Source organism: Micromonospora sp. NPDC048868, assembly GCF_043198195.1.
Classification (GTDB): Bacteria; Actinomycetota; Actinomycetes; order Mycobacteriales; family Micromonosporaceae; genus Micromonospora; species Micromonospora reichwaldensis.
Map to the genome: position 1 here is coordinate 171035 of NZ_JBICUN010000009.1, position 55571 is coordinate 226605.

56 protein-coding genes, 1 tRNA gene and 2 pseudogenes (1 of these 59 cut by a window edge) are annotated in these 55571 nt (G+C 72.6%); 35 read left to right on the forward strand and 24 right to left on the reverse strand.

Annotated elements, in window-relative coordinates; all coding sequences use genetic code 11:
• Window positions 1-290, reverse strand: partial view of a DEAD/DEAH box helicase gene (locus ACGFNF_RS16915; RefSeq protein WP_393168807.1) — the start only. The gene continues 2380 nt to the left of window position 1, outside the view; the window shows 290 of its 2670 coding nt (coding positions 1-290); the start codon lies at window positions 288-290; its stop codon lies beyond the left edge, outside the window.
• A gap of 132 nt (window positions 291-422) precedes the next feature.
• Here ACGFNF_RS16915 and ACGFNF_RS16920 point away from each other — a divergent pair, with 132 nt between their 5' ends.
• From ACGFNF_RS16920 to topA, 6 genes are all read left to right on the forward strand, one after another.
• Window positions 423-779: an STAS domain-containing protein gene (locus ACGFNF_RS16920; RefSeq protein ID WP_151453426.1), complete on the forward strand. Its 357-nt coding sequence runs from the start codon at window positions 423-425 to the stop codon at window positions 777-779.
• Window positions 779-1213, forward strand: coding sequence for an ATP-binding protein (locus tag ACGFNF_RS16925; protein ID WP_151453427.1), 435 nt, complete (start codon window positions 779-781; stop codon window positions 1211-1213). The genes ACGFNF_RS16920 and ACGFNF_RS16925 overlap by 1 nt, the downstream gene beginning before the upstream one ends.
• Window positions 1214-1558: 345 nt before the next feature.
• On the forward strand, window positions 1559-3913 hold the full coding sequence (locus ACGFNF_RS16930; RefSeq protein WP_393168811.1) for a sodium-translocating pyrophosphatase: 2355 nt from the start codon (window positions 1559-1561) through the stop codon (window positions 3911-3913).
• Window positions 3914-4027: 114 nt separating this feature from the next.
• On the forward strand, window positions 4028-4570 hold the full coding sequence (locus ACGFNF_RS16935) for a hypothetical protein (protein ID WP_393168813.1): 543 nt from the start codon (window positions 4028-4030) through the stop codon (window positions 4568-4570).
• The gene (locus ACGFNF_RS16940; RefSeq protein ID WP_393168815.1) at window positions 4561-5271 is read left to right on the forward strand and encodes a hypothetical protein; all 711 of its coding nucleotides are present in this window, start codon (window positions 4561-4563) and stop codon (window positions 5269-5271) included. Before ACGFNF_RS16935 ends, ACGFNF_RS16940 begins: the two co-directional genes overlap by 10 nt.
• A 344-nt stretch (window positions 5272-5615) precedes the next feature.
• Complete coding sequence (topA, locus tag ACGFNF_RS16945; protein WP_357576746.1) at window positions 5616-8444, forward strand: type I DNA topoisomerase; 2829 nt, start codon at window positions 5616-5618, stop codon at window positions 8442-8444.
• Between the two features lie 105 nt (window positions 8445-8549).
• Here topA and ACGFNF_RS16950 read toward each other — a convergent pair whose 3' ends face one another.
• Both ACGFNF_RS16950 and ACGFNF_RS16955 read right to left on the reverse strand, forming a co-directional pair.
• Entirely contained in the window at window positions 8550-9476 is a 927-nt protein-coding gene (locus ACGFNF_RS16950) for a DUF559 domain-containing protein (RefSeq protein ID WP_393168817.1), read from the reverse strand.
• Between the two features lie 213 nt (window positions 9477-9689).
• Window positions 9690-11006: a D-arabinono-1,4-lactone oxidase gene (locus tag ACGFNF_RS16955; RefSeq protein ID WP_357576748.1), complete on the reverse strand. Its 1317-nt coding sequence runs from the start codon at window positions 11004-11006 to the stop codon at window positions 9690-9692.
• Window positions 11007-11228: 222 nt separating this feature from the next.
• Between ACGFNF_RS16955 and ACGFNF_RS16960 the strand changes: the two genes are divergently transcribed.
• Complete coding sequence (locus tag ACGFNF_RS16960) at window positions 11229-11801, forward strand: TetR family transcriptional regulator (RefSeq protein ID WP_311410471.1); 573 nt, start codon at window positions 11229-11231, stop codon at window positions 11799-11801.
• A gap of 61 nt (window positions 11802-11862) precedes the next feature.
• On the opposite strand, the gene ACGFNF_RS16965 is transcribed toward ACGFNF_RS16960, so the two are convergent.
• Window positions 11863-13071 carry an amino acid deaminase/aldolase gene (locus ACGFNF_RS16965; protein ID WP_357576749.1) on the reverse strand — a complete coding sequence of 403 codons (1209 nt, stop codon included), beginning with the start codon at window positions 13069-13071 and terminating at the stop codon, window positions 11863-11865.
• A 331-nt stretch (window positions 13072-13402) separates the two neighbouring features.
• Here ACGFNF_RS16965 and tmk point away from each other — a divergent pair, with 331 nt between their 5' ends.
• From tmk to ACGFNF_RS16995, 6 genes are all read left to right on the forward strand, one after another.
• The gene (tmk, locus tag ACGFNF_RS16970; RefSeq protein WP_393168974.1) at window positions 13403-15466 is read left to right on the forward strand and encodes a dTMP kinase; all 2064 of its coding nucleotides are present in this window, start codon (window positions 13403-13405) and stop codon (window positions 15464-15466) included.
• Window positions 15466-16734, forward strand: a complete 1269-nt coding sequence (locus ACGFNF_RS16975; protein ID WP_357576750.1) for a DNA polymerase III subunit delta' — start codon at window positions 15466-15468, stop codon at window positions 16732-16734. The genes tmk and ACGFNF_RS16975 overlap by 1 nt, the downstream gene beginning before the upstream one ends.
• Window positions 16735-16915: 181 nt before the next feature.
• A complete protein-coding gene (locus ACGFNF_RS16980) occupies window positions 16916-17245 on the forward strand; it encodes a YbaB/EbfC family nucleoid-associated protein (RefSeq protein ID WP_121397041.1) in 330 nt (109 codons plus the stop codon).
• Between the two features lies 1 nt (window position 17246).
• On the forward strand, window positions 17247-17552 hold the full coding sequence (locus ACGFNF_RS16985; protein ID WP_132232038.1) for a hypothetical protein: 306 nt from the start codon (window positions 17247-17249) through the stop codon (window positions 17550-17552).
• The gene (locus ACGFNF_RS16990) at window positions 17552-18238 is read left to right on the forward strand and encodes a hypothetical protein (RefSeq protein ID WP_393168822.1); all 687 of its coding nucleotides are present in this window, start codon (window positions 17552-17554) and stop codon (window positions 18236-18238) included. Before ACGFNF_RS16985 ends, ACGFNF_RS16990 begins: the two co-directional genes overlap by 1 nt.
• 81 nt (window positions 18239-18319) lie before the next feature.
• A complete protein-coding gene (locus tag ACGFNF_RS16995; protein ID WP_358092399.1) occupies window positions 18320-19159 on the forward strand; it encodes a regulatory iron-sulfur-containing complex subunit RicT in 840 nt (279 codons plus the stop codon).
• A 42-nt stretch (window positions 19160-19201) separates the two neighbouring features.
• On the opposite strand, the gene ACGFNF_RS17000 is transcribed toward ACGFNF_RS16995, so the two are convergent.
• A complete protein-coding gene (locus ACGFNF_RS17000) occupies window positions 19202-20935 on the reverse strand; it encodes a metallophosphoesterase family protein (protein WP_393168976.1) in 1734 nt (577 codons plus the stop codon).
• A gap of 148 nt (window positions 20936-21083) precedes the next feature.
• On the opposite strand from ACGFNF_RS17000, the gene ACGFNF_RS17005 reads away from it, so the two are divergent.
• Window positions 21084-21160 (forward strand) — tRNA-Thr (locus ACGFNF_RS17005).
• A 94-nt stretch (window positions 21161-21254) separates the two neighbouring features.
• Here ACGFNF_RS17005 and ACGFNF_RS17010 read toward each other — a convergent pair.
• Complete coding sequence (locus ACGFNF_RS17010) at window positions 21255-21560, reverse strand: tyrosine-type recombinase/integrase (protein WP_393168824.1); 306 nt, start codon at window positions 21558-21560, stop codon at window positions 21255-21257.
• Window positions 21561-21641: 81 nt separating this feature from the next.
• Here ACGFNF_RS17010 and ACGFNF_RS17015 point away from each other — a divergent pair, with 81 nt between their 5' ends.
• Window positions 21642-22037 (forward strand): hypothetical protein, encoded by a 396-nt coding sequence (locus ACGFNF_RS17015; RefSeq protein ID WP_393168827.1) that lies wholly within the window; start codon window positions 21642-21644, stop codon window positions 22035-22037.
• A gap of 138 nt (window positions 22038-22175) precedes the next feature.
• Here ACGFNF_RS17015 and ACGFNF_RS17020 read toward each other — a convergent pair whose 3' ends face one another.
• On the reverse strand, window positions 22176-22370 hold the full coding sequence (locus ACGFNF_RS17020) for a hypothetical protein (protein WP_393168830.1): 195 nt from the start codon (window positions 22368-22370) through the stop codon (window positions 22176-22178).
• 256 nt (window positions 22371-22626) lie between these two features.
• Between ACGFNF_RS17020 and ACGFNF_RS17025 the strand changes: the two genes are divergently transcribed.
• The 3 genes from ACGFNF_RS17025 to ACGFNF_RS17035 all read left to right on the forward strand — a co-directional run bounded on the left by ACGFNF_RS17025 (window position 22627) and on the right by ACGFNF_RS17035 (window position 24287).
• The gene (locus tag ACGFNF_RS17025; protein WP_393168832.1) at window positions 22627-23067 is read left to right on the forward strand and encodes a hypothetical protein; all 441 of its coding nucleotides are present in this window, start codon (window positions 22627-22629) and stop codon (window positions 23065-23067) included.
• Between the two features lie 269 nt (window positions 23068-23336).
• A complete protein-coding gene (locus tag ACGFNF_RS17030; protein ID WP_357576755.1) occupies window positions 23337-23552 on the forward strand; it encodes a hypothetical protein in 216 nt (71 codons plus the stop codon).
• 258 nt (window positions 23553-23810) lie between these two features.
• On the forward strand, window positions 23811-24287 hold the full coding sequence (locus tag ACGFNF_RS17035) for a hypothetical protein (RefSeq protein ID WP_393168835.1): 477 nt from the start codon (window positions 23811-23813) through the stop codon (window positions 24285-24287).
• Between the two features lie 194 nt (window positions 24288-24481).
• Here the strand turns inward: ACGFNF_RS17035 and ACGFNF_RS17040 are convergent, their stop codons facing one another.
• Window positions 24482-25315: an aminopeptidase gene (locus ACGFNF_RS17040; protein ID WP_393168837.1), complete on the reverse strand. Its 834-nt coding sequence runs from the start codon at window positions 25313-25315 to the stop codon at window positions 24482-24484.
• A 107-nt stretch (window positions 25316-25422) separates the two neighbouring features.
• Between ACGFNF_RS17040 and ACGFNF_RS17045 the strand changes: the two genes are divergently transcribed.
• The 3 genes from ACGFNF_RS17045 to ACGFNF_RS17055 all read left to right on the forward strand — a co-directional run bounded on the left by ACGFNF_RS17045 (window position 25423) and on the right by ACGFNF_RS17055 (window position 26942).
• Window positions 25423-25800 (forward strand): hypothetical protein, encoded by a 378-nt coding sequence (locus ACGFNF_RS17045; protein WP_393168839.1) that lies wholly within the window; start codon window positions 25423-25425, stop codon window positions 25798-25800.
• Between the two features lie 106 nt (window positions 25801-25906).
• Window positions 25907-26443: a DUF4240 domain-containing protein gene (locus ACGFNF_RS17050; RefSeq protein ID WP_393168841.1), complete on the forward strand. Its 537-nt coding sequence runs from the start codon at window positions 25907-25909 to the stop codon at window positions 26441-26443.
• A gap of 94 nt (window positions 26444-26537) precedes the next feature.
• A complete protein-coding gene (locus tag ACGFNF_RS17055) occupies window positions 26538-26942 on the forward strand; it encodes a VOC family protein (protein ID WP_393168843.1) in 405 nt (134 codons plus the stop codon).
• Window positions 26943-27297: 355 nt separating this feature from the next.
• Here ACGFNF_RS17055 and ACGFNF_RS17060 read toward each other — a convergent pair.
• The 4 genes and pseudogenes from ACGFNF_RS17060 to ACGFNF_RS17075 form a co-directional block, all read right to left on the reverse strand.
• Window positions 27298-27747, reverse strand: a pseudogene (locus ACGFNF_RS17060) (SRPBCC family protein); the annotation flags it as partial.
• Window positions 27748-27895: 148 nt separating this feature from the next.
• Window positions 27896-29188 (reverse strand): MFS transporter, encoded by a 1293-nt coding sequence (locus ACGFNF_RS17065; protein ID WP_393168845.1) that lies wholly within the window; start codon window positions 29186-29188, stop codon window positions 27896-27898.
• Entirely contained in the window at window positions 29185-29853 is a 669-nt protein-coding gene (locus tag ACGFNF_RS17070) for a helix-turn-helix domain-containing protein (protein ID WP_393168847.1), read from the reverse strand. The genes ACGFNF_RS17065 and ACGFNF_RS17070 overlap by 4 nt, the downstream gene beginning before the upstream one ends.
• A gap of 311 nt (window positions 29854-30164) precedes the next feature.
• Entirely contained in the window at window positions 30165-30782 is a 618-nt protein-coding gene (locus tag ACGFNF_RS17075; protein ID WP_132232018.1) for a pyridoxamine 5'-phosphate oxidase family protein, read from the reverse strand.
• A 191-nt stretch (window positions 30783-30973) separates the two neighbouring features.
• On the opposite strand from ACGFNF_RS17075, the gene ACGFNF_RS17080 reads away from it, so the two are divergent.
• The 3 genes from ACGFNF_RS17080 to ACGFNF_RS17090 are packed head-to-tail and all read left to right on the forward strand — an operon-like array spanning window position 30974 to window position 33196.
• Window positions 30974-31480, forward strand: coding sequence for a DUF2231 domain-containing protein (locus ACGFNF_RS17080; RefSeq protein WP_151456572.1), 507 nt, complete (start codon window positions 30974-30976; stop codon window positions 31478-31480).
• 37 nt (window positions 31481-31517) lie between these two features.
• Window positions 31518-32066, forward strand: coding sequence for an Hsp20/alpha crystallin family protein (locus ACGFNF_RS17085; RefSeq protein WP_357576763.1), 549 nt, complete (start codon window positions 31518-31520; stop codon window positions 32064-32066).
• A gap of 8 nt (window positions 32067-32074) precedes the next feature.
• Window positions 32075-33196, forward strand: a complete 1122-nt coding sequence (locus tag ACGFNF_RS17090) for a glycosyltransferase family 9 protein (RefSeq protein WP_393168850.1) — start codon at window positions 32075-32077, stop codon at window positions 33194-33196.
• Between the two features lie 146 nt (window positions 33197-33342).
• On the opposite strand, the gene ACGFNF_RS17095 is transcribed toward ACGFNF_RS17090, so the two are convergent.
• Window positions 33343-33510, reverse strand: a complete 168-nt coding sequence (locus ACGFNF_RS17095) for a hypothetical protein (RefSeq protein WP_393168852.1) — start codon at window positions 33508-33510, stop codon at window positions 33343-33345.
• A 264-nt stretch (window positions 33511-33774) separates the two neighbouring features.
• Between ACGFNF_RS17095 and ACGFNF_RS17100 the strand changes: the two genes are divergently transcribed.
• Complete coding sequence (locus tag ACGFNF_RS17100; protein WP_393168854.1) at window positions 33775-34674, forward strand: RNA polymerase sigma factor; 900 nt, start codon at window positions 33775-33777, stop codon at window positions 34672-34674.
• The gene (locus ACGFNF_RS17105) at window positions 34667-35986 is read left to right on the forward strand and encodes a hypothetical protein (RefSeq protein WP_393168856.1); all 1320 of its coding nucleotides are present in this window, start codon (window positions 34667-34669) and stop codon (window positions 35984-35986) included. The genes ACGFNF_RS17100 and ACGFNF_RS17105 overlap by 8 nt, the downstream gene beginning before the upstream one ends.
• A 67-nt stretch (window positions 35987-36053) precedes the next feature.
• Here ACGFNF_RS17105 and ACGFNF_RS17110 read toward each other — a convergent pair whose 3' ends face one another.
• Both ACGFNF_RS17110 and rfaE2 read right to left on the reverse strand, forming a co-directional pair.
• The gene (locus tag ACGFNF_RS17110; protein ID WP_393168858.1) at window positions 36054-36932 is read right to left on the reverse strand and encodes a glycosyltransferase family 2 protein; all 879 of its coding nucleotides are present in this window, start codon (window positions 36930-36932) and stop codon (window positions 36054-36056) included.
• Window positions 36929-38725, reverse strand: a complete 1797-nt coding sequence (gene rfaE2, locus ACGFNF_RS17115; RefSeq protein ID WP_393168860.1) for a D-glycero-beta-D-manno-heptose 1-phosphate adenylyltransferase — start codon at window positions 38723-38725, stop codon at window positions 36929-36931. The genes ACGFNF_RS17110 and rfaE2 overlap by 4 nt, the downstream gene beginning before the upstream one ends.
• A gap of 116 nt (window positions 38726-38841) precedes the next feature.
• Between rfaE2 and ACGFNF_RS17120 the strand changes: the two genes are divergently transcribed.
• Entirely contained in the window at window positions 38842-39402 is a 561-nt protein-coding gene (locus ACGFNF_RS17120) for a type 1 glutamine amidotransferase domain-containing protein (protein WP_393168863.1), read from the forward strand.
• Window positions 39403-39510: 108 nt separating this feature from the next.
• Window positions 39511-41178, forward strand: a complete 1668-nt coding sequence (locus ACGFNF_RS17125; RefSeq protein WP_393168865.1) for an MDR family MFS transporter — start codon at window positions 39511-39513, stop codon at window positions 41176-41178.
• A gap of 91 nt (window positions 41179-41269) precedes the next feature.
• On the opposite strand, the gene ACGFNF_RS17130 is transcribed toward ACGFNF_RS17125, so the two are convergent.
• Window positions 41270-41761, reverse strand: a complete 492-nt coding sequence (locus ACGFNF_RS17130; RefSeq protein WP_357576770.1) for an NUDIX domain-containing protein — start codon at window positions 41759-41761, stop codon at window positions 41270-41272.
• Window positions 41762-41844: 83 nt separating this feature from the next.
• Between ACGFNF_RS17130 and ACGFNF_RS17135 the strand changes: the two genes are divergently transcribed.
• The gene (locus ACGFNF_RS17135; protein WP_393168867.1) at window positions 41845-43494 is read left to right on the forward strand and encodes a fatty acid--CoA ligase; all 1650 of its coding nucleotides are present in this window, start codon (window positions 41845-41847) and stop codon (window positions 43492-43494) included.
• A gap of 201 nt (window positions 43495-43695) precedes the next feature.
• On the opposite strand, the gene ACGFNF_RS17140 is transcribed toward ACGFNF_RS17135, so the two are convergent.
• The 8 genes and pseudogenes from ACGFNF_RS17140 to ACGFNF_RS17175 all read right to left on the reverse strand — a co-directional run bounded on the left by ACGFNF_RS17140 (window position 43696) and on the right by ACGFNF_RS17175 (window position 49950).
• Window positions 43696-44712, reverse strand: a complete 1017-nt coding sequence (locus ACGFNF_RS17140; protein ID WP_393168869.1) for an NADPH:quinone reductase — start codon at window positions 44710-44712, stop codon at window positions 43696-43698.
• A 151-nt stretch (window positions 44713-44863) separates the two neighbouring features.
• Entirely contained in the window at window positions 44864-45517 is a 654-nt protein-coding gene (locus ACGFNF_RS17145) for an HAD family hydrolase (protein ID WP_393168872.1), read from the reverse strand.
• 46 nt (window positions 45518-45563) lie between these two features.
• Complete coding sequence (locus ACGFNF_RS17150; protein WP_357576774.1) at window positions 45564-46454, reverse strand: hypothetical protein; 891 nt, start codon at window positions 46452-46454, stop codon at window positions 45564-45566.
• A gap of 172 nt (window positions 46455-46626) precedes the next feature.
• A pseudogene (locus ACGFNF_RS17155) lies at window positions 46627-47314 on the reverse strand (FKBP-type peptidyl-prolyl cis-trans isomerase).
• An 88-nt stretch (window positions 47315-47402) separates the two neighbouring features.
• Complete coding sequence (locus ACGFNF_RS17160) at window positions 47403-48047, reverse strand: DUF4241 domain-containing protein (RefSeq protein WP_393168875.1); 645 nt, start codon at window positions 48045-48047, stop codon at window positions 47403-47405.
• Window positions 48048-48129: 82 nt separating this feature from the next.
• The gene (gene trxA, locus ACGFNF_RS17165) at window positions 48130-48477 is read right to left on the reverse strand and encodes a thioredoxin (RefSeq protein ID WP_393168877.1); all 348 of its coding nucleotides are present in this window, start codon (window positions 48475-48477) and stop codon (window positions 48130-48132) included.
• On the reverse strand, window positions 48447-48839 hold the full coding sequence (locus tag ACGFNF_RS17170) for a MerR family transcriptional regulator (RefSeq protein ID WP_357576778.1): 393 nt from the start codon (window positions 48837-48839) through the stop codon (window positions 48447-48449). Before ACGFNF_RS17170 ends, trxA begins: the two co-directional genes overlap by 31 nt.
• Before the next feature lie 94 nt (window positions 48840-48933).
• Complete coding sequence (locus ACGFNF_RS17175; protein ID WP_357576779.1) at window positions 48934-49950, reverse strand: Ku protein; 1017 nt, start codon at window positions 49948-49950, stop codon at window positions 48934-48936.
• A gap of 86 nt (window positions 49951-50036) precedes the next feature.
• Between ACGFNF_RS17175 and ligD (ACGFNF_RS17180) the strand changes: the two genes are divergently transcribed.
• From ligD (ACGFNF_RS17180) to ACGFNF_RS17205, 6 genes are all read left to right on the forward strand, one after another.
• Window positions 50037-50978, forward strand: coding sequence for a non-homologous end-joining DNA ligase (ligD, locus tag ACGFNF_RS17180; protein WP_311410693.1), 942 nt, complete (start codon window positions 50037-50039; stop codon window positions 50976-50978).
• Window positions 50968-51882: a non-homologous end-joining DNA ligase gene (gene ligD / locus ACGFNF_RS17185; protein WP_393168881.1), complete on the forward strand. Its 915-nt coding sequence runs from the start codon at window positions 50968-50970 to the stop codon at window positions 51880-51882. Before ligD (ACGFNF_RS17180) ends, ligD (ACGFNF_RS17185) begins: the two co-directional genes overlap by 11 nt.
• A gap of 51 nt (window positions 51883-51933) precedes the next feature.
• A complete protein-coding gene (locus ACGFNF_RS17190) occupies window positions 51934-52644 on the forward strand; it encodes a DUF3800 domain-containing protein (protein ID WP_393168882.1) in 711 nt (236 codons plus the stop codon).
• Between the two features lie 259 nt (window positions 52645-52903).
• Entirely contained in the window at window positions 52904-53668 is a 765-nt protein-coding gene (locus tag ACGFNF_RS17195; protein ID WP_393168884.1) for a TIGR03089 family protein, read from the forward strand.
• Window positions 53669-54265, forward strand: coding sequence for a dihydrofolate reductase family protein (locus tag ACGFNF_RS17200; RefSeq protein ID WP_393168886.1), 597 nt, complete (start codon window positions 53669-53671; stop codon window positions 54263-54265). It abuts the gene before it with no gap.
• Between the two features lie 250 nt (window positions 54266-54515).
• Window positions 54516-55475, forward strand: coding sequence for a zinc metalloprotease (locus ACGFNF_RS17205; RefSeq protein WP_393168888.1), 960 nt, complete (start codon window positions 54516-54518; stop codon window positions 55473-55475).
• Window positions 55476-55571: the final 96 nt, after the last annotated feature.

The following is a 55571-nucleotide window of genomic DNA, read 5'->3' on the forward strand; positions in this document are numbered from 1 at the left end:
GCCAGGGTGGCCGCCTCCGCCTGGTGCCGCCAGGGCGCGACCACGCCGCGCCGGGCGAACGCCGCGCGCAGTTCCTCCGGTGCCCAGTTCGGCCACGGGGCGGGCTCGCCGGCCCGTGCCGGCACCCGCTCGACGTGGGTGACCGGGTCGGCGCCGGCGCGGGCGCGCAGCCGGCCCAGCAGGTCGGCGGGCGCCGGGTACGCCGGGCCGGAGTGGTCGGGCGACGGCTTCAGGTCGTGGCGCGGCGCTGGCTGCGCCGAGCTGGAGCCGTCGGTGGTCACGTCCTGCACTCTCGCACTGGTGTTCGGAGATGGAAAGCGGGGGGCCGGGGTAAGGGGAGGCTCCGCCGGTGAGCAGAGCCGGTCTCCGGCGGGGATGGTTAGATGCCCAGGAGAGTTTACGGCTCTTGCGAGGGAGGACCGATGGAGCTGTCGCTGGCGACCCGCACCGTGGGCGAGCACACGGTGCTCGAGGTCGGCGGTGAGGTGGACGTCTACACCGCGCCCCGGCTACGGGAGCGGCTCCTCGAGCTGATCGACGGTGGAGCCCGCCACGTGGTGGTCGACCTGGGTCGGGTGGACTTCCTCGACTCCACCGGGCTGGGCGTGCTGGTCGGCGCGCTCAAGCGGCTGCGCGCGGCCGGTGGCTCGTTCGCCCTGGTCTGCGACAAGGAGCCGCTGCTCAAGATCTTCCGGATCACGGCCCTCGACCAGGTCTTCCCGCTGCACCCCACGGTCGACGCGGCGGTCGGCACCGACCCGGCCGGCACCGGCGTCTGATGGCCACGGTCAAGCTCTCCTTCTCGCCGGCCCCGGTGCACGTGCGCACCGCGCGCCTGGTCGGCGTGGCGGTCGCCCGGCGGGCCGGGGTCCGCGAGGAGCTGCTGGACGAGGTACGGCTGGCCATCGGCGAGGCGTGCACCCGCGCGGTCGCCCTGCACCGCCAGTACGGCGTGTCCGAGCCCGTGCTCGTCGAGATGTCCGACACGGGCGCGTACGCGGTGCGCGTCGTCGACCGCGCGCCGATCGAGGCCGGTCTCGGCCTGGCGGCGCTCAACGCCGACCAGCTCGCCAACGAGTCGCTCGACGAGGACGACCTCACCACCGGCGTGGGCTTCGCGCTGCTTGCCGGTTTCGTCGAGGACCTCCAGGTGCGCCCGGTCGACGAGGGCGTCGGCACCGAGGTGCGGATGGTCTGGCCCGTCGGCCGGTGAGCTGATCTTCCACCGCCCTCGCCGAGGGCGTCGTACGCCGTGAGAGGCCGTGTCCCACCGGGGCGCGGCCTCCTTGGCATGGATGGGCTCCTATATCAGATTTTTCCTCATAACACAGCGACGAAGATCATCGCGGCGCGGTGCCCCCTCGGTGTGACCTCCAACACTGTGGAGGGCTAGAGTACGCGAGTTGTCAGCAAGTGATCCATCCCGCGGCCAGCGGGAACGGTTGTTCATCGCTGGTCCGACCGGGGTGGAGTGGCGCGCGCTTGCGACTCCGCATCCAGGCGCCGGGTCGGTGCGTCTCCACCGGCCGGCGCGAGCGTTCGGTACAGGAGGACACAGATGTCCGACACCTTGGCCGCCGACGGCGGCGGGATCTCCCTCACCGGAAACAACGTCACGTACGTCGTCATCGCCGCGGTCATCGCGCTGGTGGCGCTCGCCTTCGCCGGCGCGCTGACGAAGGCCGTACTGGCCGCCGGCAAGGGCACCAACAAAATGCAGGAGATCTCCGGCGCGGTCCAGGAGGGCGCCTCGGCCTACCTGCTCCGGCAGTTCCGGACCCTGGCGATCTTCGTGGTCATCGCCGTGGTGCTGCTCTTCCTGCTGCCGGTGCACGGCACCGACGGCAGCGAAGTGGCGGTGAAGATCGGCCGGTCCGTCTTCTTCGTCGTGGGCGCGCTGTTCAGCGCGTTCATCGGCGGCGCCGGCATGTGGCTGGCCACCCGGGCCAACCTGCGGGTCGCCGCCGCCGCCCGGGAGCGCGAAGGCGGCCGGGAGGCCGCGATGAAGATCGCCTTCCGCACCGGTGGCGTGGTCGGCTTCCTCACCGTCGGCCTCGGCCTCTTCGGCGCCGCGCTGGTCGTGCTGTTCTACCGCAGCGACGCGCCGACAGTGCTGGAGGGCTTCGGCTTCGGCGCCGCGCTGCTCGCCATGTTCATGCGGGTCGGCGGCGGCATCTTCACCAAGGCCGCCGACGTCGGCGCCGACCTGGTCGGCAAGGTCGAGCAGGGCATCCCCGAGGACGACCCGCGCAACGCCGCCACCATCGCCGACAACGTGGGCGACAACGTGGGTGACTGCGCCGGCATGGCCGCCGACCTCTTCGAGTCGTACGCGGTCACCCTGGTCGCCGCGCTGATCCTCGGCCGCGCCGCCTTCGGCGAGCAGGGCCTGGTCTTCCCGCTGATCGTCTCCACCATCGGCGTGCTCATCGCGATCGTCGGCGTCTTCGTCACCCGGCTGCGCGCCTCCGACCGCAACGCCCTGACCGCTATCAACCGGGCCTTCTACATCTCGGCGGTGCTCTCCGCGGTGCTGGTGGCGATCGCCACGTACGCGTACCTGCCGGCCACCTTCGCCGAGCTGGACGGCGGGCTGACCGACGTCAGCGAGAACCCGCGGGTGGTCGCCATCGGCGCGGTCGTCATCGGCATCGTGCTGGCGGCGGCGATCCAGGCGCTTACCGGCTACTTCACCGAGACCAACCGGCGCCCGGTGCAGGACATCGGCAAGAGCTCCCAGACCGGCGCGGCCACCGTCATCCTGGCTGGCATCAGCATCGGCCTGGAGTCGGCGGTCTACTCGGCGCTGCTCATCGGCGCCGGCGTGTTCGGCGCGTTCCTGCTCGGCGGCAGCTCCATCACGCTGTCCCTGTTCGCGGTGGCGATGGCCGGCATCGGCCTGCTCACCACGGTCGGCGTGATCGTCGCCATGGACACCTTCGGCCCGATCTCCGACAACGCCCAGGGCATCGCCGAGATGTCCGGTGACATCGACGAGCACGGCGCCCGGACGCTCACCGAGCTCGACGCGGTCGGCAACACCACCAAGGCGATCACCAAGGGCATCGCGATCGCCACGGCGGTGCTCGCCGCGACGGCGCTGTTCGGCTCGTACACCGACACGCTGCGCACCGCGTACTCGGACGCCGGCGTGGGCGACGTCGGCACCGAGATCCTCAACTCGCTGAACGTGGCGAACCCGCGCAACCTGGTCGGCCTGATCATCGGCGCGGCGGTGGTGTTCCTCTTCTCCGGCCTGGCCATCAACGCGGTTTCCCGCTCGGCGGGCGCGGTCGTGATGGAGGTACGCCGGCAGTTCCGCGAGCTGCCCGGCATCATGGACGGCACCCAGCGCCCCGAGTACGGCAAGGTCGTCGACATCTGCACCCGGGACGCGCAGCGCGAGCTGATGACCCCCGGTCTGCTCGCCATCCTCGCGCCGATCGCGGTGGGCTTCGGCCTCGGGCCGGGCGCGCTGGCGGCGTACCTGGCCGGTGCGATCGGCGCCGGCACGCTGATGGCGGTCTTCCTGTCCAACTCCGGCGGCGCCTGGGACAACGCCAAGAAGCTCGTCGAGGACGGCGCGTACGGCGGCAAGGGCTCCGAGTCGCACTCCGCCACGGTCATCGGCGACACCGTCGGCGACCCGTTCAAGGACACCGCCGGCCCGGCGATCAACCCGCTGATCAAGGTGATGAACCTGGTCTCGCTGCTGATCGCGCCGGCCGTGGTGGCCTGGAGCGTGGGCGACGAGCGGAACACCGCCCTGCGGGTGGGGATCGCCCTGGTGGCGACGCTGATCATCGCCGCGGCGGTGGTGTTCAGCAAGCGCAAGGGCGTGGCCATGTCCGACGCCGACTCCGGCACGGGCGCGGGCAGCCCGGACCAGCGGCCCGAGACGGTCAACGCCTGATCCGTCCGGTATCGGAGGTCCCCGGTCGGCCCACGCGGCCGGCCGGGGACCGCCCGTGCCACCCGGCAAACCTGTCCGGTGCCCGGACTCGACAGAGGCCGTACGCTGCAACGCATGCGCACGTGCCGGGCGGCAGCCGCCGGAAAGCTCACGGTGGTCCTGGCCACGCTCGTTCTCGTGCTCGCCGGATGCGGCGGCGGCCCCGACTCCCGGTCGTGGGCGGCGTCGGTCTGCTCCGCGCTCACCCCGTGGCGGGCCGAGATCAGCAAGCTGACCAGCAGCACCGACCAGCAGATGACCGCCCAGACCACCCCGGCGCAGGCGAAGGAGAACCTGGTGCGGCTCTTCGGCGGCGCGGAGCAGGCCAGCGAGACCGCCCGACGCAAGGTCGAGGAGGCCGGCGTACCGGACGCTGAGCGCGGCGAGGAGGTCTCGGCGGGCTTCCAGGCCTCGCTGGCGAAGGTGCGCGACGCGTACGGCAGGGCCCGCGACACCATCGACGGGCTGGGCACCGGCCAGCCCACCGTCTTCTACGACGGCGTCCGGGCCGCCGTGGACACCCTGAACAAGGAGTACGACGCCAGCGCGCTCGACACCAGCCAGCTCAACTCCGAGGAGTTGAAACGCGCCTTCGACGAGGTGCCGGAGTGTCGCTGAGCGGGACCGGTGACCCGTCCGGCGGCGAAGCGCTGCCGGTGCTCTTCCCGGCGCCGGCGGACCGGGTCGCGCCGGTCGCCCGCCGACCCGTACCGCCCCCGCCGGCCGACGCCGACGAGTCCGCCCGGCAGCTGACCTTCTTCGGCGCGGAGGCGGCGGACCCGTCCATCGCCGATTTCGCCGGGCTGCTGGCCGGCCCGGGCGAGGCGGTCCGGATGGGCGGCACGGCCCGGCTCTCGATCGTGGTCGACGCGGCCTGGCGGGTGCACGTCCTCGTCGCCGAGCTGGCGCTGCGCGGGGTGGCGGCCACCTGGGAGGCGACCACCGACGGGCGGCACGCGGTGCGCACCTCGTACGCCCGCACGCTGAAGCCGCTCGCGGCGGCCTGGCTGCGCGGTACGGGCAAGCGACCGCCCGCCGGCTTCCACCTCAACGGGCGGCGGCTGCGGCTCTGGCTCGCCGCGGCGGGGGCCGCCGAGCCGTCCGGCTTCCTGCTCCGGCTCGGCGCCGCCGACGAGGAGTGCTGGGGGCCGGTCGGCGGGGCGCTCGACGCGGTCGGCCTGGCCGGGGCGCTGCTCGGGCCCGGCGAGGGCGGGCCGGCGTACCGGATCACCGGCCGGCGGCGGCTCGCCCGCCTGGCCGAGCTGGTGGGCGACCCGCCGCCCGCCGCCCCCGCGACCGACTGGCCGGCCCGCTCCTGACCGCCCCTCGGCGCCCGCCTCGTCGAGCCGGTCGGGCCTGTCCGATGAGGGACAACAAGTGCGCAATTTCGCGGAAAACAGCCGGGTGGCGCCTCGACCGAGGGCCCGCCATCGTCACAGTGTCCCGCCCGGCGGCACACGCACGGTGTACGGTGGCGCCGTCCGGCACGCCCCGCCGCCGGCGGAGAAAGAGGCCGCCCCGCCGGGACGGTTTGCCGCCCGCGAAACCCGAAACGCGGACGGCGCGTTACGTTGGACATCCGGACCGCCGGGGGTCGGCGGGCCGAAAGTGGCCCCGAACCGGGCGCCGGTGGCTGCGAGCAGGAGTGAGGTCGGGGAGAGACGTGCCGAGCAACGCTGGAACCACCCGTCTGGTCATCGTCGAGTCACCGGCGAAGGCCAAGACGATCTCGGGCTATCTCGGCCCGGGGTACGTCGTGGAGGCCAGCTTCGGCCACGTCCGGGACCTCCCGCGCAACGCCGCCGACGTGCCGGCCAAGTACAAGGGCGAGTCGTGGGCCCGGCTCGGGGTGGACGTCGACAACGGCTTCCACGCCCTCTACGTGGTCTCCGCCGACCGCAAGCAGCAGATCAGCAAGCTGGTGAAGCTGGCCAAGGAGGTCGACGAGATCTTCCTGGCGACGGATGAGGACCGCGAGGGCGAGGCGATCGCCTGGCACCTGGTGGAGACGCTCAAGCCCAAGGTGCCGGTCAAGCGGATGGTCTTCCACGAGATCACCAAGCCGGCCATCCAGGCCGCGGTGGCCAACCCCCGCGAGATCGACCGGGACCTGGTCGACGCCCAGGAGGCCCGACGCATCCTCGACCGCCTCTACGGCTACGAGGTCTCGCCCGTGCTGTGGAAGAAGGTCATGCCGAAGCTCTCGGCGGGCCGGGTGCAGTCCGTGGCGACGCGGATCGTGGTGGAGCGCGAGCGGCAGCGGATGGCCTTCCGCACTGCGGAGTACTGGGACATTTTGGCCACGCTCGCCGTGGCCGACGCCGGCGAGGGGCCCCGCAACTTCAACGCCACCCTGGTCGCGCTGAACGGCGACCGGATCGCCACCGGCAAGGACTTCGAGCCGACCACCGGCCGGGTCAAGGCCGGAGCCGGTGTCGTCCACCTCGACGCCGGCGGCGCCCGGGGCCTCGCGGCCCGCCTGGAGGGCCGGCCGTTCACCGTCACCCGGGTCGAGGAGAAGCCCTACCGCCGCCGCCCGTACGCGCCGTTCATCACCTCCACCCTCCAGCAGGAGGCGGCCCGCAAGCTGCGGTTCTCGTCGCAGCAGACGATGCGCACCGCGCAGCGCCTCTACGAGAACGGCTACATCACCTACATGCGTACCGACTCGGTGAACCTGTCGGAGACCGCCATCACGGCGGCCCGCCGGCAGATCGTCGAGCTGTACGGCGAGCGCAGCGTGCCGCCGGAGCCGCGCCGCTACACCGGCAAGGTGAAGAACGCGCAGGAGGCGCACGAGGCGATCCGCCCGGCGGGGGACAACTTCCGCACCCCGGGCGACGTGGCCAAGGAGCTCTCCGCCGAGGAGTTCAAGCTCTACGAGCTGATCTGGCGGCGCACCATCGCCTCGCAGATGACCGACGCCGTCGGCTCCAGCGTCTCGGTGCGCATCCGCGCCGTCTCCTCCGCCCAGGAGGAGGCCGACTTCGGCGCCACCGGCAAGACCATCACCGACCCGGGCTTCCTGCGGGCGTACGTCGAGTCCAGCGACGACGAGAACGCCGAGGCCGAGGACGCCGAGCGTCGCCTGCCCAACCTGGTCAAGGGCCAGCCGCTCACCGCCGACGAGCTGGCCGCGCAGGGCCACCACACCCAGCCGCCGTCGCGCTACACCGAGGCGTCGCTGGTCAAGGCCCTGGAGGAGCTGGGCATCGGCCGCCCGTCGACGTACGCGTCGATCATGCAGACGATCCAGGACCGCGGTTACGTGACCAAGCGCGGCCAGGCGATGATCCCGACCTTCCTGGCCTTCGCCGTGATCGGCCTGCTGGAGCGGCACTACCCGCGCCTGATCGACTACGACTTCACCGCCAGCATGGAGAACGAGCTGGACGAGATCGCCGGCGGCGACCACGCCGCCGTCGACTTCCTCACGGCGTTCTACTTCGGCGGCGCCAACGGCGCCGGCGACCGGGACATCGCCCGCTCGGGCGGGCTGAAGAAGCTGGTCACCGAGAACCTCAACGAGATCGACGCGCGCAGCGTCAACTCCATCCCGCTGTTCACCGACGACGAGGGCCGCGAGGTCGTCGTGCGGGTGGGCCGCTACGGGCCGTACCTCCAGCGGGCGGTGCCGGGCGAGCAGCAGGCGCCCGCCGCCGAGGGTGAGGAGGGTGGCGGCCAGGGCGACCGGGCCCCGATCCCCGAGGGGCTGGCGCCTGACGAGCTGACCCCGGAGAAGGTGCACGAGCTGTTCCTCGGCGGCGGGGGCGAGCGCAAGCTCGGCGACGACCCGGCCACCGGTGAGCCGATCCTGCTCAAGTCGGGCCGCTTCGGCCCGTACGTGGCCAGTGGCGAGCGCAAGTCGTCGCTGCTGCGCTCGCAGTCGCCCGACTCGCTGACCTTCGACGAGGCGCTGAAGCTGCTCAGCCTGCCCCGGCTGATCGGGGTGGCCCCGGACGGCGCCGAGGTCCTGGCGAACAACGGCCGCTACGGCCCGTACGTCAAGCAGGGCGACGAGTTCCGCTCGCTGGACTCCGAAGAGAAGATGTTCACCGTCACGCTGGACGAGGCGCTGGCCCTGCTGGCCGCCCCGAAGGCCCGTCAGCGCCGGGCCGCCGCGCCGCCGCTGCGGGAGATGGGCGTCGACCCGCTGACGGAGAAGCCGCTGGTGATCAAGGACGGCCGGTTCGGCCCGTACGTCACCGACGGCGAGACGAACGCGTCGCTGCGGCGCGGCCAGACCCCGGAGGCGCTGAGCATGGAGGAGGCCTCCGAGATGCTCGCCGAGAAGCGGGCGAAGGGGCCGGCGCCGAAGAAGAAGGCCGCGGCGAAGAAGGCGCCCGCCAAGAAGGCCACGGCGGCGAAGAAGACGGCCGCGGCGACCAAGTCGACGGCGGCGAAGAAGACCACGACGGCCAAGGCCACCACCGCCAGGAAGACCCCGGCAAAGAAGGCGGCCCCTAGAAAGGCCACCACCAGCCCCGACTGACCACCCGGCTCGCTCGCCGGCTGGCGTCGCGAGAGATCTTGGTACGAGCGCGCCCCTCGGAGGACGTGTTCGTACCAAGATCCGGCGCAGGTGGGCGGATCCGGGTCAGGACCAGCCCGTCCAACCGGCGGCGCGCAGGGCTGCTCGGACCTGGGCGAGGACCGTCCGCGGGTCGTTGCGTACCGCCCAGGCGGGGAAGCGGAGCACCCGGTCGCCCTCGACCCAGAGGTCGTTCTGCCGGCGCATGTCCGTCCACGCGGTGGCGGGGTCGAGGTGCTGCCCGCCGTCGATCTCCACGTGCACCCGCCACTGTCCGAACCACACGTCGAGATAGCGGCGACGCCCGTCGGCATCGCGTCGGACGACCTGCCGGGAGGGCTCGGGCAGCCCCGCTCGTCGGACCAGGTCGAGGAAGTCCAGCTCGGCCAGGGAATGCGCGCCTCCGGCGGCGTCCGCGGCGGTCTGTCGGATCAGGTTTCGGCGCCGGATCCGGGGCATGGCGTCCAGAACCAGGTGCAGGTCGTCGCCGCCGACGAGGCGTTGCTGGAAACCGGCGGCGATGATCGCCCGAGCCTGCTCGTCGGTCGCCGCCCACTGCGCCGCGTCGACCAGCGACCGGGCAGGCATGGTGCGGGGAGGCTGCCCGACGTGCAGCACGTCCTCCTCGCCGAGCAGGGTGGTCCGGTGCAGGCGTACGCCGGGCGGCAGGGCGCGGCTCTGGTGCGCGGCCGGCAGGAGCACGTCCACGATCCGGCTGTCGTGACCGCGTAGACCCCAGGCATGGGCCGCCGTGAGCCCGCCGAGCATCGCGGCCGGCCCGGCGGCGAGCACGGCGATCCATCGATGCTGGGCGGGACCGACCGGACCGTTGTGCGCGACGAAGACGGCACGGTGCACCTGGCGCCAACGACGGGTGGCGACCCGGTGCCGGATCGCCTTCGACGACAGATGGCGCCGGGCCTGGTCGAGGCTGATCACGTCTTCCTGATGGAACAGCAACCAGGTCAGCCCGTCGGCGTCGTCACCGGGCAACGCCCGCCGCAGCCCTGCCAGAGAATTTGGAGACTTCGCCACACCCGCACTCTGCCCACCCGGTGCCGCCCGTGTCCGCCCCTGTGGACGGCGGACAGATCTTGGTACGACCGCGCCCCTCGGAGGGCGTGTTCGTACCAAGATCGCACCGGCGGCCGCTCTCGCGAGCGGCGAGCGAGCGGGGCGGGGGGCAGGGGCAGGGGCAGGGCAGGGTCAGCCGAGGGTTCGGGTCAGGTGGGGGTTGGTGAAGAGGTGGTGCGGGTCCAGGCGGGCGCGTAGCGCCTGGAAGTCCGCCCAGCGGGGGTAGGCCGTCGCGAGCGACTCCGCGTCGCGCCAGTGCAGCTTGCCCCAGTGGGGCCGGCCGCCGAGGCTCGCGGCGACCTGCTCGAAGGCCTGGAAGTACGGCTCGTACGGCATGCCGACGTACTGGTGGACGGCCACGTACGCCGACTCGCGCCCGTAGCCGTGGGAGAGCCAGATGTCGTCGGCGGCGGTGAACCGCACCTCGACCGGGAAGAGCACCTTGAACGGCAGCCCGTCGACGATCCGCCGCAGCGCGTCGAGCGCCTCGGGCAGGGCGTCGCGCGGCAGGGCGTACTCCATTTCCATGAAGCGGACCCGGCGTGGGGTGCAGAAGACCTGGTCGGAGCGGCCGGTGTAGCGGCGCTCGGTGAGCGCGCGGGCGGAGACGGCGCTGATGCCGGGGGCGAGCGCCGGCACGGCGCGGCCGAGCCGGCAGGCCCCGGCGAAGACGGTGTTGGACAGGAACTCGTCGTCCAGCCAGCCGCGCCACTTGGGCAGTGGCCGGTCGTCGTCGGCCACCCGGTCGTTGGCCTTGACCTGCACGCGGGCGGTGTACGGGAACCAGTAGAACTCGACGTGGTCGTGCCTGTCGATCAGCGCGGGCAGCTCGTCGAGTACGGCCGCCAGCGGCGCCGGCCGCTCGTGGGCGCGCAGCACGAAGGCGTCCACGCAGCGCAGGGTCACCTCGACGAGCACCCCGAGCGCGCCCAGCGACACCCGGGCGGCGGCGAAGACGTCGGGGTGCTCGTCGGCGGAGCAGCGCAGCACCTCGCCGGTGCCGGTGACGAGGGTGAGCGCCTCGACGAACGTCGACAGGCAGCCGTACGCGGCGCCGGTGCCGTGGGTGCCGGTGGAGATCGCGCCGGCGATCGTCTGCGCGTCGATGTCGCCCAGGTTGGGTAGTGCCAGGCCGTGTGCGGTGAGCAGTTCGTTGAGTGCGCGCAGGGTGATCCCGGCCGGTACGGTGACCAGTCGGCGGTCGGCGTCGACGCGTACCCCGGTGTCCAGGTGGGTCAGTTCCATGCGTCGTCCGTCGGTGATCGCGACGCCGGTGAAGGAGTGGCCGCTGCCCACCGCCCGGATCCGGTCCCCGGCCGTCGCGGCGGCGCGGACGGCCTCGGTGACGTCGGCGAGGGAGGCGGGGCGCAGGATGGTGGTGGCGGTGGCGCGTTGGTTGCCGGCCCAGTTGGACCAGCCTGCCAGGGTGGGCGGTGCGGTACCGGCCATGCGCACTCCTCCACATGAATGTGAACTGACTTCATATCAGCAACGTTGTCGCAGGTAAATACCGCAATCGAGGTTTGCTCGTTGTACCGGTAGTCACGAACCCGTGACGTGCAGATATGTTCATCCGTCGAAGGGGGGTGGCGAGTGTCCACACCAGCCGCCACAGCCGGGCCGCTGCGCCGCGTACCGGTGCAGGGTCGAAGTGTCGCACGGGTCCAGCGGATGCTGGACGCCTGTGCAGAACTCGTCGACGAGGTGGGGTACGAGGGTCTGACCACGACCCTGCTCGCCGAGCGTGCCGAGGTGGCGATCGGGTCGGTCTACCAGTTCTTCCCGGACAAGCGGGCGATCGTGCAGGCGCTGACCCTGCGCACGATGGAGTCCTACCTCCAGCGGCTCGACGAGCGGTTCGCCTCCGACGACCTGACCCACTGGTGGGACGGGGTCGACGCGGGCATCGACGAGTACATCACGATGCACCGCACCGTTCCGGGCTTCCGTACCCTGCACTTCGGCGACGTGGTCGACCTCCACCTGCTCGACGAGCAGCGGGACAACAACGGCGTGATCGCGGACCAGCTGGCCCGCGTACTCGCCGAGCGCTTCGGGCTCGACGTCCCCGACCTCCGGTTCCACCTGGAGATCGCCGTGGAGGCGGCCGACGCGCTGATCAAGTTGGCGTTCCGCCGGCTGCCCGAGGGCGACGACCGCGTCCTGGTCGAGGCGAAGGCGCTGATCCGGGAGTACCTGCACCGCCAGGTCGACGCCCCGGCCGACGCCAACCAGTCCGGCTGACCGGGGCCGCGCCGGCACCCGGACCGGGCGAGGCCGGCCCGGGGTGCGCCGGGCGCGGGGATCAGAGGAAGGCGTGGCCCTCGCCCCGGTAGGTGGGCACGGTGGCCACGACCGCATCCCCCTCGACCAGGTGCAACTCGTTGACGTGCTCGCACAGCTCGCCGGCCTTCGCGTGCCGGAACCAGACCCGGTCGCCGACCCGCAGCGCGCCGGCCGCCGCGCCGGCCAGCGGGGTCTGCACCTCGCCGGCCCCCTCGGTGCCGATCAGCTTGAGGCCCGCCGGCAGCCACGGCCGGGGCAGCCGGCTGTCCTCGGCCGGGCCGGAGGCGATCCAGCCACCGCCGAGCACGGTGGCCAGGCCGGGCCCCGGGCGGCGGACCACCGCGCAGGCGAAGGCCGCCGCCGGGGTGGGGCGCCAGGCGCGGTACGCGTCGAACAGCGTCGGCCCGTACAGGCCCGATCCCGCGGTGACCTCGGTGACCGCGGGGTCGGCGCTGGTCGCGGCCACGCTGCCGGTGCCGCCGCCGTTGACGAACTCCAGGTCGGCGTGTTCGCGTACGGCGGCCACCGCCGCGCCCCGGCGGGCCAGCAACTCGCGGTACGACCCGCGCTGGGCCAGCCGGATCGCGGAGCCGAGGACCGCCCGCCCGGGTGGCGCGTCGCCGAGGCCGGCGATCTGCGCCTCGTACGCCATCAGTCCGACCAGCCGGAAGCCGGCGCGGGCGGCGACGGTGGCGGCGAGCGTGCCGGCGGCCCGGGCGCTGTGCACCGGCGAACGGCGGACCCCGACGTGCACCCGGCCGCCCAGCGGTCGCCAGGAGGCGTCCAGGTCGAGGCAGACCCGCAGCGCGGGGCGGCGCCCGGGCGGGCACACGGCGTCGACGAGGTCGAGCTGGTCGGTGCCGTCGATCATCAGCGTGACGGCCTCGGCGAGCGCCGGGTCGGCGGCGAGCGCGGCGAGCGCCCCCCGGTCGGCCGTGGGGTACGCCACCAGCGCGTCGTCGGTCACGCCGGCGCGGACCAGCCAGAGCGCCTCGGGCAGGGTGAAGGCCATCACGCCCCGCCAGCCGGGACGCCCCAGCGCCCGGCCGATCAGGTCCCGGGCACGGACCGACTTGCTGGCGATCCGGACCGGCTTGCCGGCGGCCCGTTCCGCCAGCGCGGCGGCGTTGCCGTCGAAGGCCGCGAGGTCCACGACGGCGTACGGCGGGTCGAGGTGCGCGGTCGCCCGGTCGAGGCGGTCACGAAGTTTGTCGCTTTCGATGGCCACGTGTGCACGCTAACTGTCTGGGAGGCAATGCGAAATACCCTCGCGTCTGTCCGGGCTGCGGGCGGTGGTCGCGGCGGCCTAGGCTCGGCGAACAGGAGAATGTCGCGGCGGGGTGGGTCCCCGCCGGGTCTAGAGTGTTCCACCGGGACTGCCCAGCGATGGGCCGGCACGTGGAGGTACGGCCATCGAAAGCCAGTTCAACGGCGAGTCGCCCGGCGTGTCGTCGTCCTCGACCAAGCCCGGCGGCGCCGAGAAGCCCGGCCCGGACCACTCCGGCTACGCCGCCATCCGCTCGGTGCTGCGGATCACCCCGTTCCGCCGGCTCTGGATCGTGCTCGGCGCGGCCTCCTTCGGCGACTGGTTCGGCCTGCTCGCCACCAGCGTCTTCGCCGCCTCCCAGGTCGAGGGCAGCACCGCCCAGGGCGCCGCGTTCGGCGGCGTGATCGCCATCCGGCTGCTGCCGGCGCTGGTGCTCGGCCCGGTCGCCGGCGTGTTCGCCGACCGGTTCGACAGGCGCTGGACCATGGTCATCTGCGACGTGCTGCGCTTCCTGCTCTTCGCCTCGATCCCGCTGGTCGCGCTGCTCGGGGCGAGCGGGCCGGTCGTGGTCGGCTGGGCGGCGATCGCCACCTTCCTGATCGAGTCGATCACGCTGATGTGGATCCCGGCCAAGGAGGCCGCGGTCCCCAACCTGATCCCGCGCGCCCGGCTGGAGGCCGCCAACCAGCTCACGCTGATCACCACGTACGGCCTCACCCCCATCCTCGCCGCGCTGATCCTCGCCGCGCTCGACGGCATCGTGCGGGGGGCCACCGGGGGCTCGACGCCGGACTGGGCCGCGCCGGCCGACCTGGCGCTCTGGTTCAACGCGTTCTCCCGCCTGGCCACCGCGCTGGTGGTGGCGTACGGCATCAAGGAGATCAGCCAGGGGCAGTCCGCCGAGACGGACCGCACCGAGCAGAGCATGATGCGCCAGTTCAAGGAGGGCTGGCGCTACATCGGGCAGACCCCGCTGGTCCGCGGCCTGGTGCTCGGCATCTTCGGCGCGTTCGCCGGCGGCGGCATCGTGATCGGCACCGCCAAGTTCTTCGCCACCTCGCTCGGCGCCGGTGACGCCGCCTTCTACCTGCTCTTCGGCGCGATCTTCGTCGGCCTCGCGCTCGGCATCGGGCTCGGGCCGATGATCGTCAAGGAGATGTCCCGGCGGCGCTGGTTCGGCATGAGCATCGTGCTGGCCAGCGCGTCGGTGATGGCCCTGGCCTTCGCCATCCACCTCTCCATGGCGATGGTCGGCGCGGTCCTGGTCGGCGCGGGCGCCGGAATGGCGTTCCTCTCCGGCACCACCCTGCTCGGCGGCGAGATCGCCGACGAGGTGCGCGGCCGGGTCTTCGCGGTGGTGCAGATCGGCACCCGGCTGGTGCTGATCCTCGCGATCGGCCTCAGCAGCCTGCTCGCCGGCGTCGGCGGCTCGCGCCGGCTGGAGCTGGCCGACCTGGGCGTGTCGATCTCGTCCACCCGACTGCTGCTGCTCGCCGCCGGCGCCGCCGGCATCTTCGCCGGGATCAGCGCGTTCGGGCAGATGGACGACAAGAAGGGCGTTCCCGTCCTGGCCGACCTCTGGGGCTCGATCCGGGGTCGCCCGCTGATGCCGGCCGAGCCGTTCGTCTCCGCCGGCCTCTTCGTGGTCTTCGAGGGCGGCGAGGGCGCCGGCAAGTCCACCCAGCTCGCCGCGCTCGCCGAGCGGCTGCGCGGGCAGGGGCGCGACGTGGTGGTGACCCGCGAGCCGGGGGCCACCGCCGTCGGCGAGCGGATCCGGTCGCTGCTGCTCGGCGCGCCCGGCTCCGACGTGCCGTCGCCGCGCGCCGAGGCACTGCTCTACGCCGCCGACCGGGCGCACCACGTGGCCACCGTCGTCCGGCCGGCGCTCGTCCGGGGCGCGGTCGTGATCAGCGACCGGTACGTCGACTCGTCCCTGGCGTACCAGGGGGCGGGGCGGACGCTCCCCGTCGACGAGGTCTCCTGGCTCTCGTCGTGGGCCACCGGTGGGCTCAAGCCCGACCTGGTGGTGCTGCTGGACGTCGAACCGCACACCGGCCTGGCCCGGGTGGCGGCGCGCGCCGAGGCGGCCGACCACCTGGAGGCCGAGTCTGTCGCATTCCACGAGCGGGTCCGCTACGCCTTCCTCGACCTCGCCGCCGCCGACCCGAAGCGCTACCTGGTGCTCGACGCGTCCCGCCCGGTCGAGGAGATCACCGGGCAGGTGACCCGGCGGGTCGAGGAGATGTTCGGCAGCCCCGGCGGCATCGTGCACCCGCGCCCCGCGCAGGGACCGGACACCTCGGTGCAGCCGGAGTTATCCGAATCGGAGCTGGTACCGATGGAGCACCGGACCTGATGCCGGACGTCTTCGCCGACCTGGTCGGGCAGGACGAGGCGGTCGACACGCTGCGCCGGGCCGCCGCCGCGGCGTCCGCAGTGCTGCGCGCCGCCGCCGCGCCCGCGACCGACGCCGCCGGGGACGGGTTCGACGCGCTCGCCGACGAGTCCGACGGCGGTCAGCCGCCCGCCGTCGACACCGGGGCGGGGATGACGCACGCCTGGATCTTCACCGGGCCGCCCGGGTCGGGCCGGTCGGTGGCGGCGCGGGCCTTCGCCGCCGCCCTCCAGTGCGCGTACGGCACCGGCTGCGGCGGGTGCCCCGGCTGCCACACCACGATGACCGGCACCCACGCCGACGTCCGGATGGTGGTGCCGGACGGGCTCTCCATCGGCGTCAACGAGATGCGGGCGCTGGTGCTGCGCGCTGCCAGCACCCCGTCGGGCGGGCGCTGGCAGGTGGTGGTCATCGAGGACGCGGACCGGCTCACCGAGGCCGCCGGCAACGCGCTGCTCAAGGCCATCGAGGAGCCGCCGCCGCGGACGGTCTTCCTGCTCTGCGCGCCGTCGACCCACCCGGACGACATCTCGGTGACCATCCGGTCGCGCTGCCGGGTCGTACCGCTGGTGCAGCCCGCGCCGGAGGCGGTGGCCGAGGTGCTGGCCCGCCGCGACGGTGTCGCGCCCGACGTGGCGCGGTGGGCCGCGGCGGCGGCGCAGGGGCACGTGGGGCGGGCCCGCCGGCTGGCCCGCGACCCGGAGGCGCGCACGCGCCGGGAGGCGGTGCTCGCGGTGCCGCGCCGGCTGACCGGCGTGGGTGCCGCGTTCGACGCGGCGTCGGCGCTGATCGAGGCGGCCGAGGCGGAGGCCGAGGCGTCCGTCGCGGAGACCGCCGCGGCCGAGCGGGCGGCGCTGGAGACCGCGCTCGGCGCCGGTGGCACCGGGCGGGGGGCGGCCGGCGCGATGCGGGGCGCCGCCGGTCAGCTGAAGGACCTGGAGAAGCGGCAGAAGTCCCGGGCCACCCGGGCGCAGCGGGACGCGCTGGACCGGGCGCTGGTCGACCTGGCCGGCTTCTACCGCGACGCGCTCACCATGGCGCTGCGCGCCCCCGTCGCGCCGGTGCACACCGACACCGCCGCGCTGGCCGGGGCGGGCGCGCAGAAGTGGGACGCCGAGGGGGCGCTGCGCCGCCTGGAAGCGGTGCTGGAGTGCCGGGCGGCGATCGAGGCGAACGTCAAGCCCCGGATCGCCGTCGAGGCGATGATGCTCTCGCTCTGGAAGGGCTGAGCCCGCCGACGAATCCGCCCGAGCCGGGGCTGCGGCGGCCGACCCGACCCCGGAGTCCCGGCGGCCGGACCGGTTGTCCACAGGCATCGACAGGCGCAATTGCTGTGCGGTACGGTCCGGTGTGCCGCCGTGACGGTGGCAGCACGCACAGTGATTTTCCTGTTCCGGGAGGGGTCCGCCGATGCCGCGGGGGGAGATCGACGAGGCCTGGATCGAGGAGGCGGTGCGGCGCTACCGCCGGATCGAGTCCCTCCAGACCGAGTTCGACCAGGCGGTGTCGACCGTCGAGGTCACCGTGCGATCGCCCGACGGGCTGGTCGAGGTGGTGGTCACCGCCGGCGGGCGGATCACCGACGTGCGCTTCCTGGGCCCGCTGCACACCCGCAACCCCCGCGACGTCGCCGGCTCGGTGCAGGCGGCGGTCACCGCGGCGGCGGACGCCGCCCAGTGGGCCCGGGAGAAGCTGCACAACGAGACCTTCGCCGCCTACCGGCCGCTGGCGGGAGCCTGAGATGGAGAGCCTGCGCGCCCTCGCCGCCCGGCTCGACGAGGCGAGCGAGACCATGACCGCCGTGTCCCGCACGGTCACCGCCGGCGACCCGGCACAGGCCGCGTTCGGCGTCGACGCCCCCGGCCGGCCCGGGGAGATCGGGCGGGCCCTGCACCGGCAGTGGACCGCCGCCACCGGCGACCGGGCCCGGGAGGCGCACGTCGCCGCCCAGCGGCTGGCCGCCGCCGCGGCGGCGGTGCGGGCCGCCGCCGACCACTACGCGGACGTCGACCGCGCCGCGCGCCACCGGCTGACCGGGGAGGCGTGATGGACGCGCTGGACCGGCTCGCCGAGCCCGGCCTCGACCTGCTCCGCCGGGTCGACACGCTGCTCGCCGCAGGAGCCCCCGAGGGGCACCGCGTGTGGCCGCTGCTGCGCCGCATGCAGGTGCTCCCCGGCGAGGCCGTCCGCAACTTCCTCGACCTGCATCCGGCGCCGCTGGCCGCCGCCGGCCACACCGCGCGCCGCCTGATGCGGGGCTACGACGACGCCTGCGCCGCGCTGACCGACCCGGTGCTCTGGTCCGGTCCGGCCGCGTCGTCCTACGGGCAGGCCCGGACGGCCCTGCTGCGCCACCTCGACGAGGGGCCGGAGAGCCTGGTCGGCCGGCTGGAGTCGACGGCCGGCTACGCCGACGCGCTCGCCGACTGGGTGGAGGGCAGCCGGCTCGCACTGGCCCGGGCGCTCGCCGACGTCCTCCGGTGTGCCGAGGCGGTGACCGTGGTCGCCGCGACGTCGACGCCGGGCGGCGCACCGGGGCACCGAGCAGCCGCGGGTCCGGGCGGGAGCGAGGCCGCCGAGATCGCCGCGCGGGTGCTGGCGGTGCTCTGCGTCGCGTACGACGGGGCCGAGACCCTGCTGCGCCAGTGGGCGCCGAGCCTCGCCGAGTCCCGCTGGCGGGCGCCGGTGGTCGACCGCCCCCGCTACGACACCCCCACCCGCGTCGGCTGGTGACGCACGCCGGGTGCACGCGCGGTAGCCGGGTGTCGACTGCCGGCCCGGCCGCCCCGGCCCGCGCGTCGTAGGGTGTGAGGCATGGGCATGCTCTGCGCGGTCAGCTTCCAGCGGTACGGGCGCCTCTACTACCTGGACCCGGGCGAGCTGCGTCCCCAGGTCGGCGACAAGGTGCTGGTGCCGACCGACGACGGGCCCGAGGTGGCCGAGTGCGTCTGGGCGGCGCAGTGGGTCACCGAGGAGACCGAGGGCTTCCCCCGGCTGGCCGGCCTGGCCGGCGAGGAGGACCTGCGTCGCGACGAGACGGTACGCCGCCGCAAGGCCGAGGCCAAGGTCGCGGCGAAGCGGCTGATCCGGGAGCACGCCCTGCCGATGAAGGTGGTGGCGATCGACCACGTGCTGGGCGCCGCCGAGGGCGGTGGCGAGCGGAGCACCATCTACTTCACGGCCCCGCACCGGGTGGACTTCCGCGCGCTGGTCCGGGACCTCGGCGCCACCCTGCACTGCCGGGTCGAGCTGCGGCAGCTCTCCGCCCGCGACTCGGCACGGGTGCAGGGCGGCATCGGCTCCTGCGGCCGGGACCTCTGCTGCGCCACCTTCCTCACCGACTTCGAGCCGGTCACCATCCGGATGGCGAAGGACCAGGACCTGCCGCTCAACCCGCTGCGCATCTCCGGGGCGTGCGGCCGGCTGATGTGCTGCCTCAAGTACGAGCACCCGCTCTACCAGCGGTTCCAGGAGTCGGCCCCGGCGATCGGCACGCGGGTGTCGACGCCGGAGGGCGACGGCCGGGTCGTCGGCCACAGCGTTCCCCGGGACTCCGTCACGGTACGTCTCGACGCTGACGGCTCCCGCTGCTCCTGTTCCCGCGCCTCGGTCTGCGGCCCCCGCCAGGCCCACGACCAGCACTACACCTCCTAGCCCACCCTTCCTCCACCCCCGCCTGCCCTGCCCCGGGTGGGGTCAGGTGAGGGTCGTGGGGGGTTCGGCCAGGCGGGGGCGCAGCGGCCGCTTCGGAGCCAGCCAGGAGGACTCGGGGGACTGGTCGGGGTTGACCTGCCAGTCGCGGGACACCCGGTCGACGGCGATCGGGTAGATCGTCAGCGTCCCGTCGGGGTCGATGCGCAACCGCAGGAACGCCTTGGCGTCCTCGATGCCCTGCCCGGCGAAGAGCTCGTTGAGGTTCACCCCGAACGCGCCCGCCACCAGCAGGTACGCGGCCACCAACTGGCTCGCCACCAGCCCGGCCACCGGGCCGTAGAGCACCGCCGCGGCGACGGCCGGTAGCGGCCACGGCCAGTCGTAGAAGGGCAGGGCCAGCCAGGCCCAGGTGCCGGCGGCGGCCAGCCCGATCTGGGCCAGGCCGTGGCCCACGCCGAGGACCCAGTGCCGGGCGTGCCGCTTGCCGCCGGAGCTGGGTGGCTTCGCGAAGAACGCCGCCGCGAGCATCGTGACGATCAGCATCGCCATCAGCGGCACGCTGAACAGCCGCTGGTCCGTCCCACTCGGGTTGGTCGCGACGCCGGCCATCGCCAGCATCAGCAGCGTCTGCAGGGTGCCGAGCAGGGTGGTGAAGCCCGGGTTGCGCAGCGGCAGGCGGGGGAAGATCCCCCACGCGTACCGCCGGGAGCGGGCCTGCTCCGGGTAGCGGCCGGCCAGCTCGTACGGGTGGGAGGTGCTGGCCCGCCGGGCGAGGGTGTCGCGCGGCGGCACCTCGATGCGCTCCGGGAGCTGGTGCGTCGGGTAGAGGTACGCGCCGCCGCCCCCGCAGGTGATCAGCTGCCGGCCCGGGCCGGCGTAGCGGGCGTAGTGGTGCAGGTCGCCGGAGATCAGCAGCCGCACCTGGGCCCCGGTGGGCGCGACGATCGTACGGATGAAGTAGTCGATCGAGTCGTACGCCGTGGGATGGTCGACGGCCTTGACCCACGTCGGCGCCGGCACGGCCACGATCACGCGGCTCTGCGGCCCCAGCCGCTCGGCGACCCGGTCGAAGTAGGTGAGCTGCGGGTCGTCCAGGTACGAGCCGGACTGGTCGTCGAGGCCGAGCAGCCACCAGTCGGCGGGCAGCTCCACGGCGAAGTACGAGCGGGACTGCCCGGTCTCCCAGCCGCCGAAGTGCCGGTCCCGGGACCGGACGAAGAGCCGCAGGAAGGCGGTCAGGCCGTCGTACCAGTCGTGGTTGCCGGGCACCGCGAAGAGCGTGGGCCGCTCGGGCGGGGTGACCGGCAGCGCGGCCTGGTAGGGCCCCTTGCACCGGTCCTCGTACGCCTCGAAGGCCGCCGACGGGTAGACCTGGTCGCCGCCCATCACCAGGGTCTGCGCGCGGGGCAGCCGGTGCCCGTCCACCTCCAGCTCGGGCTGGGCGATCAGGTACGCCACCGAGTAGGTGGCGTTGAATCCGTCGCCCAGGTCGGCCACGTAGTCCAGCCAGAGCCCGCCGTCCGGCCCGACCTGCCGCGCGATGCGCGCGTCGAGGGAGTTCTGCAGCTCGCGCTTGTCCAGGTACGCCCCGAAGAGCATCGCCAGCAGCGTACGGATGCCGGTGCTGATCAGCAGGAACGGCGCGAGCCACGGCACGGGCTTGCGCGGGGTGAAGCCCAGCTCCCGGGGATCAGTGCCGCGTGGCCGGCGCGCCGCCCGCCCGCCGGCCGACTCGCTCGTGTGGGCACTCTCCGCCGCGCCGTCCTGCGGATCCACGTCGGGGGCGCGATCGTCGTTCACCCGCCGCAGCGTAGTCCCGGCCGGCGGCGGTCGCTGTCCGGCGGACGACGGTTCGGGGTCGGATGTCCGGATGGGGAACCCGCTCGGCCCGTCGGCGGGTCGTGCCGTACACTTGCTGATCGTTGCCGCCTTAGCTCAGTCGGCTAGAGCGACGCACTCGTAATGCGTAGGTCGACGGTTCGATTCCGTCAGGCGGCTCCACGGAAAGGCCCAGGTCAACGGCTTGATCGCCGATCATGACCTGGGCCTTTCGCTTGCTGTCGCTGGGCTGAGCAGCCAAGCGAGCAGCCAAGCCTCATTCACCCGACCGCAGCGCCCCCTCCATCCGGGAGGCGGCTTCCCGTGCGATCTCTGGAGCTACGTGGGCGTAGATGTTGAGGGTCACGCTGATCTGTGAGTGACCGAGGATCTCCATGACTACGCGAGCAGGCACGCCCTGAGCGAGGAGAACGCTGGCAGCCGTGTGGCGTAGGTCGTGCAGCCGGACCTGCCGGAGACCAGCCTGCCGGATGATTTCCCGGAACGAGCGGTAGTCGTTGCGTGGGTGGATGGGGGTACCGACGCTCGTTGCGAACACCAAGCCGGGGTCATCCCACCGCAAGCTGAGAACCTCACCTTGCCGAAGCCCAAGCGCGATCCCAATGATCCACCGCGAGTCGAACCGGGAGTTACAGTGCGCGTCATGGCACGTGACGGAGTGCACGAGACGCACGGCTTGACGGATGACATGTACGGACATGTCGTCGAGACTGACGGCGCTGTCGTGCAATTCATGCTCGGCGGCGGCGAAGAGCCCGAGACGGTCAACAACGTCGACGCGCACATCCACCTTGCTGACGGCAGCCACCGGTACGCCACCTTCTTCACTCTCGACGCAGTGAAGGAGATCCTGAACAGACACGCCAACACCGGAGAAACCGATGGTGGTCGCTACTTCTGGTGCTCGGATCAGGTGATCGTTCCCGAGCCCGGTGTTGATGCCATGGTGGCGGCAGTTGACGAGATGATTCGTTCTGGCGACATCGAGGTTATGTGCAGCCTGATCGAGGAGGATGCCGAGGAGGACCGCACCGCCTAGTCGTGCCCGGTGCAATGGTCAACATGGGTCAACGCCGGGCATGCCGATAGTCCCAGCATGTACGCCCCGCGCTCGTTTCCAGCCTGCACGCGTATCCAGCGCGTGGATCAACCCGCTTCCCAAGCTGACAGTCGGTGGCTACTGGTCGTTGTCCTCGTCGTCCCGCATCAGGCGGTCGAGGTCCTCAGGACGCATCCGCTTGATCTGGACTTCTAGTTTGCGGCTGTACTGGCGATCGTTGGGATTCATCCCGTTGCGAGATCGAGAGCTGCGGCCATACTCCTTGAGGAAGCCGCCCAGCTCTCGACGTATGCGTTCCCGACGGCCCGACATGGAGGCCACTCTAGGATCCGATGGGCGACTCGCGCCTTCCCATAACCGCTGTCGACAGTAGCCAGCCAAGATGAGGACAGCCGGTGGCGGCCAAGCACAGACAGCCGCCCGAGGTCGCAGACGCGGACGGACCATGCCGGACGAAGCGCCCAGAACTTGTAAGCGAGACGTCCAGGTCAGGCGCTGGGAGCGACTCCCACTATCTGAGCTGCGCTTGTCGCGAGGTGCCTACGCCTCCCTCTTGCCCGGAGGTTCGATGACGATTGCTCGACCCGACCAGGCGGCGACCGAGTCCGCCGTCGCACGGTTGCTGTCGGACTCCTTGCTGATGATCCGCTTCCTTGCCGCGCAAGGCCAGCCGACGTCATCTGATGAGTTCCCCGGGTGGCGGCAGCAGGTTCATGCGCTCGCGGACCTTTGCCACAATCTCCCGGCGTTGCTCGACCCGTCATGGCGGGATCGAGTCCACGACGGTGTCGCCTACACGTGGAAGATGGCGTCGCCAGGGAAGCGGGACTGGATCCGCCAATGCTGGGATGCAGCGGGCTACGACTACCGGTGGCTCCTGGACGCGTCAGTGGACGAGCAGCCAATCGAGCAGCCAAGCCAGCGGACACAGGCGGACAAGCGCGGATCGGAACACACAAGCGACAAGGGCGAGCATCCCCAGCAGCAGGAGCCAGCAACGGACTCGTAACGCGTAGGTCGACGGTTCGATTCCGTCAGGCGGCTCGGTACAGACGCCGCCACGGCCAGGCTCGCCGCTGTATGCCGCAGGGTCGTGAGGAGGGCCGCGCCGGCCGCGCTCGGCCTGCTGGCGGCGCAAGCGTCGGCCTCGGCCGGCGCGCCGGCCGATTGCAGACTGCGTCAGTTCCCGGAACCGATTCCTCCGGCGGGAATCTTCGACAGAGATGGGCTTCAGGCAGAGGAGCGGCCCACCCGCTTTCGTGCGCTACGGTGCTCGCTGTGATCCGGCAAACCATGGCGGCCTCCGTAGATAAGCCGAGCGAGGTCGAGGCGGCTGAGGTTTGGCTGAACGCCAACCGGGACGCGCTGCCCTACGCCGAAGAGGAAGGCGGCTGCGGCTGCTGCGTCCGGATGTGGAAGTTGGAGGGGCCTGCCGAGGTTTTAGCGACGATTCCCTACGAGGTCTCGGCTTCCTCCGACTGGGACACCGCCTAGCCGCTCCGTGCGGCCGGGCCGGGCCATTCAGGGGCCGTAAACAGGCACCACCAGGGCCAAACGAGGCCGTCCAGGACCGAATCGAGCAGCGGCTACCCGGCAGGACGATCCGATCTTGGGCGCTTCCCAAGCTGCGAGTTCCTGACGCCAGTCCTGATCGTAGCGAGGCCGGGGCACACTGAGCGGATGTCGCACCGGGATCTCGCTGGTGACATGGATGCTTGGTCGAGTGCCCGTGTCCGCCGGTGGATGAGCACCTTGACCGAGGACAACGCACCCCGATCGGTCAATTGGTGGCTCAGGAGGCGATCGATTGCGCAGCGCCACGTCTACGACCGGACCTTGACCGGAGACACGCGCCGGGAATGGGCCGAGGTGGCGTTGTCGTTGACCGACCGCGCCGAGCAGTTCGCCGGTTACGACCGCTGGAGCGCAGCTGCCGACGGATTCAATCTGCGTAGCCTCCTGATCCAGGAACTCGGGTCGGTCCCGGGTGACGAGAAGTGGGAGCTGGCCGCGCTGGTCCGAAGCATCCTGGCGGCCGTGACGCTGAAGCCCGCCGAGGGGGGCGAGTTGGCTGACCGCTGGCAGACGCTGCCGGTCGAGCAGATTCTGCTTCTTCGTCGCCACAAGAACCTCCTTGCCCCGCTCGCGCCGCTTGTTGATCAGTTGCCCGCCGGGCCGGATGCTGAGCATGTCCGCACATGGTTGTTGGTACTGCCGCACTTGCCGTGACGCGCCAGCAGGTGACTCCCACTTGACCCCAGTGCGACGCCACCGAGCGCCATCACGAGAACATCGGCCCGCATCTGCCGACGAGGCGAGCGGGGAAGGAGCCGACCTCGGACGCTCCTACGGATCAGATGGGCAGGAGCCGGTCGGTCGTGCGGCCGCCGCTCGTCGGCAGGACCGCCTTGTTCGGGCTCGACCTACGACGCGTCCGCCTCGCGGGAGCCGCGCACCGCGCCGACGGCCACCAGCCCCGCGCCAGCGAGCGCGGCTGCCGTCTCCACGGCCTGCGACACCTGAGGGAAGCCTTCCGCCGGCATGCTCACCGCCACCCCCATGGTCAGGAAGGCGCCGCCGGGAGGGTTGGCCAGCTCCAACCATCCTGACGACACCGCAACGAGATCCGAGGAGGCGCGCGCCGCTGCGAGTGACAGCAGGAGGAACCCCGCCGGGAGCAGCCAACGCCGATCGGCCCGCCATCCCGACAGCGCGAGTGCCCCCACGGCCACGAGGACGGCGAGTAGCGCCGGCCACACCGTCGGGAGCAGGTGACGGCTGAACTCCCGCGCGGAGCACAGCCCGAACCAGGCCAGGGGCAACAGCGCGAGGACTGCCGTCGCCGCTCCCCGTCGCCTGTCGCGTGCCGGTAGCGCCGACGCGCCGGCCGCGAGACAGAGTACGCCGAGCGTCAGACCCAGTGCGGCGAGCCTTCCCCGGTCGATCGTCTGCTGGCCGTGCGCGAGCAGGGCCGTCCTCGTCAGTCCCTGGCCGGGCGACAGCCAGCCTGGTCCATCGACCTGCTCCTGGTGCCAGCGCAGTCGCATCACCGCCACCACGGCAAGCAGCCCGATTCCGGCGGCGACGGTCCACCTCACCCGGCGCGCGCCACGGCTCACCAGCACGTAGCCGAGCAGCGCGAGCAGCGTCACCAGGCCGAACAGCAGCGCTGCGGCCGGCACGGCCAGCAGCGCCGCCGCAACCGAGAGCAGGCCGGCCGCGAGGGACGCCACGAGCAGGCCGAACGAAGCACGCACGGCCAGGATCGTGGCAGATGAACTCCCGACCCGCTGTCCCGCCTCGGGGCACGGGTGGCCGGTCGGTCGTCCGGAACATCGGCGGCCGGGTGTCGTACGGTCGACGCATGCCCGCACCCGATGACGTCCTGGCCGCCCTCCGCGACTTCGTGGCCCGCGTCGGCGCGCTCGATCCGGCCGCCGCGCCGCAGGGCGAGCTGGTCGTCGGCCTGCGGGGCGTGGAGTCGCGGCTGGCGCTGAGCGCCCCGGTCGCCCGCGCCCTGGTGGAGGCGTTGCGGGCGTACCACGACCCGCGCGACCGGGGTCGCTGCGACCACTGCGGCGGCGGGCGACTCGACGACAACTTCCTGTGCGGAGACTGCGGCCGACCCAGCGGGCTGTTCGGCCAGTTGGTCTCCGAGCGGGCCGCCCGGCACACGGAGCAGGGCGCGGTTCCGGCGGCGCCCGCCGCGGTCGGCCGGCACGCCCGCGCCGACGGTCGCTGACCCCGGCGGGCCCGACCCGACCGCGCGGTGCCCCGACCACGGCCGGGAGGCACGGCGTACGTCGGCGACCACGACTTTTGTCGGTCCTCGTCGCTACCCTCCCGGCGTGACTGATCTGGTGGATGGCGTGCGGGTGCCGAGCGTCGAGGAGGAGGCCCGGTTCTGGGCCCTCGTCGAGGCGGCCTGGGAACGGCTCGGCGACGAGCCCGCCGCGCTCCGGCGGGCGCTGCCGACGCGGGACCCGGCAGCCGGCGACGAGGGCCTGTACGCCATCGACGCGTGGCTCGACCGGTTCCTCGACAACCTGCGGCAGCTCGCCGAGGGACTGTCCAGCCGGGAGCTGACCGACCTGGACCGGGTGCTCGAGCGCAAACTGCACGACATCGACCGGGCCGACGTGCACGAGGTGACCGACGGCTCCGACGACGGTTTCCTCTACTCCCGGGGCCACATCGTCGCGCTCGGGCGGGATTTCTACGAGGCGGTGCACGCCGATCCGACCCTCGCTCTGCCCGACACCGCGTGCGAGGCCATGTGCTACTTCTTCGCCAGGCTGCACAGGGAGCGCTTCGGTGCCTGGCCGGAGACCGGCTCGGGCATCTCCCGCGAGTCCTGCACCAACCCGGCCGGCTGGAGCGCCTGACATCCGTGCCCGCCACGGCGGGGGCAACCAGGAGTTCCCCACGACGGCCCGCACACTGACCGTACGCAGTCGTCAACCCTCCGGAGGCAGCCTCATGCAGTACGCACCCGTCGTCGTCGCCCTGCCGATCGCCGACCGCCCCACCTCGTACCGCTTCTACTCGGAGGGGCTCGGCCTGGAGGCCGTCGGCGAGTTGGCCGAGGACGGCATCCCCGAGCCCCTGCAGTACGCCGTCAACGACGGCCTCCGCGTCATGCTGGTGCCCACCGGCGGCTTCGGCTGGGTCATCGGCGACCACGAGGTGGCCCCGCGCGGGCAGAGCGAGTGCCTCGTCAGCCTCCCGGCCGCGACGCCGGCCGAGGTCGACGAACTCGTCGGGCGGGCCCGGGCCGCCGGCGCGCAGGTCGTCGTCGAGCCGGCTGCACAGCCGTGGGGCTACACGGGCACCTTCGCCGACCCGGACGGTCACCTCTGGACGGTGCAGGCCGACGGGCGCTGACGCCACCGACCGGACCGGGACGAGCGGACGGCCCGGTTCGCGGGGAACCGGGCCGTCCGCCGACAGGGGCAGGCGTGCGGGGAGATCAGAGGGTGCGGTGCGGGTAGCCGGCGGTGCCGGGCTCCGGAACGACCTCGACCTCGGTCACCACGTACTCCGTGTCGGTCGTCGTGGTGGCCGGCCGGTCGTCGGCGTCGGAGCGGCGCTTCGCGGCCGCGGCGGCTCCGGCGGCAGCGGCGGCCCCGGCCACGGCGGCGCCCGCCGCCACGGCCTTGCCGGACACGCCGGCATTGCCGCTGTCGCCGCGGGTGGCGGCGGCGTGCTCGACGCCCGGGGTGCCGACACCGAGGCCGCTGTCGACGGTGCCGCGCCAGGCGCCGGTCTCGACGCCGCGCTCCTCGATGTACGTCTTGAACTTCCGCAGGTCGGATTCGGCCTGCCGCTCGATGATGTTGAGCTTGTCGCCGGCCTTCTCGAGCAGGCCCTCGGGCTCGTACTCGAGGTGCAGGCTGACCATGGTGCGGTCGGCGTCGACGGGCTGGAAGTAGACCGCGCCGGCGTTGGTCACACCCTCGGTGGCCGCCCAGGCCACCTTCCGGTCGGGCACCTGCTCCAGCACCCGGGCGTCCCACTCACGCTGGACGCCACCGATCTCGGCGACCCAGTGCATCCGCCTGTCGTCGAGCTGGCGCACCTCACGGACGCCCCCCATGAAGCGGGGGAACTCCTCGAACTGCGTCCACTGGTTGTACGCGGTGCTGACCGGAACCTGTACTTCGATGGACTTCTCGACCTTCGTGGTCATGGGCAATCCTCCTCGTCAGGTCGAACCTTCTCGTTCGGCAGGTTGAGCCGTCTTCGTCGACGAAACTCCTACCCCGACCGAGGGCACTCAACCGCCGGACCTGCCGACACACCACATCGGAGGGCCGCCGATCGCCCGTCGGGGCCGGTCAGCCGGCCTGGTCGGGGAGCCCGCGCAGGCGGCGTACCGGGGAGAAGGCGACCCACAGCACCCCGGCGAGCGCGCCCGCCGTCGCGATCCACAACGCCGGCCGTACGCCGAGGGCGGTGCCGAGCGCGCCGCCGAGCAGCGCGCCGATCGGCCGGATGCCGTAGTTGATGGTGCGCCGGGCCCCGGCGATCCGCGCCAGCAGCGCCTCCGGGGTCAGCGCGGTCTGCACCGAGCCGACCGTGATGTCGAGCAGCATCACCCCGACGGCGGAGAGGAACTCGGCGGCGAAGAGCATCCCGACCACCAGCGGTGTCGGCCCGCCGGCGAGGGGGATGAGCACCAGGGGAGCGGGGAAGAGGACGAACCCGGCCAGCAGCGTCGGGCCGACCCCGAAGCGGCGGACCAGTCGGCCGGTGAGCGCCGCCCCGATCAGGCCGCCGACCGCGCCCGCGCCCAGCACGGCGCCCAGCAGGCCGGGCGCGAGGCCCAGCTCCTGCGTCGCGTAGAGCACGAAGAGCGCGATGAACATGAAGTTGAACAGGTTGATCGTGGTGGTGCCGAGCACGGTCGCGCGCATCATCGGCGTCCGCGCGATGAACCGCAGCCCGGCGCCGAGGGCCAGTCCGCCGCCGCGCGCGGGCGCCGGCTCCGTCGGCCGGATGCGCACCAGGAAGTACGCGGACACGACGTACGACAGCGCGTCGGCGACCAGGGCGATGGGCGCGGTGAGCACCTGCACCAGGACGCCGCCGATGCTCGGCCCGGCCACCAGGGACATCGCCCGGCTGCCGTTGATGAGGGTGTTCGCCTCGACGTAGTCGGCGCGCCCGACGACGGAGACGAAGAGCGGCCCCCGGGCGACCTCGAAGATCACGGCGAGCGTGCCGACCGCGAAGGCCGCCAGGTAGAGCTGCGGCATCGTCAGCAGGTCCAGCACGTACGCCACCGGCACGGCGGTGAGCAGCAGCGCCCGCCCGAGGTCCGTCAGGATCATGAGCCGGCGCTTGTGCGGGTACCGGTCGACCCAGGCGCCGGCGAGCAGCGAGAAGAGCAGGTTCGGGGCGAGCGCGGCGGCGGTCAGGTAGCCCATCTCGGCGGGGGTCGCCTCGAAGACCAGCACGGCCAGCAGCGGCAGGGCCAGGGTGGAGATCTCGTCGCCGAAGTACGAGACGGTCTGCGCCGACCAGTACCGACGGAACACGCGTTCGCGCAGCAGCCGGGGCAGCGGGCCGCGCCGAGTGGGACCGCCGGACGGGGCGGCAACCGGGACGCCGGTCGCCTGACCAATCACCGGTCGCCCCGCTGCTCACCGATGTCGCGGGCAACCGGCCCGCTGACCGGGGGATCTCCGGCGGAACGGGGGGCTGTGCTGGCGGAGTTTCCGGCCGGCGGCGGGTCGGCGAGGACGGCCAGGTGCATGATGCTGACCTTCCGGCTGCCGGCCGGCCGCCGCGTCGGGTCGGTGATCCGGTCGTCGTACTCGGCGAGCAGGGCGTCGATCCGGGTGGCCAGCTCGGCCATCTCGTCGGCGGTGACGTGCACCGGCCGGTCGGTGAAGCCGGTGACCGCCCGCCAGGCTGTCGACTCCTCGGCGCGTCGGGCCAGGAACGCCTCGGCCTTGCGGACGTAGAGGGCGAGCTGGACGGCGCTCAGTTCGTCGACGGCCGCGCGGGTCTGCGGGTCGTCCGAGACGTCGTCCCAGGAGGTGTTGAGGGCCGTGGCCCGCCAGGGCCGCTCGCGGGCGTCGGCGCCGGGTGCCCGTTCGGCGAGCCCGTACTTGGCGAGCTGCCGGAGGTGGAACGAGCAGTTCGGGACACTCTCGCCGAGCCGCTCGGCGGCCTGGGTCGCGGTCATCGGGCCCTGCTGGCGCAGCAGCCCGATCAGCGCCATCCGCAGCGGATGCGCGTACCCGCGCAGGGCCTTGGGGTCGGAGAGTTTCACCTCGGGCAGCGACATACTCTAAAGCTATCTTTATAAAGAACCCTTTAGCAACACCGCGGCCGCCACCACGTATGACCAACACCCACCCGCCGATGGCAGCCCCAACACCACATCAGCCGGAGGTGATCAGGACGCCATCGACGTCAAAAGCGCCCCGTAACGTCCATGGCGTCCTGATCGCCAGGGCGGGGTGCCGCATCTGCCTCGGGTGGCCGCGCGGTGTGCCACCCGCGTGGGCGGCCAGGGGACGCGGCTCGGGGGACGTGGCCCAGTGCGGGAGGGTTCAGGAGCTGACCGCTAAGCGTCAGGTGTGCACGAGCGAGGGCTCAGGTGTAGATGGTGGTGGCGTAGTTCGGGCCGTAGTGGCGTTCCAGGTCGGCCAGGCTCTCGGCCGGGTTCTCGACCTCCTTGATCAGCCGGGCCCGGGACGGCAGCGCGTCCGGCTGCCAGCTCTCCGGCTGCCACAGCTCGGAGCGCAGGAACGCCTTGGCGCAGTGGTAGAAGATCTGCTCGATCTCCACCACCACGGCGAGGATCGGGCGGTGCCCCTTGACCACCATGTCGTCGAACCACGGCGCGTCGCGGACCAGTCGGGCCCGGCCGTTGATCCGCAGCGTGTCTGTACGCCCGGGGATCAGGAAGATCAATCCGACGTGCGGGTTGTCCAGGATGTTGCGGTAGCCATCGGCGCGCCGGTTGCCCGGCCGCTCCGGGATGGCGATGGTCCGCTCGTCCAGCACCAGTGCGAAGCCGGGCGGGTCGCCCTTCGGCGAGACGTCGCAGCTGCCGTCCGCGCCGGCCGTCGCCACCAGGCAGAACGGCGACGCGGCCAGCCAGTCCCGGTCCCGGGCGTGCAGGACGGGACGCTCCTTGGTCACCGCGCGCGGCATCGGCGCCCCCAGCAGCTCGCGCAGTTCCTCGTGCGAGGTGATGTCCACCGTCACGTGATCCTCCCCCGTGCGTTGACTCCGGTGGCGGGGTGTCCGCCACGAGTCAGCCTAGAGCGCGACCAGCGCGAGGTTTGTCCCTCCAGGGCGGGGGTACCGCCTCACCCGACCCGCCCGGGAGAGCCCGACCCGACCCGGCCGCAAAGACCGACTCGACCCGCCCGGAGAGACCGAGCAGTGGAGGCCCGATGGAGAGCCGGCTCAAGGTGCTGGGTCATCCCGTCCACCCGATGCTGGTCATGTTCCCGGTCGGCCTGCTGGTCACCGCGGTCCTGTTCGACCTGGTGGACACCGTCGGCGGGCCGGACTTCCTCGGCGAGGTCGCGTACTGGAACATCACCGTCGGCCTGATCGGCGGCCTGCTGGCCGCGGCGGCCGGGACGTTCGACCTGCTGGCCATCCCGTCGGCCACCCGCGCGAAGCGGGTGGCGCTGACGCACGCCGCCGCCAACGTGGCGGTGATCCTGCTCTTCGCCGCGATCTGGGTGGTCCGGCTCAACGCCGAATCCCGGGCCGCCGGGGGCGCGCTGATCGCCATCGAGGTGGTCGCGCTGGCCATCCTCGGTGTGAGCGCCTGGCTGGGCGGGGAACTGGTCGACCGGCTCGGCGTCGGCGTGGACCGGGAGGCCGGGCTGGACGCGCCCAGCTCACTGCGATCCCCGGCGGCCACCCACCGGATCGGAGAGGTGCAGTGAGCGAGCGTAGCGAGCGGGTCGTCAGCGGAGGGCCGGCATGAGCGAGCAGAGCGGCGGGACCGGCCGGGGTTGGCGCGGCCGGCAGCAGGGCTGGGATCCGATGGGCGAACTCCAGTCACTGCGTTCGGAGCTTCGTCGGCTGGTCGGGGGCCGGGCCGGGCCGCCGGACGTCGAGATGGCCGAGACCGCCGACGGCTGGGAGGTCGTGGTGCGGCTGCCCGGGGTGGCGCCGGAGGAGGTGGCCGTCGAACTGGACGACCGCGAGCTCTGCGTCCGGGCCCGCTCCGAGGCCGAGGTCAACGCCGACCACGGCATCCCCGGTGGCTTCGAGACCAGGGGCTTCGAGTACCGGGTCGACCTGCCGTCCCGGGTGGATCCCGACAGCATCGACGCGGTCATGGACCACGGCCTGCTCCGGGTGCGACTGCCCCGGGCCGCCCGGCCCGCGCCGCGCACCATCACCGTCGGCCGCACCGGCCCCCGACCCGCCGGCCCCGACGGGGGTACGCCGAACGTCCTCGACCCGGCCGCGGACCGGGAGATGCACCACCCGGACATCGCCGTCGGCGAGACCGACCGGCCGTAACGAGCCGCGTGGGCACCCCGAACCTGCTCGGCCCGGCCACCGGCCGCGTGCCCGACGTCGAGCGGATCGCCGTGCTGCGCGCCAACGCGCTCGGGGACTTCATCTTCGTCCTGCCGGCGCTGGACGCGCTGCGGGCCGCGTACCCGGAAGCGGAGATCGTGCTGCTCGGCGCGCCGTGGCACGCGAAGTTCTGGCGCGACCGGCCCGGGCCGGTGGACCGCGTGCTGGTGGTGCCGCCCGCGCCGGGGATCCGGGGTCCCGATCCGGGCGAGCCGGAGTCGACGCTTGACGATTTCCTGGCCACGGCCCGCGGGGAACGCTTCGACCTGGCGTTGCAGCTGCACGGCGGCGGGGCCAACTCCAACCCGTTCGTCGGTGCCCTCGGGGCACGGGTCACCGCCGGGCTGCGCGCCGAGGACGCGCCACCGCTGGACCGCTGGATCCGGTACGTCTACTACCAGCAGGAGGTGATCCGCTACCTGGAGGTGGCCGGCCTGGTCGGCGCGGGCGCCACCACGATCGTCCCGGCGCTGGCCGTGACCGACGCCGACCGGGCCGAGGCGGCCGAGGTGCTCGGCCCGGCGGAGCGGCCGAGAGTGGCGCTGCACCCCGGCGCCACGGACACCCGCCGCCGGTGGCCCGCCGAGCGCTTCGCCGAGGTGGCCCGCGAGCTGGTCGGCGACGGGTACGAGGTGCTGGTCACGGGCACGCCCGCCGAGCAGGACGTGGTGCAACGGGTGGTCGCGGCGGCCGGGGTGCCGGTCCGGCCGCAGGTGGGCACGCTCAGCCTCGGCGGCCTGGCCGGCTGCTACGCCGGCTGCGAGCTGGTGGTCTCCAACGACACCGGGCCAGTGCACCTGGCCGCCGCCGTGGGCACCGCGACCGTCGGCATCTACTGGGTCGGCAACCTGATCACGGTGGCGAACCTGCTGCGCGGCCGGCACCGGCCGATCAGCTCGTGGACGGTGCTCTGCCCGGTCTGCGGCGTGGACTGCACCCCGGGCATCTACCCGCACCGCCCCGGCGACGGCGAGTGCCCGCACCGGGACTCCTTCGTCGTCGACGTGCCGGTGGTCGAGGTCCTGGAGGCGGCCCGTGAGCTGCTCCGCCCGGAGCCCGGCGCCCCCTGAGCGGCCGGTAGACCTGACGCGCTCAGGGCGGAAGAGCAGGGCAGATGGGGCCGACAGGCGGTCAGCGAGGGCCAAAAAGGAGTCCTCTCGCGGCGAGAGGACTCCTTTGGCTCGAACGGCGTGGTGGGCCTGTTGATCGTCAGGGATCACTTCTGCCCGTAGGCGAAGTGGGCGATGGCCAGCAGCAGTGCCACGGTGCCGGCGAACGCGCTACCGCCCGTGAGGATGGCGGCCGGCACGTTACTGCCGGCAGCGAACGCGAGCAGGCCGGCGATGCAGCCAACCAGGCTCGCGGTGAGCAGCATGAGCAGCACCCAGATCCAGCGTGGTGTATGCGGCGCTCCGGCGGGAGCAGGTGTCGGGCCGTGGGGAGCGGTGGTGTTCGACATGAGACTCTCCGGCTGCGTCGGCGGTGAAAGATGTTCTGCATGGGTAATATGCGCAGCACCGGACTTCCCCCCTGAATGATCTTATGGGGAGGTTCACAAAGGATCTTACGGAGACGCCGAGGGGCAGCGGTGTTGCCGTGACATAGGACTTGACTGAAGATCACCAGACCCGTGGGGAGGCTCTCGCCTGTGGATATTCAAGGGAGCAGTGATCTGGAACGCTTCGAGAACGGAGCGACAACACTTCCCCCTACGGAGACGCCTGCCAGCCCTGGTGAATCGCCATCTGACATACAACTGCGGGTAGAGGCGGCAAACCTCGCTGAGGCTTCCGAGTTCGACCCCACTTCCAACTATGTGAAGGAAATTCAGGATGGCAGGATCCGGGCTCTCACTCCGCTGGTCCACACTGCTGCCCCGAAGGCCCCTAAGCAGGGTGACGGCGACGCGCGCGAAGGTGATCGGTTGCTGGTGGCACGGCTGGCGAAGAACAACTTCGCCGGACCAGAGTACGACCTGGTGGCTGAGCGGCTGGTCATCGCTGGTCATCGCTACTGTAGGTCTTGGATCAAGAGCGGCAAGATGTCTCGTAAATGCCGAGAGGTAGGTCGGCCGGTGGGTGTGCTGCCGGAGGGCGTCGATCGGCAGGATGTCGACGACCTCGCGACGGATACCGCCGTGGAGGGGGCTGCGCTGTTCCGCCGCGTCGCACTGATCGGCGGCCGTTGGCGTCCGGATGGTGGCGCGTCCCTCCTCACCTACTACATCGGTGCGTGCATCCAGGTCTACCCGGGGATCTATCGCAAGTGGCATCGTGAATACCGTCGGCGGCATCCGGTCGAGGTGCGAGAGGAACTGCCTGAAGCGGGACACGGCGGGGTGGAGGACTACATCGTCCTGACCGCCGCGCTCACCGCAGAACTGGATGAAGCCACCTGGGTTGCCCTGAAGATGAGGGCGGAAGGTGCCTCGTACGCAGATATCGCCGAGATGTTGGGACGCACTCCGAAGGCGGTTGAGAACCTGCTACGACGGGGTAGACCGCGGGCGATGGAGATCATCGAGCGGTCGGGAGGACACCATGTCTGATTCCACCCCGCCGGATCTGGAACTCATTGCTCAGTTGATCGACGACTCCTCGCTCGGCTGCAGGGAGGCGTTCGAGGCGCAGAACGACATCCCGCTCGACTCGGCCATGCGGCTGCGTGGGTTGACCCGTCAGGACGTACCAGACCGGCAATGGGACAGCTTGCCTGAATCTTCGACTGTGTTGGTGAGCCTCATCAGTGTTGTCCCGAACCTCGATGGCTCCCTGCCCGTCGACAATCCGCTTCCCGCCGATCGTGAACTCCTCGCCGTCAGTCGCGATGGGCAGTGTCTCGAACTCAAGCCCCCGAGATATTGCCTGCCGGGAGGTGCCCACCGCCAAGAGTGGAATATCTTGGTTGCAGAGACTGGCCAGGCATACCGGTGCAAGCTAGAGTGGTTGGTGCCAGTGCCGCTCGAAAATCGAGGGAGTGTGGCGATAGAAGCAGCGATCTGGTGGGAACTTGCCGAGCCTGAAGAGGCCGCCCGACATCAGTTGAATGCACTCTCTTCCGATCTGATCCCTATTGCTGCGCGTCGCCTCGGATACGCCGGGAGCGAGATTCCGGACAGCATCGGCAAGCAGATTCTTTTCGAGAATGCTCTCAGTCAGGTGCTGCGGGAGCATGGAATTTCGGCAGAATGCGCAGTCCGCGTAGTCCGGCGCGACCAGTGCGGGCAGCAGCAAGAGCCTGCCGGCCAGCAACCAGAATCAGCGTTGCCGAGTGAGCCGACCTTGTCGAAGGTGAGGTCGGACGATGGGCCTGTGCCCGGTGCACAGGCGCGAGCGGTGTCACCAAAGGAAGCAGCTGAACTGCCGAGAGACGCCGAGTACATCGTCAACTTGATGGAGTTGCTGCACCGGGAAGGGGGCATCAACTATCTGCCTGAATACGTATCGTTGCTGGCGAGAGGCATCCGATTGCGAAGGGAAGCAGTGGGCCGGCTGCCAGGAGAGCTTGACGTGAGAGGCGCAGCCTATGTGCTTACTCTGGTGGACGAGGCGCTGCGAATTGCGGGAATGCAGGTCGACGACGCTCGAGACAGGATCGTCCAATGGGTGAGCAGCGTTAGTCTTGACCGAACTTTGGAGACAACGGTCGAAGCCTGTGCGGGATGCCGTGCCGGGCAAAGGGGCTTGCCTGCCCTGGTGGGCATGGTGGTGCGAATGCTGCTGGGGGTGGAAAGCGAGGTGCCCTACAGGCGGACGCCCTTCCCCCGATCCCGGACAGCAGACGGACTGCCGCTTCCCCTGGTGGGAGACATGGAGGCGCGACGGCAGGGGCGCTACGAATACGACGGGCAGTTTGCGTAATAGTACGGCGCGCAATACGAAACGGGTGCAAGCATTCCCTCTGCCAAAGGAGCCCCTGCGCCGCCGCTCAGGCCGGCTGCGCCGTCTCCTCCTCGGCGAGCACGACCTCCCACGCCTCCACCTCCCGGTCGGTGACCGTGGTGGGCGACTCCAGGTGGTACGCGCCGCTGGGCAGGACGCCGGCGCCGCCGAAGCGCGCCAGCACGGCGAGCTGGGCGGCGACGTCCTCGCCCTGGTGCTTCTCGTGCACCCGCCGCCAGAAGTCGAACCCGCCGGAGTCGACAAGCTTCGCCCGGTCGTAGAGCACGCAGCCGCCGATCCAGGACACCCTGTACGCCCGCCAGCCACCCGACGGCAGGTCGAGCTGCCGCGTGACGTGCAGCAGGTTCGCCGCCGAATGGATCGTCGCCCGCTCCCACTGCGGCGTGCCGGGGCGGATCCGTTCCGGGGCGGGCCGCCCCGTCCACTCCTCGTAGTGCCGGTGCGTCTCCGGCCGGACGTCGTCGGCGTACGACAGTCCGTGCACCGCGTTGCCGACGAAGCCGCAGCCCAGCTCCTCGATGGCGGTGACCAGCCGGCGCAGCGTGCCCGGCTCCAGCCAGACGTCGTCGTCGAGGCAGAGCACGTACCGGGCTGCGGACGCGGCCAGCAGGTACGCCCGGTGCTCGGCCAGCCCGCGTCGGGGCAGCCGGCGGGTCAGCAGCACGGGGTGCCCGCGGTGGCGCAGCGCCCGGACCATGGTGGCCGCCGCCGGGTGCCGGTACGCGGCGTCGCCGTCGGACTGGTCGCTGACCACCACGCCGAAGCCGGGCACGCCCTCCTGGGCGGCCAGCCCGGAGAGGGTGACCGCCAGTTCGGCGGGGCGGTTGCGGGTCGGGATCAGCACGTCGAGCAGCCGATCCGCGCGGAAACCGCCGGCCGTGCCGGGGTCGAGCGGGCGGTTCACGACGGCTCGGGCGTCAGGGAGGTGTCCTCCTCCTGCGGCTCCTGGCCGTGCGCCCGGATCCGGTCGATGATCGCCGAGGTGGACCGGTCGGGGACGTACCCGAGGGTGCGGACCTGCCCGCCGAGGCGGCGCACCAGCGGCGCCTCGGGCACCATCTCCGGCGGGTAGTCGCCGCCCTTGACGTACACGTCGGGGCGGACCGCCTCGATCAGCTCCGCCGGGGAGTCCTCCTCGAAGACCACCACGTGGTCGACGCAGGCCAGCGCGGAGAGCAGGGCGATGCGGTCCTCCACCGGATTCACCGGCCGGTCCGGGCCCTTCAGCCGGCGTACGCTGCCGTCGGAGTTGACCGCCACCACCAGCAGGTCGCCGAGCGCGCGGGCCTGCTCCAGGTAGCGCACGTGGCCCCGGTGCAGCACGTCGAAGCAGCCGTTGGTGAAGACGATCGCGCGGCCCGCCCGGCGGTGTTCCTCGACGATCGCGGCCAGCTCGTCGGTGCCGACCAGCGCCCGGTGGCCCGCCCCGTCGACCGGTGCGTCCAGCGCGACGAGCAGGTCCTCCCGGCGGCACACGCAGGTGCCGGTGTCCGAGACGGTGATGGTCGCCGCGAGCTGGGCCAGCTGGGCGGCGGTGGGCAGCGGCGCGTCGGCCGCCAGCGCCAGCGTCATCGCCGCCAGGTACGCGTCGCCCGCCCCGACCGCGTGGCTGGCCGGCACGGGGGTGCTGTGGCTGCGCCGGGGCTCGCCGTCCGCCCCGCCGACCACCGCGCCGTCGGTGTCCAGGGTCACCGCCACCACGTCCGCGCCGGTGTGCGCGCGCAGCTCGGCGAGGCGGGACTCGGCCAGCACGGCCCGGTCGACGCCCTCGCCGGCCGTGGCGTTGACGGTGACGCCGGTGCCGGTCACGGTGAGCCCGTTCCCGGTCATCGCCACCCGGCCCTCGCCGGCCGTCGGCTCGCCGGTCGGGTTCGTCGGGCCGGGGCGGTGGACGGCGTGGTGCGGCGCGACACCGCCGGGGGAGACGCCCACCGTGAGTTCGGAGGGGCCGTCGGCCGGGTCGCCGTCCGGGTGGTCCAGATGCAGCCCGGCACCGGGCGCCGGACGGGCGCCGGCGGCCCGGGCGAGCAGCCGGGTCGCCTCGGCGAAGCTGGGGGTCACCACCGTCGGGGCCAGGCCGCGCCAGTCCGCCAGGTCGTGGGCGTCCAGCGCGACCGTCGCGTACCGCTCCCGGTGGGTCACCAGCCAGGCGCGCACGGGCGCGGGCAGCGCGCCCAGGCCGTAGTCGCAGACCACCAGGGTGGGCGCCTCGCCACCGGCGGCGCGCAGCTCCTCGGTGGCGCAGTCCAGCGCGGTGAGCAGCCGGGCCACCCCGTCCGCGTCGAGCACGTCGTCGGGGTCGCCGGAGTCCTCCCGGAGCAGGATCTGGTTGCCCGCCAGCATCCGCCGCTTCACCGGCGTCGGGCGTGCGGGCTGGTTGACCGTACGGTCCCAGACGCCGGCCCGGTCCAGACAGTCGTGCAGTTCGTCGCCGGCGACGTCCGCGCCGACCGGCGCCACCAGCACCGCCCGTCCCCCGAGCGCGGCGACGTTGACGGCGGTGTTCGCCGCCCCGCCGGCCGCCGAGATCCGCCGGCGCAGGGTGAGGACCGGGGCCGGCGCCTCCCGGCAGAGCCGGTCGGACTCGGCGAAGCGCCACTCGTCGAGCATGGCGTCCCCGACGACCAGGACGGGACGACCCAGCCAGCCCTCCACCACGGTGGCGAGCCGGCGCTGTTCCGCTGCTCCTCCTGCCATGCCGTCCCGGGTCCCCCGGGGCATCCGGGCCAAACCTGCCGCCGCCGGGGAGGGGTTTCGGGCACCGGGCCCCGGGAAGGGACGGACGGTACCCCCGGGAGAGGAGAGAGACCGAGATGGCAGCGACGACACTTCAGGGCAAGCGGATCGCGTTCCTGGCCGCCGACGGCGTCGAGGAGGTCGAGTACGTCCAGCCCCGCGAGGCGGTGGAGCAGGCCGGCGCCACGGTGGAGCTGGTCTCGCTCAAGCCCGGCACCATCCAGTCCTTCAACCACCTGGACCAGTCGAAGACGTACGACGTGGACGTGACCGCGGCCGACGCGGACGCGTCCGGCTACGACGCGCTGGTGCTGCCCGGCGGGGTGGCGAACCCGGACTTCCTGCGGGCCGACGCGGACGCGGTGCGCTTCGTCAGGGCGTTCTTCGACGCCGGCAAGCCGGTCGGGGTGATCTGCCACGGGCCGTGGACGCTCATCGAGGCGGACGTGGTGCGGGGCCGCCGGCTCACCTCCTGGCCCAGCCTGCGCACCGACCTGGTCAACGCCGGCGCGGACTGGGTCGACGAGCAGGTCGTCACGGACGGCGGCCTGGTCAGCAGCCGCAAGCCGGACGATCTGCCGGCCTTCTGCGCCAAGATCGTCGAAGAGTTCGCCGAGGGCCCGCACTCGTCCCGCTGACCGATCGTTGGTCGTGAGGTCGGTGGCCGCAGTGCCACCGGCCCCACGATCGACGAGGTGCCCTACGCTCCGCACGCATGTTTCGGGTGAGCGGGGAAAGGAGGCGGGATGACCACGGAAGCCCCGGCGCTCGGCGGGCGACAGATCCGGCTGCTGATGTTCGGCCTGATGACCGGCATGTTGCTGGCCGCGCTCGACCAGACCATCGTCGGCACCGCGCTGCCGACCATCGTCGGCGAGTTGGGCGGGATCAACCACTACTCGTGGGTGGTGACCGCGTACCTGCTGGCCTCCACGGCCTCGACGCCGCTCTACGGCAAGATGGCCGACCTGTACGGGCGACGCCCCGTCTTCCTCTTCTCCATCGGCACGTTCCTGCTCGGCTCGCTGCTGGCCGGCCTGTCGCAGGACATGACCCAGCTCATCGTCACCCGGGGGGTCCAGGGCCTCGGCGCCGGCGGCCTGATGACGCTCGCGTTCACCATCATCTCGGACGTGGTGTCGCCCCGGGAGCGCGGCCGCTACCAGGGCCTGTTCGGGGCGGTCTTCGGCCTCTCCTCGGTCGCCGGGCCGCTGGTCGGCGGCTACTTCGCCGAGACCGACTGGCGGTGGATCTTCTACATCAACGTGCCGCTGGGGATCCTGGCGATCATCGTGTGTTCCCGGGTGCTGCGGCTGATCCCGTTCACCAGGCGCGACCACTCGATCGACTGGCTCGGCGCGGCGCTGCTGGTCGCCGGGGTGAGCTGCCTGCTGCTCGCGCTGAGCTGGGGCGGCAACGAGTACGCCTGGGGCTCCGGGGTGATCATCGGCCTCTTCGTCGCGGGCGCGGTGCTCGGCGTGCTCTTCGTGCTCCAGGAGGCCCGGGTGGCCGAGCCGATCCTGCCGCTGCGGCTGTTCCGCAGCGCCACGTTCGCGCTGGCCAACTCGGCCGGCTTCGTGCTCGGCCTGGTGATGTTCGGCTCGATCATCTTCATCCCGCTCTACCTCCAGATCGTCCGGGGCGCCTCGCCCACCCGCAGCGGCCTGCTGATGCTGCCGATGATGGCCGGCATCATCGTCACCTCGGTGCTGACCGGCCGGGCGATGAGCCGGATCGGCCGGTACAAGTGGTTCCCGGTGTCCGGCGCGGCGGTGCTGCTGGTCGGCATGCTGCTGTTCACCCGGCTGGAGGTGGACACCTCGCTCTGGGCGGCCTTCGGCTTCATGGTCGTGATCGGGGTCGGGCTGGGGCTCTGCATGCAGTCGCTGATCCTGGCCGTGCAGAACTCCGTGTCGATGCGCGACCTGGGCGCCGGCACCTCGTCGGCGACGTTCTTCCGGTCGCTGGGCGGCTCGTTCGGCGTCGCCATCCTCGGCGCGGTGCTGTCGTCGCGGCTCACCTCGGAACTCGCTGACCGGCTGCCGGGCGCGATCGCCGTACTGCCGCCGGAGCAGCAGGCCGCCGTCGCGGCGAGCGGCGGGGCGGACGTCTCGGTCAACGATCCGGCGACCATCCTGGCGCTCCCCGCCCCGGTGCGCGCGGCCGTCCAGGCCGCGTTCGTCGAGTCGCTGCACCTGGTCTTCCTGACCACCGGCCTGATCGCGATCGTGGCGGTGCTGGTCACGCTGGCGCTGCCGAACGAGAAGCTGCGCGGTGCGGGCCCGGGCGGCGCCACGGGCGGCACGGACGGCCTCGGCGGCGAGGGCCCGGCGCCCGGCGGCAAGCCGCTGGACAGGGAGTCGAAGGAGGAGGCCGCCGCCGAGATGGAGGCGAAGAGCCAGACGATGCTCTGACCGGCCCGACCCCGGCTCCGACCCCCGCCTCGGCTCCGGTCCCGACCTGGGGCCCCGGATCGGGACCGGTCGGGGGCCGGGGCGGCGCGGCCTACTTGAGGATCAGCCGGTTGGTCTGCTCGAAGACGTCCAGGTCGGCGACGGTCTCGGCGACGCTCGTGGAGAGCGGGGCCGGCAGTTGCGCCCGGTGGAAGAAGCCCGCGTCGGTCGTCTCGTCGGTGACCCGGGCCAGCTCGCCGTCCCACTCGTCGACGCGGAACGCGGTAGTGAAGATCTGGTACGTGTGGCCGTACATGTTGGTGTGGGTGCGGTCCGGGCCCGTGTAGAGGGCGAAGGCGCTGACCCGCAGCGCGCGCAGCCCGGTCTCCTCGCGTACCTCCCGGACGGCGCAGTCGGCGATGGACTCGCCCAGCTCCATCGCCCCGGCGGGCAGGGCCCACTGCCCGTTGTCGGAGCGCTGGATCAGCAGGAGGCGCCCCGCCCTGTCGCGGACCACGGCGCGGGCGCCGACGAACATCAGCGTCCGGTCACCGGCGAGCGCGCGTAGCTGTCCCACGTACGAATCGGCCCAGGAGATGCTCACCCGGACAATTTACGGTGCCGTTACGGTCTCGACCGGCATTCCAGGGTTCCCAACCTGTGACCGCCGACACTACTTTGTTACCCATGCGTAGCACGATGATGGACGCTCCCCTCCAGGTCGCCCGGATCCTCGGCCACGGCGCCACCGTGCACGGCACGGCGGAGGTCGTCACCTGGACGGGCGGCGAGCCGCGCCGGATGACGTACGCCGAGGTCGGGCGCACGGCGGCCCGGCTGGCCCACGCGCTGCGCGACGAGTGCGGTGTCACGGGCGACGAGCGGGTCGCCACCTTCATGTGGAACAACGCCGAGCACCTGGTGGCGTACTTCGCGGTGCCCAGCATGGGCGCGGTGCTGCACACCCTCAACCTCCGGCTCTTCCCCGACCAGGTCGCCTACATCGCCAACCACGCCGAGGACCGGGTGGTGCTCGTCGACTCGACGCTCATCCCGCTGCTGGCCCGGGTGATCGGCGAGATGGGCACCGTGCGGCACGTGGTGGTCGTCGGCGGCGGCGACCCGGCCCCGCTCACGGCGGCGGCCGGCGACCGGATCGCCGTGCACCACTGGGACGCGCTGCTGGCCGACCGGCCGGACGTCTTCGACTGGCCCGAGGTGGACGAGCGCGACGCCGCCGCCCTCTGCTACACCTCGGGGACCACCGGCAACCCGAAGGGCGTGACCTACTCGCACCGCTCGATCTACCTGCACTCCCTCCAGGTCTGCATGCCGGAGGGCTTCGGCCTCGGCCCGACCGACCGCGAGCTGGCCATCGTGCCGATGTTCCACGCGATGTCCTGGGGCCTGCCGTACGCGGCCTTCCTCTCGGGGGCGTCGCTGATCATGCCGGACCGGTTCCTCCAGGCCGCGCCGATCGCCGACATGATCGCCGCCGAGCGGCCCACCCTGGCCGGCGCGGTGCCGACCATCTGGACCGACCTGCTGGCCCACCTGGACGCCCACGACGTGGACAGTTCCTCGCTGCGGGAGGTGATCGTCGGCGGCTCGGCCTGCCCGCCGGCGCTGATGCACGCGTTCGCCGAGCGGCACGGCATCGACGTCATCCACGCCTGGGGGATGACGGAGATGTCCCCGCTGGGCTCGGTCTCCCGGCCGCCGGCCGGCGCGACCGGCGAGGAGGCCTGGCGCTACCGCTACACGCAGGGCCGGGTGCCGGCCGGGGTCGAGGCCCGCATCGTCGGCCCGCTGGGCGAGCCGCTGCCCGCCGACGGGGCGTCGGTCGGCGAGCTGGAGGTCCGCGGGCCGTGGGTGACCGCGCGGTACGTCGGCGACGACGTGCCCGACGAGGAGAAGTTCCGCGACGGCTGGCTGCGTACCGGCGACGTCGGCACCCTCTCGCCGGACGGGTACATCACGCTCACCGACCGGGCCAAGGACGTCATCAAGTCCGGCGGCGAGTGGATTTCCTCGGTCGAGCTGGAGAACGCCCTGATGGCCCACCCGGCGGTGCTGGAGGCCTGCGTGGTGGGGGTGCCCGACGAGCGCTGGGGTGAGCGGCCGCTCGCCACCGTCGTGCTGCGCGAGGGTGCGGCGGTGACGGTCGAGGAGCTGCGGGAGTTCCTGGCCGGGTCGGTGGCCCGCTGGCAGCTGCCGGAACGCTGGGCCGTCATCGACGCGGTGCCGAAGACCAGCGTCGGCAAGTTCGACAAGAAGGTCGTCCGTTCCCGGTACGCCGGGGGCGAACTGAGTGTCCGGGAGCTGACCGCCCCGTAACGTTCTCAGGCGCACCGTCGCCTGTTGGGGTAGGGAACACTCCTGAACTCCCTCCCCAGGGGCGGCCCCGGCGTTCGCACCGCGCCGGGGCCGCCCGCTCCATGCGGGGGTACCCGCACCGTCATTGTTGCGAAACTTGTTCGCCTCTGTGCCCACTACGGGGAAATCCGCCCAGCTCAGAGGGCTTTCGGCCGCCAGCCGTCACTCGTCCCCACTGGTGGTGATCAGCACCTTCCCGACCACCGAGTTCTCGACCGCCTCGTGGGCCGCGACGGCCGCCGAGAGCGGGTGGCGGTGCAGCGGCAGGCCCGCGTCCTCGCCCACCCGGATCCCGCCCTGCGCCGCCGCGGCGGCCACGTCCACCACCGCCTGGGCCTTGGCCGCCTTCGGCTCGGTGTAGACGAGGACGAACTGGAACCGCGCGTTCGGCGCCATCAACGGCCAGATGGGCAGGGTCACCTCGTCCCCGCCGTCGTCGGCGTAGACGCAGACCGCCCCGCCGCGCCGGAGCAGTTGGACGTCGGCGGCGGCGTTGCGCGCCGCGGAGACCTCGACGATCGTGTGCACCCCGTCGGGCGCGATCTTGCGGACCTCCTCGACCACGTCCTGCGTCCGGTAGTCGACCACGAAGGACGCGCCGGCCGCCGCCGCCAACTGCGCCTTCTCCGGGCTGCTGACGGTGGCGACCACGCAGGCGTCCGCCCAGCGGGCGAGCTGGATGGCCGCGTTGCCCACCACGCCCGCCCCGCCCTGCACGAGCACCGTGTGGTCGCTGAGCGCGCCCGCGTGCAGCCGGTCCGGCGTGTACTCGCCGGCCGTCAGGCAGCGGTGCGCGGTGAGGAAGGGGATGCCCAGGCTGGCCCCCAGCTCGAAGGAGGCGTCCCCGAGGGGCACCGCCTGCCGGGCCGGCACCACCGTGTATTCGGCGGCGGTGCCCCAGGGCCGCTGCCACGCGGCCTCCCACAGCCAGACCCGCTCGCCGATCAGGTCCCGGTCGACGCCCTCGCCCACCGCCTCGATCACCCCCGCGCCGTCCTGCCCCGGCGTCTGCCAGTCGCGCGGCATCGGCCCCTGCGAGCGGGCCTTCCAGTCCGTCGGGTTCACCCCGGAGAACGCCACCCGCACCAGGACCTCGCCGGGGCCGGGCTCCGGCACCGGCCGGTCGACCAGTTGCAGCACCGAGGCGTCGCCGGTGCGCTCGTACACGATCGCCTTCATCCCCGTCTCCTCACCCGGCGGCCCCGGCCGGGGCGCCGTGGCTGCCGTACCCGGCGGATCCGCGCTCATGCCCGCGTCAGGCGGGTGGGCCTGGGTTGGGCTGGCGTGCTTCGGGGGCGCCGAGTCAGGGTGTGTCGGCCTGGTGGGCTGCCTACCCGAGGCGGTCGACGGCCTGCGGCGTCAGCTCCCCGACCGTGCCCAGGAGCAGCGTCGCGAGGCGCTCGGCGTCCGGGTCCAGCGGGTACGCCCCGTGCGGCACCGCCACGACCGTCATCCGGGCGGCGGCGGCCGAGCGGACGCCGTTGGACGAGTCCTCCACGGCCACGCAGCGGGCCGGGTCGACGCCCAGCCGCTCGGCGACCGCCAGGTAGACGTCGGGCGCCGGCTTGCCCCGCTCGGTCTCCTCCGTCGACAGCGTGGCGCCGAACGCCCCGGTCAGGTCCGTCGCGGCCAGCGCCGCCGCGATCAGCCGGGTCGGCGACGAGCTGGCCAGCCCCAGCGGCCACCGTTCGGCCAGCCGGCGCACGACCTGGTCGGCCCCGTCGATCAGCGGTACGCGCTCCGCGTACCGCCGGGTCATCTCCTCGATCACCTCGGCGGCGACCTGCTCGGGGCTGCGGTCGACGCCCAGCTCACCGCTCAGGTAGCGGGCCCACTCGCCGGTGCTCATGCCCATCAGCCGGCGCTGCGTGTCGGGCTGCCAGGTGCCGCCGTGCGCCGCGACGTACGCCCGCCGGACCTCCTCCCACACCGGCTCGGAGTCCACGATCACGCCGTCCAGGTCGAAGACCACCGCATCCGCCACGAACCCATCCTGCCCCATCGGTGGCGTCCGGGCCGGTGGGCGGGGGTCAGCTCCGCAGCGCGGGCAGGCCGATCGGGTTGCCCTCCGGGATGACGGTGTGGGCGGCGCGGGCGATCGGTTCGAGCAGCTCCCGCAGCCGCTCGGTGCGCTCCGGGCCCAGCGTCCGCCACGGACGGGCGGCGGCGGCGTCGGTGGCGTCCTCGATCGCCTGGAACCGGGCGAGACCCTGCTCGGTCGGCTTCCCGTCCGGGGTGAGCCAGCCTCGCTCGGCCAGCCGGGCGCGGGCGGCGGCCCACTGCTCCTCCGACCAGCCGCGCCCGAGCAGGTTCAGCGGCGAGATGTCGACCGCGACCCGCCACGCCAGCGTCTCCACCGGGTCGAGGTCGGCCGCGACCAGCGCGGCGATGTGCCCGTCGCCGCGCTGCTCGCGCAGGGTGGTGGCGGCCTGCCAGAGCCGGGCCAGCGGGTACTCGCCGCGCGGCAGGGCGGCGTTGGCGGCGCCCAGCACCCGGCCGGCGGGCTCCGCCTCGGCGGCGGCGGCCTCCAGCAACTCGGCCGCCTCGACGAGGTGCGACTCCGGCAGCTCGTAGGTCAGCTCGGCCAGCGCCTGCACCGCGCCCGTGAGCCGCGCCCGCAGCGCCTCCTCCGGGGTGGCCAGCCGCCAGACGGCCGGCAGCGCCCGCGCCACCGTGTGCGGGGCGAAGTTGAAGAACGCCGCCGTCACCGGGGCGGGCTCGGCGGCCCCCAGCGGCGCGGCCCGGCCGGCGAAGTAGCCGCGCCAGAAGCCCCGCAGCCCGACCGCCTCGAAGGCGGCCCGGGCGCGGGGGTGGAAGTAGGTGATCGCGTGGACCGGCTCGTAGTGGGTCCACAACACCCGGGCGGTCCGCCCCGCGTCGTCCAGCGCCGTCACGTGCACCTCCGCGTCCGGTCCGGTCATCACCCCGGACGGCCGGACCGCCCGGGGTGACGCTGAACCTACTGCCGGTGGCGGAGGGGCCGGAAGCCCCCTGTGGGGTACTGCATCAACGACGGGCGACATCCCGGGCGAACCGGGCCGCTATCGCGGGGCAACGGCCCGGTCACGGAACTCGACCGGGCCGGTTCGCGGGTCACTGCGCCGCGAGCACGTCCACGACGAAGCGCAGCGGGCCGGCGGGACGGCCGCCGGGCGGGTTCGTGCCGTACGCCAGCTCGGCCGGAAGGTCGAGCTGCACGCGGCTGCCGACGGTCACCCCGACGAGGCCCTGGTCCCAGCCCGGGATGACCTGGCCGACGCCGATGGCGAAGGTCGCCGGCTGCCCGGCGTTCCACGACGAGTCGAACTCCTTGCCGTCCTTGTAGAAGACGCCGACGTAGTTCGTGGTGATCGTCTGACCCTTCTTCACCGCCGGGCCGGTGCCCTTGACCAGCGGGGTCACGACGAGCTTCTTCAGCTCGCCCTCGCCGGCCGTGACCTTCGGCTTGGTGCCCAGGGCCGGGTCGGCCCCCTCCGGGAGCTGCGAGGCGGGGGGCGTGTCGGCGGCGGGGGCGCTGGCGGACGGGCCGGCCGAGGGGGCGCTGGCCGTCTGGTCCTTGTCGCCGTCGCTGTTGCGCCCGATCGTCACGAAGACGGTGATCAGCACCGCGACGACGGCGACCCCGGCGAGCCCGCCGGCCCAGGCCTGCCGGCGGCGCTTCGCCTCGGCCGCCTTCTGGGCGGCCAACTGGGCGGCCAGCCGCCGCTCCGACTTCTGGGACCGGTTCTGCGTACGCTCGCTCACGGCGTCGACTCCCTGCTGCGAAGGTGGTGGCCGGCATCGGAGTGCCGGGGGGAAAGCCGACGCACACGGTACCCGCCCGGCCGCCCACCGCGCCGCCTCGACCGTGGCCGCTCCCGCCGCACGGGTCACGCCGGCCCCGGCACCACCATGAAGTCGGTCACGAACGAGGTGACCCGGCCGTCGGCGGCCCGCCCGATCCAGGTGCCGTAGCAGCCGTCGCCCCAGCCGGACCAGACCGTCACCACGTTGGCCCCGGTCGCCTCGTCGAGCACCGCGGCGACGTGCCCCGGCACCGGCCCGCCCGCGGGCTCGTCCGCGACGAAGACGTCCGTCACCGCGCCCTCGTCCCACGTTTCCAGGGCGGCCAGCGCGGTCGGGTCGGCCAGGGTGCCGATGCCGGTGTCCACCCCGTAGCCGAACCAACCGTCCGACTTGAGGGCCGCGACGTCCTGGTCGCCGACCAGCGCCATCTCCCAGCGGGCCGCCGGCTCGTCGTGGACCACCAGTTCGAGGGCGGCCACCCGCCGGTCCGCCTCGGTGTCCTCGCCCCGCACCACCGCGACCCAGGCCCGCGCCGGGTAGCGGCCGGGGGCCACCCCGACCGTGAACGGTTCGTCCTCGGGGCAGGCCACCGGGTCGCAGCCGACCACCCGCCCCGTCGGCAGCACGACGTCGCCCAGCGGGTGCACCTCCATGACGTACGTGGCGTGCTCGTCGGCGAAGCGGGCACCGGGTGTCAGCAGCCGGTCCAGGTCGGGGGTGTACGGCATGGGGTTCCTCTCGCGGCGGGGGCCGGCGGAGCCTACCCGCGGCGGTCCGCACCTGCGAGACCGCACCGCGCCGGCCGGCGGTTCAGCCCTCGAGATGCCGTGCCAACCCCTGGCGCAGGTGGTGCTTCGGGCGGGAGCCGACGATCGAGCCGACCACCTGCCCGTGGCGGAAGACCAGGAGGGTGGGCAGGGACATCACGCCGTAGGTGCGGGTGGCCGTCGGGTTGGCGTCGGTGTCGATCGTGGCCACGACCAGCCGCCCGGCGAACTCCTCGGCGAGCTCGGCGAGGCTGCGGGAGATGGCCCGGCACGGCGGGCACCAGTCCGCCCAGAAGTCCACCACCACCGGTCGGTCGGCGGCGAGCACCACGGTGGCGAAGGTGTCGTCGGTGACGGCGGTCAGCGAGCCGCCCGGCGCAGTCTCGAGCATGTTTCCTCCCGTTGGGTGATGGCGTGGGCGAGTTGGTCGCGCAACTCCTGGCGGACCGCGTGCAGCCGGTCGATGCCGGCGTCGACCTCGGCCAGCTTGCGCCGCAGCACGGCCACCGAGTCGGGGCAGACGTGACCGGAGGCGTTGCCGGCCCGCAGGCAGGCGACGAACGGGCGGATGTCGTCCAGGCCGAAGCCCACCGCCAGCAGCGCCCGGATCTCGCGTACGACGTGCAGCTCCGCCTCGTCGTAGACCCGGTATCCGTTGGCCGAGCGGGCCGCCCGGACCAGGCCGTGCGTCTCGTAGTAACGCAGGGCCCGGGTGCTCGTGCCGGCGCGCTCCGCCAGCTCACCGATCAGCATCCGACCTCCCTCGTCCGACCCGACCGACGCTAGACCTTCCCACCGGCGTCAAGGCAACCTCAGCCGCGCGGGAGGCGCGTACGACCGGGCGGGGTCAGGCCGTCTTGCGGGCTGTCTTCTTCGCGGCGGCCTTCTTGGCGGCGGGCTTCTTCTCGCCCTCGGCGGCCTTCTTCGGGGCGGCCTTCTTGGCGGCGGCCTTCTTCGGCGCGGCCTTCTTCTCGGCGGTCTTCTTGGCCGGCGCCTTCGCCGCCTTCTTCTCGGCGGCCTTCTTCTGCGCGGAGCGGGCGGCCGAGATCGGGGTCGGCTCCCCGCCGCCACCGGCCGGCGCCTCGCCCCGGGCGGACCGGGCGCGCTCGACGGACGCCTTCAGCGCCGCCATCAGGTCCACCGCCGCAGCCGGAGCCTCCTCGACCTCCTCCGGCTGGACCACCTCGCGACCCTCCACCTTGGCGTCGATGACCTCCTGCAGGGCCGCCCGGTAGTCGTCGGTGAAGGCGTCCGGCTCGAACTCGCCGGCCATCGAGTCGATCAGCGAGCTGGCCATCGCCAGCTCCGGCGGGCGAACCTTCAGGTCCTCGTCGAGGAAGCCGAAGTCGGGCTTCCGGATCTCGTCCGGCCAGAGCATCGTGTTGAGCAGCAGCACCCCCTCGCGGACCCGCAGCGTGGCGAGCTGCTCCCGCTGGCGCAGCGCCACCTTGACGATCGCCACCCGCTCCGAGTCGGCGAGCGCGTCGCGTAGCAGCACGTACGGCTTGGTGGCGGTGCCCTCCGGCTCCAGGAAGTACGCCTTGTTGTAGAGGATCGGGTCGACCTGCTCGGCCGGGACGAACTCCAGCACGTCGATCGCGCGCGAGCTGGACAGCGGCAGCTCGGCGAAGTCCTCGTCGGTGAGGATCACCATCTCGCCGCCGCCGATGTCGTAGCCCTTGGCGATGTCGTCGTAGGTGACCTCCTCGCCGCAGATCTGGCAGGTGCGCTTGTAGCGGATGCGCCCGCCGTCCTCCCGGTGCACCTGGTGGAAGCGGATGTCCTTCTCCTCGGTGGCCGAGTAGAGCTTGACCCCGATGGAGACGAGCCCGAACGAGACGGCTCCCTTCCAGATGGCCCGCATCCCCGTGCTCCTCTCGCCGGTACAGCCCAGGATCGCAAATGATCGAAGGCCACGCGAGCGCTTCGGTGCGCAAGTACAGTCGGGACGTGCCCGGCGCGCCGCTCAAGCCGATGCTCGCGATGACCGGGCAGCTCCCGGCGGGTGCCGGCTGGGCGTACGAGTTCAAGTGGGACGGCGTCCGCGCGCTCGCCGACATCTCCGGCGGCCGGCAGCACCTGTACGCCCGCAGCGGCGTGGAGATCACCGCCGCGTACCCCGAGCTGGCCACCCTGCACGAGCAGGCGGGCGACGCGCTGCTCGACGGCGAGGTGGTGCTGCTCGGCGAGACCGGTCAGCCCTCGTTCACGGCCCTGGCGGAGCGGATGCACGTGCGCGACCGGAACAAGGCCGCCCGGCTGGCGGCGGTCGCCCCGGTGACGTACATGATCTTCGACCTGCTCCGGCTCGACGGCGAGGACCTGACCGGCCGGTCGTACGCCCGCCGGCGGGAGGCCCTGGACGGCCTGGCGCTCGGCGGCGCCCGGTGGGCGGTGTCGCCGCTCTTCGGCGACGGCCCGGCCACCTACGAGGCGGCCGGCGAGCACGGCCTGGAGGGGGTGATGGCCAAGCGGGTCGACTCGGTCTACCGGCCGGGCGTGCGCTCGCCGGACTGGGTGAAGGTCAAGCTGGAGGTCACCGGCGACTTCGTGGTCGGCGGCTGGCGGCCCGGGGCGCGCCGGATCGGCGGCCTGCTGGTCGGGGTGCCGCGCCCGGACGGACGGCTCACCTACCGGGGGCGCGTCGGCGGCGGCATCGGCGCGGCCATCGAGCGGGAACTGCTCCGCGAGCTGGAGCCGCTGCGCGCCGGCGCGTCGCCGTTCGCCGGGGACGTGCCGCGCGAGGATGCCCGGGGCGCGATCTGGGTAACACCCCTGGTCGTGGTGGAGGTGAAGTACGGCCAGCGCACCCCGGACGGGCGCCTGCGGTTCCCCAGGGTGCTCCGGCTGCGGCCGGACAAACCCGCCGAGGAGGTCGACGATGCCGGCTGAGCGGTTCAAGGTGGACGTCGAGGGGCGCGCGCTGGAGCTGTCCAACCTGGACAAGGTGCTCTATCCCGAGGCCGGGTTCACCAAGGGCGAGGTGATCGACTACTACACCCGGATCGCCCCGGTGCTCCTGCCGCACCTGGCCGACCGGGCGCTCACCCGGATCCGCTTCCCCAACGGGGTCACCGGCGGCTCCTTCTTCGAGAAGAACGCCCCGGCCGCCACCCCCGGCTGGGTACGCACCGAGACGCTGCCCGCGCCCGGGTCCAGCAAGGGCCGGGACACCATCGACTACGTGGTCGCCGACGACCTGCCCACCCTGGTCTGGCTGGCCAACCTCGCCGCCCTGGAGCTGCACACGCCGCAGTGGAAGGTCGGCGAGCAGCCCGACATGATGGTCGTCGACCTCGATCCCGGGCCGCCGGCGGCGCTGCGCCAGTGCTGCCAGGTGGCGCTGCTGATGCGCGACCGGCTCGCCGACGACGGCATCGACAGCTATCCGAAGACCTCGGGGAAGAAGGGCATGCAGCTCTGCTGCCCGGTCGCCGGTACCCAGTCGGCCGATCTGGTCTCCGACTACGCCAAGCGGATCGCGCAGGAGCTGGAGCGGGCGCACCCGAAGCTGGTCGTGTCGAAGATGGCGAAGAACCTGCGGCCGGGCAAGGTCTTCATCGACTGGAGCCAGAACAACGCCGCCAAGACGACCGTGTCGCCGTACTCGCTGCGGGCGCAGTCCGTGCCGTCCGTCTCCACCCCGCTGACCTGGGACGAGGTCGAGGCGGGCGCGGCGGGGAAGCGGCCGGCGACGAAGCCGTACACGGCGGGGGAGGTGCTGAAGCGGGTGGAGAAGCAGGGCGACCTGCTGGCCCCGCTACTCGACGGCGGCCCCGAACTGCCCGCCCGTTGACTCGCCGGAGGAGTCCACGTCGGTCACCTGGCGTCGTCGTACTCTCACCGGGTGCTGCTCACGTACGTCGACGAGTCGTTCACCGACCGCCTCTACTGGATCGGGGCGCTGCTGGTGCCCGACGTGGTCGCGATGCCGTTGAGCGAGGCACTCGACCAGGTGATGGACCACGCCACCAAGACGTACGGCGTGCCGCCCGCGACCGAGTTGCACGGTTACGACATCTTCCACGCCAGGTCTGTCTGGAAGGGAGTGCCGCCCCGCGCCCGGATCGCGGTCTACCGGGCGGCGATGGAGGCGATCGGCGCCCACGACGTCACGATCATCATCCGGGGCGTGCAGCGGGCGGCACTGACCAAGCGGTACGCCGCAGACGCGCGACCGGCGCACGAGGTGGTGCTGTCGCACCTGCTGGAGAGGGTCGACGGATATGCGGCGAGCCGGGAGGAATATGCGCTGGTCATCGCCGACGAGGTGCAGGAGCAGGCGGTGCACCGGGCCGACCTGACGCGGTATCGCGTGTCCGGGACCGGCGGGTACCGGTCGAGGAAGCTCACACGGATCGTCGACACGCTGCACTTCGCCCCGTCGCACGCGAGCCGGCTCGTTCAGGCAGTCGACCTGGTGACGTTCCTGTTCCAGCGCCTCGACCGGCCCGGTGCCGACACTCGGGAAACGGCGGCAAACGAGCGCTTGTGGTCCCTGGTCGCGTCCCGTTGCTATCACAGCTGGTGCTGGGATCCGCTGGCCAAGGTCCCGTGACCCCGGACGCACGAAGGGCCCGCGTCAGCGGGCCCTAAGGCGGGTGCGGGAGCCCCGAAGGGCGTCCTGCGACCTCCAGGCTAGCAGGAGTTTGTGCGTCAGCACACGAAGAAGCCCAGGTGACATGGCGTGCGGGAGGCTGGCGCCCGCCCCGTGACAGGCCCGGCTGGCGGGGAGCGCTGCCTGGCCGGGCGCGTCGGTGCCCCGTCGGCCCGTCCCCGGTTCAGTAGGCTGACCGCAGCCTGCTGAGGAGTGCGACATGAACATGACCGATGCCCTCGTCCGGGAGCCGCTGACCGGGGGCCGGGCGGCGGAGGTCGACCGGCCGCTGCTCACCTACCTCGACGACGCCACCGGTGAGCGGGTCGACCTGACCGCGACGGAGCTGGGCGGCTGGGCGGCGCGGGCCGCCGGGCTGCTGCGCGAGGGCTGCGGGCTGGGCGTCGGCGACCGGGCGGCCGTGCTGCTTCCCGCGCACTGGCAGAGCGCCGCCGTGCTGCTGGGCGCCTGGTCGGCCGGGGTGGCGGTGTCCTTCCGGCCCCGGGCGACCGCCGGCCTGCCGCCGGTCGAGCCGGGCGCCGACGAGCCGTACGACGCCGTCTTCGTCAGCGCCGAGCGGCTCGACGACTGGCTGGAGGAGGTGCCCGAGGCGCGGCACCGCTTCGTCCTCGGCCTCGGCGTCACCCCGCGCGCCCCGGCCCCCGAGGAATACCGGGACTGGCTGGCCGAGGTGGGCCGGCACACCGACGCGCTGCCCGCGTCCGCCCCGCTGACCAGCGCCGACGCGGCCAGCCCCGACGGCACGAGCTACCGCGAGTGGGGCAGCGTCGCGCTGGCCGTCGCGGAGCGGCTCGACCTGCGGGCGGGCGACCGGCTGCTTGTCGACGTCGCCGAGCACGAACAGCCCGTGTACTGGCTGTTGGCGCCGCTGGCCGTCGGCGCGTCGGTGGTGCTCTGCGCCAACCTGGATCCGGCCCGGTCGGACGCCCGGATCGCCGCCGAGCAGATCACCCGGGTGCTGTAGATGGCCGGGGTCTACACCGAGGCGAGCATGTCGCTGGACGGCTACATCGCCGGCCCGGGCGAGAGCGGCTTCGACCAGCTCTTCCACTGGTACGGCAACGGCGATGTCGCCACCGCGACCGCCAAGCCGGAGATGACGTTCCGCACCTCGCAGGCGAGCGCCGGGCACCTGCGGCACACCCTCGACGACACCGGCGCCCTGGTCGTCGGCCGGCGGCTGTTCGACCTCGTGGACGCCTGGGACGGCCGGCACCCCATGGACAAGCCCGTCGTGGTCGTCACCCACCACGTGCCGGACGGCTGGCCCCGGCCGGGCGCGCCGTTCACCTTCGTCACCGAGGGCGTGGAGGCCGCCGTCGCGCAGGCCAGGGAACTGGCCGGCGACCGCTGGGTCGCGGTCAACGGCGGCAGCATCGCCCGCCAGTGCCTGGCGGCCGGGCTGCTCGACGAGATCCGGGTCAACCTGGTGCCGGTGCTGCTCGGCGACGGCGTGCCGTTCTTCGACCACGTCCGCGACGCCCCCGTCGAGCTGTCCGACCCGACGGTCGTCGAGGGCGACCGGGTCACCCACCTCTACTACCGGGTCCGCCGGCAGTAGCCGTCCGAAAGGACGAAACGGGCCTTGCCGGTACGCCCCGAGGAGGCGCGGCGCGGGCCGCGGAACGCCCCGCGCGCCTTCGATCAGCGCTCCCCGGCCCCCTGGCGTTACAGGGAAAACAGGCTCTTTGCGCAGGTCTGTTGCATGCGCGATCGACGTGGTCTCATACCGGGGAGACGACGTCATCGACCTGGTCATGACAACCCCGCGTCGACTTCGCACCGCCTCCATCCTCCTGAAAGGTGCACCGATGCACAGGAGACCCATCTTCCGACTCGCGGTCCTCACCGCCACCGCCGCGACGCTCCTGGCGTCCGGCGGCGCCTACGGCGCGGTGTCGGCGGCGCCCGTGCCCGTCTCCCCGGGCGCGGCCGAGTGCGAGCCGGACGCCCACGGGCACGGCGCGGCCCGGCTCGCCGAGGGCGCCACGGCCAAGGAGCCGGAGCTCTACGCCAAGAACGAGGCGAAGGCCTACGGCGTCATCAAGGACGCCCCGCGCCTGGCCAACGGCAGCGTCACCGTGCCGACGGTCTTCCACATGATTTCCGACCACCCGCTCACCGCGGCCGAGACGACCAGGTGGAACACCCTGATCGCGGCCCAGATGAAGGTGCTCAACGACTCGTTCGCGGGCCGTACCGCGCCGGACGCCTCCGACACGCCGTTCCGGTTCGACCTCGTCGACACGACGTGGACGGTGAACAGCAACTGGTACACCGTCGTGCCGGGCAAGAACGAGCGCGACATGAAGAAGGCGCTGTACACCGGCGACTCCGAGACCCTCAACGTGTACGCGGCCAACATCGGCGGCGGCCTGCTCGGCTGGGCGTACTTCCCGAAGGGCTACAACAACGGCCGCGACTACATCGACGGCGTGGTCATGCTCGACGAGTCGATGCCGGGCGGCACCGCCGGCAAGTACGCCCTCGGCGACACGCTGACGCACGAGGTCGGGCACTGGCTGATGCTGGAGCACACCTTCGCGCACGGCTGCTCCGCCTCCGGCGACTTCGTCGCGGACACCCCGCGCGAGGCGACGCCGCAGTTCAACTGCCCGATCGGCGCGGACACCTGCACCGCACCCGGGCTGGACCCGATCCACAACTTCATGGACTACACGCAGGACTCCTGCATGAACATGTTCACCCCGGGCCAGGCTGACCGGATGAGCGACGCCTGGGTCGCCTTCCGGGCCGGCGGCGCCGGCTGACGCAGTGCGCGGGTGGCGGGGGGGGGGGGGCCCGGCCCCCCCCCGCCCCCCCCGCCCCGCCCCCCCCGGCCCGCGCGCCCTTGAGTAGGAAGCGGC

Coding starts and splice junctions, on each gene's coding strand:
- ACGFNF_RS16920 (WP_151453426.1), top strand. CDS start 423: ATGGAGCTGTCGCTGGCGACCCGCACCGTGGGCGAGCACACGGTGCTC.
- ACGFNF_RS16925 (WP_151453427.1), top strand. CDS start 779: ATGGCCACGGTCAAGCTCTCCTTCTCGCCGGCCCCGGTGCACGTGCGC.
- ACGFNF_RS16930 (WP_393168811.1), top strand. CDS start 1,559: ATGTCCGACACCTTGGCCGCCGACGGCGGCGGGATCTCCCTCACCGGA.
- ACGFNF_RS16935 (WP_393168813.1), top strand. CDS start 4,028: ATGCGCACGTGCCGGGCGGCAGCCGCCGGAAAGCTCACGGTGGTCCTG.
- ACGFNF_RS16955 (WP_357576748.1), bottom strand. CDS start 11,006: ATGGCCGGTACCGCACCGCCCACCCTGGCAGGCTGGTCCAACTGGGCC.
- ACGFNF_RS16960 (WP_311410471.1), top strand. CDS start 11,229: ATGCTGGACGCCTGTGCAGAACTCGTCGACGAGGTGGGGTACGAGGGT.
- ACGFNF_RS16975 (WP_357576750.1), top strand. CDS start 15,466: ATGCCGGACGTCTTCGCCGACCTGGTCGGGCAGGACGAGGCGGTCGAC.
- ACGFNF_RS16980 (WP_121397041.1), top strand. CDS start 16,916: ATGCCGCGGGGGGAGATCGACGAGGCCTGGATCGAGGAGGCGGTGCGG.
- ACGFNF_RS16985 (WP_132232038.1), top strand. CDS start 17,247: ATGGAGAGCCTGCGCGCCCTCGCCGCCCGGCTCGACGAGGCGAGCGAG.
- ACGFNF_RS16990 (WP_393168822.1), top strand. CDS start 17,552: ATGGACGCGCTGGACCGGCTCGCCGAGCCCGGCCTCGACCTGCTCCGC.
- ACGFNF_RS16995 (WP_358092399.1), top strand. CDS start 18,320: ATGGGCATGCTCTGCGCGGTCAGCTTCCAGCGGTACGGGCGCCTCTAC.
- ACGFNF_RS17015 (WP_393168827.1), top strand. CDS start 21,642: ATGGCACGTGACGGAGTGCACGAGACGCACGGCTTGACGGATGACATG.
- ACGFNF_RS17020 (WP_393168830.1), bottom strand. CDS start 22,370: ATGTCGGGCCGTCGGGAACGCATACGTCGAGAGCTGGGCGGCTTCCTC.
- ACGFNF_RS17025 (WP_393168832.1), top strand. CDS start 22,627: ATGACGATTGCTCGACCCGACCAGGCGGCGACCGAGTCCGCCGTCGCA.
- ACGFNF_RS17045 (WP_393168839.1), top strand. CDS start 25,423: ATGCCCGCACCCGATGACGTCCTGGCCGCCCTCCGCGACTTCGTGGCC.
- ACGFNF_RS17055 (WP_393168843.1), top strand. CDS start 26,538: ATGCAGTACGCACCCGTCGTCGTCGCCCTGCCGATCGCCGACCGCCCC.
- ACGFNF_RS17070 (WP_393168847.1), bottom strand. CDS start 29,853: ATGTCGCTGCCCGAGGTGAAACTCTCCGACCCCAAGGCCCTGCGCGGG.
- ACGFNF_RS17080 (WP_151456572.1), top strand. CDS start 30,974: ATGGAGAGCCGGCTCAAGGTGCTGGGTCATCCCGTCCACCCGATGCTG.
- ACGFNF_RS17085 (WP_357576763.1), top strand. CDS start 31,518: ATGAGCGAGCAGAGCGGCGGGACCGGCCGGGGTTGGCGCGGCCGGCAG.
- ACGFNF_RS17105 (WP_393168856.1), top strand. CDS start 34,667: ATGTCTGATTCCACCCCGCCGGATCTGGAACTCATTGCTCAGTTGATC.
- rfaE2 (WP_393168860.1), bottom strand. CDS start 38,725: ATGGCAGGAGGAGCAGCGGAACAGCGCCGGCTCGCCACCGTGGTGGAG.
- ACGFNF_RS17120 (WP_393168863.1), top strand. CDS start 38,842: ATGGCAGCGACGACACTTCAGGGCAAGCGGATCGCGTTCCTGGCCGCC.
- ACGFNF_RS17125 (WP_393168865.1), top strand. CDS start 39,511: ATGACCACGGAAGCCCCGGCGCTCGGCGGGCGACAGATCCGGCTGCTG.
- ACGFNF_RS17135 (WP_393168867.1), top strand. CDS start 41,845: ATGCGTAGCACGATGATGGACGCTCCCCTCCAGGTCGCCCGGATCCTC.
- ACGFNF_RS17140 (WP_393168869.1), bottom strand. CDS start 44,712: ATGAAGGCGATCGTGTACGAGCGCACCGGCGACGCCTCGGTGCTGCAA.
- ACGFNF_RS17150 (WP_357576774.1), bottom strand. CDS start 46,454: ATGACCGGACCGGACGCGGAGGTGCACGTGACGGCGCTGGACGACGCG.
- ACGFNF_RS17160 (WP_393168875.1), bottom strand. CDS start 48,047: ATGCCGTACACCCCCGACCTGGACCGGCTGCTGACACCCGGTGCCCGC.
- trxA (WP_393168877.1), bottom strand. CDS start 48,477: ATGCTCGAGACTGCGCCGGGCGGCTCGCTGACCGCCGTCACCGACGAC.
- ACGFNF_RS17170 (WP_357576778.1), bottom strand. CDS start 48,839: ATGCTGATCGGTGAGCTGGCGGAGCGCGCCGGCACGAGCACCCGGGCC.
- ACGFNF_RS17175 (WP_357576779.1), bottom strand. CDS start 49,950: ATGCGGGCCATCTGGAAGGGAGCCGTCTCGTTCGGGCTCGTCTCCATC.
- ligD (WP_393168881.1), top strand. CDS start 50,968: ATGCCGGCTGAGCGGTTCAAGGTGGACGTCGAGGGGCGCGCGCTGGAG.
- ACGFNF_RS17195 (WP_393168884.1), top strand. CDS start 52,904: ATGAACATGACCGATGCCCTCGTCCGGGAGCCGCTGACCGGGGGCCGG.
- ACGFNF_RS17200 (WP_393168886.1), top strand. CDS start 53,669: ATGGCCGGGGTCTACACCGAGGCGAGCATGTCGCTGGACGGCTACATC.
- ACGFNF_RS17205 (WP_393168888.1), top strand. CDS start 54,516: ATGCACAGGAGACCCATCTTCCGACTCGCGGTCCTCACCGCCACCGCC.